This window comes from Algoriphagus locisalis (genome assembly GCF_900116615.1).
GTDB lineage: Bacteria > Bacteroidota > Bacteroidia > Cytophagales > Cyclobacteriaceae > Algoriphagus > Algoriphagus locisalis.
This window is the reverse complement of sequence record NZ_FPBF01000010.1, coordinates 116433-158762: the sequence shown is the minus strand read 5'-3', so window position 1 is coordinate 158762 and position 42330 is coordinate 116433. Positions and strand designations below refer to the sequence as shown.

At 45.6% G+C, this 42330-nt stretch carries 28 protein-coding genes (1 of these 28 cut by a window edge); 8 read left to right on the top strand and 20 right to left on the bottom strand.

The annotated features are described in order from the left end of the window. The 4 genes from BM386_RS22140 to BM386_RS22125 form a co-directional block, all read right to left on the bottom strand. A partial coding sequence (locus BM386_RS22140; RefSeq protein WP_139235965.1) for an MBG domain-containing protein occupies positions 1 to 3580 on the bottom strand: 3580 nt, incomplete at its 3' end. Positions 3581 to 3741: 161 nt separating this feature from the next. Further along, complete coding sequence (locus BM386_RS22135) at positions 3742 to 4170, bottom strand: hypothetical protein (protein ID WP_091698173.1); 429 nt, start codon at positions 4168 to 4170, stop codon at positions 3742 to 3744. Positions 4171 to 4269: 99 nt separating this feature from the next. After that, positions 4270 to 4890, bottom strand: a complete 621-nt coding sequence (locus tag BM386_RS22130) for a response regulator transcription factor (RefSeq protein ID WP_091698171.1) — start codon at positions 4888 to 4890, stop codon at positions 4270 to 4272. A 64-nt stretch (positions 4891 to 4954) separates the two neighbouring features. Further along, entirely contained in the window at positions 4955 to 7957 is a 3003-nt protein-coding gene (locus tag BM386_RS22125; RefSeq protein ID WP_091698170.1) for a sensor histidine kinase, read from the bottom strand. Positions 7958 to 8443: 486 nt separating this feature from the next. Between BM386_RS22125 and BM386_RS22120 the strand changes: the two genes are divergently transcribed. Next, a complete protein-coding gene (locus tag BM386_RS22120; RefSeq protein ID WP_091698168.1) occupies positions 8444 to 9787 on the top strand; it encodes a vanadium-dependent haloperoxidase in 1344 nt (447 codons plus the stop codon). A 515-nt stretch (positions 9788 to 10302) separates the two neighbouring features. Here BM386_RS22120 and BM386_RS24180 read toward each other — a convergent pair. From BM386_RS24180 to BM386_RS22040, 15 genes are all read right to left on the bottom strand, one after another. After that, positions 10303 to 10503 carry a JAB domain-containing protein gene (locus BM386_RS24180; RefSeq protein WP_170857156.1) on the bottom strand — a complete coding sequence of 67 codons (201 nt, stop codon included), beginning with the start codon at positions 10501 to 10503 and terminating at the stop codon, positions 10303 to 10305. A gap of 160 nt (positions 10504 to 10663) precedes the next feature. Then, positions 10664 to 11392: a hypothetical protein gene (locus BM386_RS22110; RefSeq protein WP_091698164.1), complete on the bottom strand. Its 729-nt coding sequence runs from the start codon at positions 11390 to 11392 to the stop codon at positions 10664 to 10666. A gap of 7 nt (positions 11393 to 11399) precedes the next feature. After that, positions 11400 to 12236, bottom strand: a complete 837-nt coding sequence (locus BM386_RS22105) for a DUF4138 domain-containing protein (RefSeq protein WP_091698162.1) — start codon at positions 12234 to 12236, stop codon at positions 11400 to 11402. A gap of 25 nt (positions 12237 to 12261) precedes the next feature. Next, positions 12262 to 13500 carry a conjugative transposon protein TraM gene (gene traM, locus BM386_RS22100; protein ID WP_091698160.1) on the bottom strand — a complete coding sequence of 413 codons (1239 nt, stop codon included), beginning with the start codon at positions 13498 to 13500 and terminating at the stop codon, positions 12262 to 12264. Between the two features lie 287 nt (positions 13501 to 13787). Continuing rightward, positions 13788 to 14405, bottom strand: a complete 618-nt coding sequence (traK, locus tag BM386_RS22090) for a conjugative transposon protein TraK (RefSeq protein ID WP_091698157.1) — start codon at positions 14403 to 14405, stop codon at positions 13788 to 13790. A 6-nt stretch (positions 14406 to 14411) separates the two neighbouring features. Then, complete coding sequence (gene traJ, locus BM386_RS22085; protein ID WP_091698155.1) at positions 14412 to 15395, bottom strand: conjugative transposon protein TraJ; 984 nt, start codon at positions 15393 to 15395, stop codon at positions 14412 to 14414. Next, positions 15392 to 16042, bottom strand: coding sequence for a TerB family tellurite resistance protein (locus tag BM386_RS22080; protein ID WP_211482941.1), 651 nt, complete (start codon positions 16040 to 16042; stop codon positions 15392 to 15394). Before BM386_RS22080 ends, traJ begins: the two co-directional genes overlap by 4 nt. Continuing rightward, on the bottom strand, positions 16029 to 16694 hold the full coding sequence (locus tag BM386_RS22075; protein ID WP_091698153.1) for a hypothetical protein: 666 nt from the start codon (positions 16692 to 16694) through the stop codon (positions 16029 to 16031). The genes BM386_RS22080 and BM386_RS22075 overlap by 14 nt, the downstream gene beginning before the upstream one ends. Then, positions 16684 to 17379 carry a conjugal transfer protein TraI gene (locus tag BM386_RS22070; protein WP_091698151.1) on the bottom strand — a complete coding sequence of 232 codons (696 nt, stop codon included), beginning with the start codon at positions 17377 to 17379 and terminating at the stop codon, positions 16684 to 16686. Before BM386_RS22070 ends, BM386_RS22075 begins: the two co-directional genes overlap by 11 nt. A gap of 2 nt (positions 17380 to 17381) precedes the next feature. Then, the gene (locus BM386_RS22065) at positions 17382 to 19817 is read right to left on the bottom strand and encodes a TraG family conjugative transposon ATPase (protein WP_091698150.1); all 2436 of its coding nucleotides are present in this window, start codon (positions 19815 to 19817) and stop codon (positions 17382 to 17384) included. Next, positions 19808 to 20137, bottom strand: coding sequence for a DUF4133 domain-containing protein (locus BM386_RS22060; protein WP_091698148.1), 330 nt, complete (start codon positions 20135 to 20137; stop codon positions 19808 to 19810). Before BM386_RS22060 ends, BM386_RS22065 begins: the two co-directional genes overlap by 10 nt. Positions 20138 to 20219: 82 nt before the next feature. Further along, a complete protein-coding gene (locus BM386_RS22055; RefSeq protein ID WP_091698147.1) occupies positions 20220 to 20687 on the bottom strand; it encodes a hypothetical protein in 468 nt (155 codons plus the stop codon). Between the two features lie 4 nt (positions 20688 to 20691). Next, on the bottom strand, positions 20692 to 20994 hold the full coding sequence (locus BM386_RS22050) for a DUF4134 domain-containing protein (protein WP_091698145.1): 303 nt from the start codon (positions 20992 to 20994) through the stop codon (positions 20692 to 20694). Positions 20995 to 21246: 252 nt separating this feature from the next. Then, positions 21247 to 21663, bottom strand: a complete 417-nt coding sequence (locus tag BM386_RS22045) for a hypothetical protein (protein ID WP_091698143.1) — start codon at positions 21661 to 21663, stop codon at positions 21247 to 21249. Positions 21664 to 21756: 93 nt separating this feature from the next. Beyond that, entirely contained in the window at positions 21757 to 22590 is an 834-nt protein-coding gene (locus BM386_RS22040; protein WP_091698141.1) for an RteC domain-containing protein, read from the bottom strand. Between the two features lie 390 nt (positions 22591 to 22980). Between BM386_RS22040 and BM386_RS22030 the strand changes: the two genes are divergently transcribed. After that, positions 22981 to 23790, top strand: coding sequence for a LytR/AlgR family response regulator transcription factor (locus BM386_RS22030; RefSeq protein ID WP_139235963.1), 810 nt, complete (start codon positions 22981 to 22983; stop codon positions 23788 to 23790). 238 nt (positions 23791 to 24028) lie between these two features. Here BM386_RS22030 and BM386_RS22025 read toward each other — a convergent pair whose 3' ends face one another. Continuing rightward, positions 24029 to 24679: a 4'-phosphopantetheinyl transferase family protein gene (locus tag BM386_RS22025; protein ID WP_091698136.1), complete on the bottom strand. Its 651-nt coding sequence runs from the start codon at positions 24677 to 24679 to the stop codon at positions 24029 to 24031. Positions 24680 to 24983: 304 nt separating this feature from the next. Between BM386_RS22025 and BM386_RS22020 the strand changes: the two genes are divergently transcribed. The 6 genes in view from BM386_RS22020 to BM386_RS21995 are tightly spaced (at most 50 nt apart) and all read left to right on the top strand, a layout consistent with a single transcriptional unit that may run on beyond the window. Continuing rightward, positions 24984 to 26174 carry a hypothetical protein gene (locus BM386_RS22020; protein ID WP_091698134.1) on the top strand — a complete coding sequence of 397 codons (1191 nt, stop codon included), beginning with the start codon at positions 24984 to 24986 and terminating at the stop codon, positions 26172 to 26174. A 26-nt stretch (positions 26175 to 26200) separates the two neighbouring features. Next, positions 26201 to 27760, top strand: coding sequence for a lipase family protein (locus BM386_RS22015; protein WP_091698133.1), 1560 nt, complete (start codon positions 26201 to 26203; stop codon positions 27758 to 27760). Between the two features lie 50 nt (positions 27761 to 27810). Further along, on the top strand, positions 27811 to 37359 hold the full coding sequence (locus BM386_RS22010; RefSeq protein WP_091698130.1) for a DUF6603 domain-containing protein: 9549 nt from the start codon (positions 27811 to 27813) through the stop codon (positions 37357 to 37359). Next, complete coding sequence (locus tag BM386_RS22005) at positions 37349 to 38854, top strand: hypothetical protein (protein WP_091698128.1); 1506 nt, start codon at positions 37349 to 37351, stop codon at positions 38852 to 38854. The genes BM386_RS22010 and BM386_RS22005 overlap by 11 nt, the downstream gene beginning before the upstream one ends. 4 nt (positions 38855 to 38858) lie before the next feature. After that, positions 38859 to 39800 (top strand): hypothetical protein, encoded by a 942-nt coding sequence (locus BM386_RS22000; RefSeq protein WP_091698127.1) that lies wholly within the window; start codon positions 38859 to 38861, stop codon positions 39798 to 39800. Next, positions 39797 to 42330, top strand: partial view of a hypothetical protein gene (locus tag BM386_RS21995; RefSeq protein ID WP_091698125.1) — the 5' portion only. The gene runs 1438 nt beyond the window's last position; only the first 2534 of its 3972 coding nucleotides appear in the window; it begins with the start codon at positions 39797 to 39799; its stop codon lies beyond the right edge, outside the window. The genes BM386_RS22000 and BM386_RS21995 overlap by 4 nt, the downstream gene beginning before the upstream one ends.

Genomic DNA, 42330 nt, shown 5'->3' with positions numbered 1-42330 from the left:
CATCTTCGAAGGTGATATCCCCAACCTTTGCAGGTGTGATTGTAAATAAGGCACTAGTAAAGACAATTGAATAGTTAGATCCTGCTAGTGTTCCAATTTCAATTTCATATTCCCCAACATTTTCCCCAGCTTCCCTACTTAAGCTTCCTGATAATACGCTTTCATTTTCTTCATTAACAAACCCATTTGCAGAATAAGTAAAAACTGGATCAGAGGTTCCAAACACCTTATATTGATTGTCATTTGCTGTGACAGTCAGTTCTTTTTTCTTGACAACAAGAGTTTGTTGAACCTCGGCTGCAGGGTCAGCATCTTCTCCACCTTCTTGCGTAGCAGTAATTAAAGTAGAACCTGCTTTTAAGATAGTTGCTGTATTCCCAACAATCTCAACAATTGAAGGATCTGCTGCAGTAAATGTTACTGTCAATCCAAGATCAGTAGTTGCTTCTCCAAGTACAAAATCAGCATCACCATAGGTCTTTTCAGGTATTTCATTGAAGGTAATTGTCTGCTCTTCATTGACTGCGATGATATCAAAGTTCACAGATGCAACATTTGAGTTTACTGTTCCATCATTGGCAGAAAAAGAAATCGATCCAGCGTTTTCACCTGATAAATCAGGTGTAGGGGTGAATGTTGCTGAAGCGAGAGAGCCATTGATTTCAGACAAAGAACCCGATGCAGTGAAGGAGGTGGTTCCATTACCGCTCCCCCCAAATGTAATTCCTTCAGCACCTAAACTCACAGTACCACCAACAACAGAAATACTCACCGTTTGATCATCTTCATCCACGTCCACTACCTCCATTAATCCAGTGAGCTGCACTTCTGTATCATCTTCATTGATAGAAGGCATAGTGCCAATTATTGCTTCAGGAGCATCGTTTACCGGGGTAATGTTTACATTGACAGTGCCGACTACTACATCATTTCCCCCGCCTGTTCCAGTATTTCCATTGTCATTTGCGGTGAGCGTTATCGTTATAGCATTTGGTCCACTTTGGTTTTCCGGCAAAACCAGAGCTACAGTTATATCTCTATTTAAAAAAGATTCAATGTTCGCCGCCGGTCCGTTGAGAGTCAGCGTCGAAGTATTATGGCCTGATTGTGTAACTCCATAACTAGTTGGATTACCTATAAGGATAGCACCTTGAGAAGCAGCTATGGTCAACGAAACATTATTTAATCCCGCATCTATATCTTCAAATATTCCTGAAGACAGCGCATTTCTCAGATAGGCCGGATACTCATCCTCCTCTACTGTGATGGAGTTTAGTATGCCTTCAAAAGTAGGATCATCATTAACTCCTACTATATCAAACGTCACTGAAGCCTCCGCAGAGGTAGACGTCCCATCATTGGCTGTAAATGAAATCACCCCTGCATCTTCTCCAAATAAATTAGGAGTCGGAGTGAAAGTTGCATTAGATAGGGCATTATTTATAGCTTCATATGTGCCGGAAGCGGTGAAGTACGCAGAGCCATTTAACCCATCTGAAAAAGTAATGTCAGTCGTCCCAATGGAAAGTGTCCCTCCTGTAATCGTGAAAGTTAACATTTGATCGTCCCCATTCAAATCAGTTACACTAAAATCACTGGATAATGGGACATTTTCATCGTCTTCCTCTACAAGTGGAGCAACTGGTGGTATTGCGACCGGAGATGGATTTTCCACGTTGATATTCACAGACCCGAATGAAACAGAAGTTCCTCCGCCGCTCCCTGTATTCCCACCGTCATTTGCGGATAGTGTAAGCAGTGCGTCAATTTCTCCAGTAAACCTGATGTTTGACGGAGTATTCAGGAAGTCGTCTAACGCACCAACTGATCCTTCAAGAAACAGCACATCTGCTGAAGGGGAGGAAACAGAAACTCCCTGACTATTGCTTGCAGTTAATGAGCCAGCTGAAACTGAGAGGGATACAGTGATATTACCTAGACCAGAATCTATATCCTCCAAAGTAGCTATTGAAAGATCCACTTCACTTGGGAAATTCTTAATAACGGAAATATCCGACGGAATCCCAGTGTAAGTAGGATCGTTATTTATGGCTAAAATCTGTATAACTAAATTGAGACCATTTGAAGCGTTTCCAAATTCATCTTTGACCACTATTTGGGCATATCGGACCCCATTAACACCGCCGTTGGTTGGATCGTAACCCGAATTACTAAATTCGATAGATTCAAGAGCCGTTCTCATTTCGGCCGATGTCCCATTTCCCGATAGAGTGAATAGACTTCCGTTTCTGGTAAATTCATATGGCCCGGGGCTTAAAATTGACAATGCATCATCATCAAAGAATCTTTGAAATTGTATTGTGGCCTCTGTAAGCGCATCTCCGTCTGGTTCGGTCACCGCCAAGTTTCCCCCTCCATTAAACCTACTAGGTGTACCTCTCTCAGTATAACCTATCCTTCTAATTGTTCCGGAGAAAGACGGGGCATCATTTACCCCGGTGATATTGAAGGTAACCGAAGCAGTATTGGAATCAGCAGTCCCATCATTGGATACAAAGGAGATCGTACCTGCATCGTCGCCAATTAAATTAGGCGTCGGGGTAAACGTAGCTGCATCCAGTGCCGCATTAATTGCAGCCAAGGTTCCCGAAGCTGTAAAACTCGCTGAAGCATTTCCTGAACCTCCAAAAGTTATTCCAACAGTTCCAAGCGTTAATGTACCTCCGGTGACCGTAAAGGTTAACGTCTGATTGTCGCCATCGCTATCACTTACCTGCATCGTATTTGATAAGGCTACATTGACGTCATCTTCGTTTACAGAAGGTTCCAGAGGAGCTGTTGCTGTGGGAGGCGTGTTTGTAATTTCAGGAACAATATTTGGCGTATTATATGCAGCTGAGGTAATGGTAAAAGCATTTGAATCATCATAAATCCAATTATTTCTATTGTTTATTTCAGAAGATACAAAAGCTTTAGTTCCTGTTAATACACCATTATATTTTGCGTTGTCCGTTTCATTATGTGGATTAGGAAACAAAGCAACCGCATTGGTTCCATCGGTTAGTGCATTCGGAAGCCCGGAAGTACCAGTTCCAGTAGTAGCACATGACTGTCCAGCAGTTGTACAATTCTGACAATCGAACCAATTATTTGCAGCGTCACAACCTGTCGTGTGGGCAAAATTATCGTCACCATTCAGTCCAGATAGAAAATTAGGGGAGTTAGGCTTAGCCCCAGTAGTGCTTTGGTAAGCAAATAGGTTATCACCTCCCGCGAGATTCCAACTAGTTCCTCTCAAAAGGGAAGACATACTGCCAACAGAAGATATTAAAATATCTGTTGACCCATTTTCATAAACATAGATAATTGTTCCGGCAGGTGTTGCTCCTGTAGCAGTCCATGAATAATGTCCTTCGTTTCCCGCATACCATGTATTACCGTTGGCATTCCAACCTTCTTCGGTAAAATAGATTACCGTTCCTACAGATAAATCTTCTAGCGTAATCCAAGAAAAAGAATGGTCTTCAGAACCATTAGCATCAGTATTGTAACCTAAAAAAGCAATATCACCTGGTACAAGTACGGTTTGCGACCTTAGTGAGGATTGATAACCCATCATTAACAATAGGGTTAGCATACCTAAGGCGCTTCCCTCTTTTAAAGGGCGAGAAACAAATTTCAAGAAATTAGCTTTGCACTCCTGAAACACTGATTTTAAAAAATTTAAAAAGCACGTTGAAATAATGCCACTGTTCTTGTAAAACATGTTTTCTGCAGTAATTATGAAATAAAATTTAATAAGTCAGATGGCAATCTGATCGGATTTAAGACTTTGGATTTGGGAGAAACAATACCCTGAACAAAGCCAGATCTGAAACTCCCTTCTTCTATACTCAGCAGTTTTTGATCCTTGACCCTACCACTTGATTCGCTGGAAAATTGGATAACTGGAAAACTATCGGTGAGGGCAACAGTATTCACACCTGCGTTAGTATAGGTAAATGAGATATCACCGGTCAGATTAGCTTCCATAGAGCCATCGACCCAGCCAGATAAATAATAGAACCCGGTTAAAGGAGAGTTTACCGGCATGGTAATACTTGCGGTATCGGTATTGGTTTGCCAGCTAGTGAAAAAAGGCTGCTCGGCCAACGCGACTATACTTAATAAAATAAAAAGCAAAGTCCTCCCCAAGCGGGAAAATAGCATGTTTAGACGTAGTAGCGAACTTTCCATAGCGCTACAAAGTGAGCACTATTTCCATCAAGATGGTATCCCTCTTTTGGGGGGGAGCGATTCCCAGAAGCACTATTTATACTTTCGGCTGATCAACCCGTGGCGGCTGTTCACCTCCAGCTTTTCGTAGATATTCTTGACATGGTACTTTACCGTCTCCAGTGAAATATCCAGTCGGATGGCCACTTCCTTATTGGTGAGACCTTCTTCGATTGCTTCCACCACCTGTGCTTCCCGTGGAGTCAGCTTTTCCTGAAGGTCTTCGGTATGCTTAGGGTTAAAATACTCCACTACCTTGCGTGCAACGCCGGGAGACATAGGTGCACCGCCTTCATGGAGGGTCACTACCGCTTCTTTGATTTTCTGCAGTGGAGTCTGCTTGAGAAGGTAACCTGAGGCGCCATTGCACAGCGCTTGAAAAATCCGTCGCGAATCATCATACACCGTCAACATAATCACCTGGCACTTGGGTGCATGTTTCTTAATCCGCTGTACTCCTTTTATCCCTGACTCACCCGGAAGACCGATATCCGAAAGAATTATATCCAAAAAAATCCCTTCGTCCCACTGCTCAAAAAATGATTCTACTGAATAAGCAGACAAGAGGCAAGAAAATCCCGGTTGACCATAAAAATAACCAGTCAACATTTCTCTAATCTGCTCATCGTCTTCTATAATTCCTAAGCGTATCATTATATAAAGGTAAGTATAGCCTTCTTAACAGCACATCCCCCTTTTGGGTAGTATCAGGTTAAAGTCACTTAACTCGCAGTTTGATCAGGAAAACCTCCCCTTCTGCGCTTATAGCCAATTCAGCACCCATCTTTTCTGCCCGTTGACGCATACTCTCCAAGCCCCTGCCACCTTGTTGGTCAGCGATTAATCCATTCTTGCCAGAATAGTTATTTCTAACACTCAGTTTCATGGAAGGCTCTAAATTTAGCTCAATAGCTATTTCCGACCCATCCCCATATTTAATCGCATTGGTAAGTGCTTCCTTAAATATCAGTAACAGGTTTTGCCGGACGATTTGCGACACCGGACGTGAAGAAGGATTACCCTCAACCTCAAAGCTATAATCAATCTCCAATTCCTCCCGGAGTTTGTACAGATAGTCCTTCATCCGAGTGATCAAATCCTGTACAGTATCAAAACGGGAATCGATGGACCATACCATATCACTCATGGTTAGCAACGCATTTTTACTCGTATCGGCAATTTGTTGTAACTGCTTTTCCCCTCCTTTTGAAGGCTGATATCCTGACGACAACATATCCGCCTGGAAAAAAATACGGGTAAGAGAACTCCCCACTTCATCATGCAGATCACTTGCAATCTTGATACGTAACTTCCTTTCTTTGCGCAGGACATTTTCCCGATATTTGAAAATACCCCAAAGGATAAGAAGGATAAACAATACGATCAATCCCTTAAACCATAGCGTTTGGTGCATAGAGGGTTTGATGGTGAGCGGCACCTGCAAAACAGAGCCGATCTGTTGTCCGTCCGGCATGCGTGCGTTCAGCTCAATGTTGTACTTGCCAGGAGGCATTTCCGCAAAAGTAATTTCTTTACGATTTCCCAGGGGGAACCAATCCCTTTGCTTGCCTATTTTATAAAAATACTGCAATTGGGAAGCGTATTCACTAAGCCCTCCAAAACTGATTGAAAAATAACGAGTCCCTGCTTCGATCACTATCCTGCTTTCGGTTTGATAGGGGAGCGAATAGTTCTGAAGGGTGCCCTCCCCGCTTCGTTCGGTAGTAAGACTAGTAACCAAAAGGGGAATGTGCTCAGGAGAGATAGGGTTAAAAGGAGTACCTGCATCTGACATACTAAAGCGTACCAATCCATTAATGGTACCGAAATAAGCCGTATCACCTTGACTAAAAGAGGCGGAATGGTTGAATTCATTCGCAGGAAGCTGGTCAAGCTGAGAATAATTTTGAATGGAGTTGGTTTCCCTGTTAATAATACTTAACCCATTTTGCGTCCCTGCTACCACAAATCCCCCCTCTTCTTCAAGACTATAGACAATATCATTTGTCAGTCCATCCCTGTTATCAATGGTGTCTTTAACCGCCCCCTTTTTGTCCAATACGAGAATACCTTTCCCTTCGGTGCCAATCCAGAATTCTGATCCCACCCGGGTAATACAATATACGGGATAGCCCTGGACAGGGTATCTCAGCGAATCGGTCCGACTGTCCCATTCAGCTAAACCGGCAGGCGTTCCAAGCCAAACTTTCTCTTCATTCACCGACAAGCTCAAAATTTTAGTCTGAACCAATTGATCGTCTCTGATTGGCCGGAAGGTCTGTGTATAAGGATTTACCAGCAAGAGTCCTGAATAAGTCCCCACCCATAATGAAGTGTCGCCTGCCTTTGCAAGCATAGTCATATAGGTTCGTGGTGAGCGGGTGCGGTTCTGACCTCGGTCTGGACTCAGCGTTATCGGGGTGAGCCGTTCTTTGTTTATTTCGTACCAAAACAACCCATCTCCTTCAGTACTTACTACTAACGTATCAGCATTCCAGTGAAGCATATCATATACAAATGGATTGGCGATGGATTTCTTTCTGCCTGATGCTTCATCAACCGAAATAAAGCGGTCCTTATAGGAGCCGACTAACAGCTTTCCATCCGTATGTTTATATACACTCCGTATGCTATTGATAGCCACAGGCTCGGAAAACATTGAGGCAAACATTTCTTTGACAGGTACCAGCTGCACGATTAGGTTATTCAAAGACATGAGCAAAGTGGAGCCGGTATTCTGAAGCCAATCGATGTAGTTGTCTTGAAGATATTCGGGAAAAGAAACCAACTGTACTGTAAAGGAATCCTTATGGAAATGATACCTAAATAATTTCTCCTTTCCGATGTTTGGCTGATTGGTAAAAATCAACACCTCATCATCATTAAAGGGTGTAAAATATACAGATCCGGTTTTCCCTAGGTCAGTTGCCTGTTCCGGGGCTAAGTGTTCAATAGATCCAGAACGGGTATCAAATAAATATAAGCCTAGTCTGGGAATATAAAATATTGAATTACCTGAAGGGTGAAAGTAAATATCCCGAATTGCTTGTCCTTCAAATTCTTTGAGACCAAAGTACTCCGGGGTTGGAGCTTCCCTGTTGTCGATATTAATTCTGACCACCTTTCCAATTTCGGTTCTCATCCATAATTCCCCGGGATAAGCCTCTTCGATACTGTAAATAGACGCCATCGGAAAGAGGTCTCCGAAATGCCGGCTGATATCAACCACCAAATCCAGGCTATCTCCCACGACCTGATAAAGTTTCCCATCCAAGGTACCGGCATAGATTCGTCCATCTTCACTTTGCCCAATCGACTGAACAGACTCATTCCAGATTCCTCCATCCCCTTCATCACCCGTTTTAACGCGAATAGTCTCCCAATCCTTCAGGTTAAATCTTGTAAGCCCATCCAGCCCCCCTATCCACAGGTTACCGTTCTGGTCCGCTAAAATGTCGGTTATCGAGCTGTGTGCAATTTCCGGGTTGCTGAATTTATCCAGGAGAATTGCCTCATTACCGTCGTACCGAAATAATCCACTGTTGGTCACAAACCAGAGAAGACCGGAATTATCCTTCTCTACGTGAGTAATGATCTGTTTTTTAAGAATTTCAGGCAACTGGATTTCCTTAAGTAAAAACCCATTATCCTGAGAATATGAGCAAAGGGAGAGAACTGTCAAAAAAAAACATACTGCAATCGAGGTGAAGAGGTTCTTCATCAAAGGAATAACTATCTTTTGGTAATACTAAAAAGTAAATATATAGGATTTAATTTTTTAAGTATTCCCTTATGGGATGAGGTATGATATAATCCTGATGAAATGTAAGTTAAGCGCATGCTCAGTTTTTTATCTATTCATTTATATCTATTCAAGCCTCGCTGTTGAGCTAAGAGAAACAGATTTTTCACTTTTACACCTTGTTAGTTAATTGAGTTAAGAACGACCATACCACCCAAAAGAGGGATGTACTGATACAATGCCTGATCCTACCTTTGCGCCATGATACGACCAAGCATGTCAACTAGTGTTAAAGGACATTTTACATCTACGGTTTGACAGAGCCTACACCCTGGAAAGCTTCTTATTTCAAAAAAAATCGTCACTAATCAGTCATACAAAAACGAAGCGAATGTACTAGGCCATACAATCCAAAAAACACAGACTAAAAAGAATAAATCAATTTTAAAGCGAATCTATTTAAGAATGAAGAAGATTTTAAAATCTCTGTTCTTCCTGTTTGGAACGACACTATTTCTAATTTCCTGCGATCCTACTAATGGACCAGAACAAATCACAACACCAAATGCCTCAGTTTATAGTTCCGATTTAGTGTATGATTGGGGAAACCTTATTTTAATTCTCTCAAGAGACACCCCCGGATTCTCTCCGCCGGTAGTAGCTCGTGCGATGGGCTATATCGGGATTGGATTGTACGAAAGTGTCCTACCCGGAATGCCAGAGTATAAAACCTTGCAAGGTCAACTCAGTGCTTTTCCAGTTGGCACAGTACCCCAAGCAACCATTGGAGAGCAATACAATTGGGACTTGGTGGCAAATTCTGCATTGGCAAGAATTGTAGCTAATGTTTTCCCCAATGCTAGTGGTGAAAACAAAGCGGCTATCTCACAAATGGAAGCTGATTGGATTGAAAAGTACACTTCAGAAGAACTTGCGATCAAAGAAAGATCAATTGCCTATGGATCATTAGTCGGAGAAGCGATGGCGGATTTTGCAGATTCGGATACGTATCAAGAAGCTTACGCAAATAATTTCCCATCAACCTATACCCCTCCGACCACTCCGGGATCTTGGGAACCAACTTTACCTGATTATAACCCAGCACTACAACCCTACTGGAAAGATGCGAGAATATGGTTGACTGAAAATAGGGAAGGAACATTGCCTGTCCCTCCACCACCATTTTCAACAGAGTCAGGCTCACAATTCTTTGAGGAGGCAAACGAGGTATATCATGTCGTAAATAATTTGACGCCAGCTCAAAAAACCATAGCAGATTTTTGGTCAGACGATCCCCAACGAACGTCCACCCCGGGAGGTCATTCTTTTTCCATTGCTTTGAGTGTTTTAAAGAAAGAACAGGCTAGTTTAGAATTGACAGTCGTTACACTTGCGAAGTTGGGAATAGCCATCAATGATGCATTTATTTCCTGCTGGAATGCAAAGTACACCTACAATCTAATCCGACCTATCACTTACGTTCATCGGTACATCGATGATACTTGGACTATTCCTTTGAACACCCCTCCTTTTCCTGAATATTCCTCCGGACATTCAGTTCAATCAAGTGCTACTGCCCAAGTTCTGACTGACATTTTCGGCGAAAACTATGGGTTTACCGACAACATGCACGTTTCAAGGGGGGACATTGACGGAAGCCCACGAAGTTATAATTCATTCTTTGAGTTTGCCAATGAAGCGGCTATGTCCAGACTATACGGAGGAATCCATTTTCGAGCAGGAATAGAAGTTGGCTTAACCCAAGGAATAGAAGTCGGGAAAAACGTAGGGAAAATAAAGTTCAAATAAAACGTTATGCCAATGCTGAACCTACCCCTCAGATACACTAAAAAGTAGTGGTAAGCATTTAGCCGTTTCTCCGATCTTTTCTAAACATTAAATGAGGACCATGCCCATCTTAAATTGGGGCATGGTCTAGTTTTTTACTCTTCAAAAACCATTCAACGCCACCATGGATGAAGGCAGGTATCCGAAAGTCAAAAGTGCAGAATAGCTAAAGTGGATTAAGTGTAAAACTCAGTCTGGCATCCTCATTATGCTAAAGCCCTGTTTCGCCGGAAAAAGGAAGAAGGCTATAGGTTACCGTCGAATACCTCAAAAATCTGATCCACATCAAGCAAATAGGATTTTATCACTGTTGCCTTCCCTGTCAATCCGTTTGGTTTACTAAGTCAGTTTTTCAAAGAAAAGTTTTATGAGAGAAGAAGGAAATATTCGGATTCTGAATAATTCCGCCAACCACATCGTCAGACATTCACCTATTGAAACTACTTTAGGTCGAATAAAAAAAGGAGGAGGGAATTTTAAAGCTCTACTCCACTTGCAAAGGAATAACACCTATCTGCATTTACAATTAAATGGTCCAAAATCGGCATATCTAAGGCTTTTTGCTTTTTCACCAAGTTAGCCGTTAATCGTTTATCCTGTTCTGATGGAAGTAGATTCCTATTCGGATGGTTATGTGGGTCACTAACGACTTGGTGACTACTTTTACGCAGTGGCAAAAACCAGCTTGGTATCTACCAGTCGAAATGAAAAGACCTACTTCTTATCATCCCTTTGCACTAGCATTGCCTGAAACCTTCAAAAATGCAAGCACACAAAAAACCCGGCTGTTACACCGGGTTTTAATTAAAAAATTTCACCAACACACTTTCCAAAAACTTACACCTTCACTCCTTTTGATTTACGCTGGGCCTCGGGAATCTTTTTTGCTTCAGCTTTAACCTGGTCTTGAGCTGCATTCAAATCACTGATTTTCAAGCGTTTTCCCTCTACATTATAGACATTCATTGTTTTATATTTAGGATTGGCCTCCAGCAAAAACCTCGAATCATTCCCTATAATGTCAACCTCGTGACGGTTTCCTTTCTTCAAGCTGTAAAGTAGCAGGTCAAGCTGGTCCGGTGACCCCATGTTATTTAAAGGAAGCTTTTGTACCGCATCCTCCAGTTTAAACCCATAATTCTGGTGGTATTGGGTGACCGGGTGCTGTCCCTTCTCGTCCTTACTCCCCAGGTCCAACTGAAGCCATGCGTTGTACCGCTCTCCCTCTTTGTTGAACAGACTCTTAAACACTGCTCTTCCTTCCAATAGATTCAAGGCTTCTTTTGCTGAAACCCCTTGGTTATTGTAAAATCGCTGGGACTGCTCCTTCCCTTCAGGTGTACTTAATTTAGCATCAAAGCCATTGTAATAATACCTGCCCTCATCCGACTTTCTAAAATGTAAGCCGTAGTCTAGTTTTTTATCCCCTACCTCCTTGCTCATATTCAGTTCAAAATCACTTTTCTTAGCCTTCACCTGTTTTTCAAGCTCTTTGTTCAGCGTCTCTCCGAATCCTGAGTATTTCAGCCGGTCCTGTAGTTCCTGTATGTTTTCCTTGATCGTCATGATTATGTTATTTATGGTTTGAAATTAAAATAGGTTGAACCTGAAGCAGTTTCTTTCCTGAAAGCTTCACGACCGGATTGCGGTCACCATTGCTTTCAAAAACCTGAATGGAAAGTTCCTTTGCATCAGAGATGGTAAACCGGGGAAATGCAAATACCGCCAAGCCTGCAGACCTCCCTTCAACGCCTTGAAAAGGACTGAATGAAACGGGTTCTAGGGTCACTTCTCTGATTGCAGTGCGTTTCGTCTGCTTTTTGTCCTGAACTGTAAACCTCCATTTTTTAGTCAAATAGTCCACCCAGCTCTCATTTTCAAGGATCAGTTGAAGGAAGAGCAGCCCGTCCTTCTCAATTAGTTCTCCCAATCCCAACCGGACCATCCCCCTCTTTTTTCCCCATGATAATCTATCGGGAGTCCGCTGGGACATGGCATTAATCACAGCAGAAATATCAGCTGCATTCATGGCCGATCCTTCCAACAATACATTGGCATATTCGACCTCCTGCTGTTTTCCGATATCAATGGGTTTGGCATCCGGATATTCTGTGAAGTCCACTGTAAAAGGATAAAGCTTTCCTTCGCTGGTTATCACATACATGCTGGTGGAAGTAAAATGCCTAACTCCAGCTTTCAGCTTCAGCACATTGGGCGCAGCTTTGTCCTTTTCAGACAACACAGCGGGACTTCCAAAATCCGCACTGACCACTTCATAAGGAAAAACCAGCACCGTGGTTTTGTCCCATCCGATCTGGAGGGGATAGGTTTCAGTCTGTGCCTCCTGAACGAATTGGGCACAGCAAATCGGGGATAGCGCAAACGCTATCAATACCATAATAATTCTCATAGAAAATGGTTTTTAAGTGATTAGATTAGTTAACAGACTGATCAGACAACAGCAGCGGGTGACCTGCCTTGACCATGACCTTGACCAGCTTTGCTTTTTTGGACAGGATGCCTTTTACTGTTTCCATTCCGGCCATGGAAGCCTGCGCCTCCCAGGAGGATGACATCCCTATCCTGTTCATAGACTGGATCCCTTCCCCTGCTCCCTGCTTGACTGCATCACGGGTAATGGCATTGGGAATCTTTATTCCGGGGAGTGCATCCAGATCCACCACTTCCAAATCCACAGGAACAATCAAGTTCCCGGAACGGATGCTCCGGACTGCTATAGTCAGCCGTTCACCATCCAATGTACAGACTCCTGTTATAGGCGTTCCCGCCGAAAACTCCACTCCATCAATGAACATGGACTGGGTCAGTTCCATTTCGATGGAAGCCCCCGTTACCACTTCCTGATCCTTGGTCACCTGTGCAGCAATAGCAGGCCGAACACGTGCAAAGGATAAGGGCGTTTCGCTTTCCAGAGAATAAAACCCATTTCGTTCCCTCCCACTGTAAACAGATTCCTTAGGAGAATCCGCTTGCGGGTCATCCTGATCCAAACTGACTGCAAAAACAGGTTTCCTTTCCTGATCATTTGTCTGGGACATGCGTTCATGCACCCGTTGTGGATGCTGCACATCCAGTAATTTATCCAGCATAGCATCAATCCGCTCCATCTCGGGGTCTTCCAATCCCGGGCCTGTAACGGATGCCATCAGAGCTTCCAGCCTCTGCAGATCAGGATCGGCAGAATCACTCAGCTTCCCAGGTTCTTCGGTTTCAACTGAGCCAATCACCTGTACAGCAGGTTTCTGTTGCACATCGGGTTGGTTGAGTAGTTTTTCCAGGGTAAACATTTTTTCCTGCACCTCGTTTTCCGTTTCCTGCAATCTGCTTTCCTGCCCAATAGGTACAATAAAACGAGGTGAAGCATCCTCCTCCTCTATTGCACTTTCAGCAAAGGGATCCATCCTCCTTTGCTCCCGAACTTTGGAAGCCTTCACTTCCGCCTGTTCATAGGATTCCAGTTTAGTCAACGCAGGCGATTCTACCTGTGCTTCCGGCAGCGTCATGTTCAATCCTTGCTGCTGTTCGCCTATACTTGGTTCCCCCGAACCCCCTCCCATGGCCCAGAAGGCAAGGCAAAGGAATGGTAGGGTAAGAATAGGAAGTGCAAGTAAAAATTTGCGCTCTTTTTTCTGCTTATCAGTTAGCTGTTGCATGGTATGGTTTAGTTATTGGTTTATAGTTTTTGGTTCATAGTCAAGGGAGTCGAAATAAATCAGCGGTGGTTCCCACGCTGGAATACGCAGGGAAGTAGTATTTCCCATAAATATCTCCAGCATCAAATTCCCACCTAGCACCGCTACACAAAGGAGAATAAACCCAATTATCAATCGCTTTTTAGCCGACTCCGGGAGCCTGTTGACCTTTTTAGAAAACAGAGCAGCATAGTGTTCAAGAAAGGCACATTCCCGAATTGCAGGAGAAACAGGTATTCCCAATATTCTCATCGCTTCTTCACCGTTATCGTTTCGTTAGCAAGGGTTTCCCAGTTTTCAATCAGGAATCCATGGGGATTCTGATCCGTGCGGTCAATGTGCCGCAGCCTGCCTTGGGTGATCAGACTTCTGGTCACCAGCGAAGTAGGCCTGACAATCTTTTGCTTTCCGTAAAACCTGAAATCAAAAGGATAGGAATCCATCGAGATGCTCACACTGTCCGTCTCCACAGTCTGATTCATATTGGCTGATACGATTTGGGTGTAATAGCCACTTTCCCGCAGATTATCATAAACACTTTTGGCAGAGCCATCCGCCAGGTACAGACTCTTGGATACCTGCTCCATAATAAAATTTTCATCCGGACTCAGCGTAAAGAAATAATAATGGAACATCCTCACGTGATCCCTTGCCTCTACCGGTATGTTTTCCTTTTTGGTAGCCGAAAAAGCCTCCAAAGCTTTACCTTCCGCCAAAATGTAGATCCGCTCCTGTGCAGCTTGCGTTGCCTGTATTGCCTTCATTCCCAGGTAGCCTGACAGGCAGAGGGAACCCAGGGTGACTGCAAAGGATAGGTATTTGACATGGCGGAAGGCAGTATCCAGATTTTTGAGATTTTGAAACATAGCAACTTATTTGATGACCTGTTGAATAACCTGGGTTCCACCCAAGGCACTGGACTTGGCTGCCCCCGTGGCAGAATTAAGCAGACTGTCCCTACCACCCGGCTGCACGATAAATCCCGCCACATTGGGAACCGTCATGTAACCGATAATAGCAATGACCATAAAGACCAGGTAGCCCAAGGAAGAAGTAAAATCCCCATCCAGCACCATCATATTGAGCTGAATTTTAGCGATGATGGCACCGAATATATTAGCTACCGGGAGCCATAGGGACACATTGATGTAGCGCGCAAACCAAGCTGCCAGGGTATGCTGAAACCCGTCAAATACAGAGAGCCCAAAAACGAGCGGACCAAGAATGGACAGCACAATCAGCTGAAAGGTGCGGATGGTGTTAATGCATAAGGCAGCGGCGAAAAACAGCATCTGCAAGAATTCAGAAATCAGCTTGCTGATAATAGCTTTCAGATTGAAGACAAAAACCTCGTTTGCCAGGCGCTCAAAAAAGCCCATGTCCTTCAGGTTTTCAGGGTATTTTTGTTCACCACTATCGAGCAAGTGGTTGATATAAGGCTCAAGCTGCTCCGCCTCCATTTCATAGATATGATTGGCAATAGCTTCGTTCGTTCCTTCCACCATTTCAGCCGTAGCCCTGATAATGGGGTTCATAGTCCCGTTAATCACCGCCAATACCTGCGGAAAGAGCATAATAGCCAACCCAATTGCAAAAGGCCGAAGCAAGGGATACATATCAATGGGTTCCGAGCGGGCAATATGACCCCAGACCCGCATGCTGATATACCAGATGGCCGCAAATCCTGCCACCGCCCTTGCAACGGTAATCAGCCCATTGGCCAGTGGAATCATTTCTGCGTAGAGTTGATCCAATACCTCATGCAGGCCTTCTACACTTCCTGAAATAGCCTGTGCCTGGGCAGATCCGTTGAGTAGGAATACAATTCCCACCAATAAAATGGCTTGTTTCCTCATGGTTTTATTCCGTTTAATTCCAGGATTGACTTTCGTTCATTTCTAACCCTGTTCCGTTGAATTCCAAGTGAATTAATCTCTGTGTTTATATCCCGGAGAGAGACCAAGAGACCAGACATTTCAACATGCAGGCGATCAATGGCTTCCAACCGTTCGAAGTCCGACATGCGCAGCTCCCCAGCGGTAAGAATCAGTACCAGCTCATCGAGGTTACGAAGGGAAGCCTTAAACAGCCCTTCATACATTTCTGCCAGAAATGCGAGTTCCGCTTTAGAAAAAAAATCCCCATCGCTAACCTTCGCATAGGTGGATTTATATTCGCCTAAAATCCGCTGCTGGTATTGAATAATATCTGCTACACGGTAATACGTTCTGACCTCAGGGCTCACCTTGAGTGGTTCACTCAAAAATGCCTCGTGGAGCTTGAAATTACCTTCGGCTATCCCCTTTACCCTAGCATATCCCTGCTCCAGAACGACATACCCCTTATGCATTTGATCCAGGATTTCCTTTAGCTGCATCAGCTTTTCGTAATTCAGCATTAGCTGTGTAGCCTCATGGCTCTGGCTTTTCCCGGAAAAGGGTTGCAGCAATACCAGCAGCAGCATCCCCAGCCCAATGACCTGTTTGATTTTACCTAACCTCATAGAACCTGTTTAGCTGTTGGAGTTGGGTTTCTTTTCGTTTCCTATGCAAATCCAGTGAGCGAATACGCCCATTGTAGGCTTTTAAGCGTTGAAAAAGCTGTTGAATTCCCTCGTACAACCCATCTATCGCAGTCAGTCTTTCCCCATCATCCATAGCATAGGAATCCGAAGTAAGTAACTCATGGAGCTCATCCATGAGCACATCCGCCTGCGCTTTGCTTACCCTATTGAATCTCTTGACCGCCAACACCTCCCCCTCTTCCAGCATGCTTTGATCAGCCAGAAACCTATCCATCCAATCCACCTCCCTGTTAAGCTGTCTATACACCTTCCCAATTTCAAGTGCAATCGGGTAATCCCGGACTAGCGGATGAACTGCAACCAAAGCCCCGAAGTAGTCGGTGTGGAGCGAGAATTCACCGGCCTGAATGTCACCGGCCAGACTCCATCCTACCCTGGCTATGTCATATCCCTTTTTTACCACCTCCAGATAGGAAGCCAAAGCCGCGATCTGATTGAGCTTGTAGCTGGTCTGCAGCTTTTTCTGCTTGGTCCATTCCTCCAGAGTCTGGGACTTAACACACAGTCCAACACACATCATACCCAGCAGGAGAATCACCCTGTTTACTCCCCAAGAATAACTAGTGTCCATCCAAATCATAGTTCTGTTTTAAGTTGTTGAGCGGCAGCAGTTCACGGGAACGGATCAGGCGCATATTCCGCGAATTCAGCGACCGTAAATCCACTAGATTTTTGCGGATTCTGTCCTCTGCCAAATGAAGGGAAGCCAGGCGGTCCGCATCATTCATCTGGGTGGTAAATGAAGTCATCACCCCAGTCAGATGGCTGAGGTTCTGTATAGACTCCTCCAGGATTTGTTGATATATCCCCGAGATCACCCTTTTTTCCTCCCATGCCAAAGCAGGAGAACCGTTGATCACTTCCCAGGTAGTTTGATACTCCCTGACCAGCTGTTTTTGCATCGCAGCAATGTCCCGCACCCGCTGAAACTGCGTAATGATTCGCTTGACCTTCCAGAGTTCCTCAAAGAGCTCGTCATATTGTTTCCGTTGGCTTTCATTCCACTCTGAAATCTCCGAAAGCCTCAGCTGACTCAGCTTATTCTCCAATACCTTCTGGGCATTCTGGAGCCAGATGGTCTGATTCTGCAAGCGTTGAACCTTCAAGTCAATAGCCTGGATGACCTTTTTCACCCCAGCCTTTATAACTTCCAAAATCACCGCGATGGGAACCGCAGCTGCTTGCTGCACGGGTAACGCGCTCAAACCTATAAGCAGCGGCAGTACCATCATCACAATTCGTTTTCTTATTTTCATAGCTAGTTGGTTTCAAGTTCTTTAGAGAGCACCTCAATCGCCTTTTTCCGGCTACCGTATTTGGCGGTCAATTCCTCAACCCTCATTTTCTCCCGCTCCTCGGTCGTATAAGTGAGGTATTCTTCCCGGCTCACTTCCACCCGGTACACCTTTTTATAAATGCTGATATATACCTCCTTGTAAATCTTGCCCGGCTCCTTGGCTTTATTCATCGATAGAATAATTGCCTTCTCCTGATCAGTCAAACCCAACAACTCCTGGATGTCCTTAAACTTGTTTTGGTACTTGCTCTGATCCAGCAGGATCTTGACATCCGCATTGTTGATGATCGCATTTTTGATGATCGGGCTGGAGATGATGTCTTCCACTTCCTGGGTCACCACAATGGCTTCCCCAAAGAATTTCCGTACCGTCTTAAAGAGGTACTTGATGTACTCTGCCATCCCCTCCTTTGCGATCGCCTTCCATGCCTCCTCAATCAGGATGATCTTTCTGACCCCTTTGAGCTTGCGCATTTTGGAAATAAAGATTTCCATGATCATCAAAGTCACCACCGGAAAGAGGATGGGATGATCCTTGATGTTATCCAGCTCAAAGACGATAAAGCGCTGCTGCAGCAAATCAAGATTTTCCCGTGCATTCAGCAGGTAATCAAACTCCCCACCCCGGTAGTATGGGCGCAACACGTACATAAAATTGTCCACATCGAAGTCATGCTCCCTGACCCCATCCCGCTTTAAAACCTCCCTGAATTCATCATTGAGAAAATCATAAAAAGTATCGAAGCAGGGAAAAAGCTCCAAGTCAGTTTCCAACAGCTCAAAATATCCCGATACCGCATTGGAAATTGCCACATACTCTGAGCGCCTGAATACCTCATCCTCCTTCTTCCACAGCGCAATGAGCAGGGTTTTAAGACTTTCCTTCTTTTCAGTTTCCGGCCGCTTTCTTCCTTCCACATAGAAAGGGTTAAAACGGATCGGATTGTCCTGCTCGTAGGTAAAGTAATATCCCCCGACCAGCTCACAGAGTCCATGGTAAGAATGCCCCACATCCACCAATACCACATGTGTCCCTTGTTCATAGTAAGTACGCATCAGGTGATTGGTCAGAAAGGATTTTCCTGATCCTGAAGGCCCCAATACAAACTTGTTCCGGTTGGTGATCAGCCCCAGCTTCATCGGCTCATCCGATAGATCCACATGGACAGGATACCCGGTAACCCGGTCTCCCAGCCGAATTCCAACAGGACTTCGAGAAGTCCGGTAGTGGGTTTCCAAATTGAAAAAGCAGGTAGCCTGTGCAATAAAAGTATAGAAGGTTTCATTCACCGGAAAAGCAGCCTCATTGCCAGGAAGACCCGCCCAGAAAATCTGCGGTGCACCAACGGTTTCCTGTTTGGGTACCACATTCATTTTAGCCAGCGCACCTGCAGTTAGATTTCGCAGCATTCCTACCTCTTGTACGCTATCCGTCCAGCACATCACATTAAAATGTGCCTTAACCGCCTTTCTTCCTGTCGCAATGGCCTCATTTAGAAACTCCGCTGTAGCATCCCGTGCAATGGCATTTTCCCTGGAATAGTTGGCCAGAGACTCCAGCCGTTGCCGCTTGGATTCCAGTTCTTTCAACTTCTTTTTAGAATCTTCCACAAACAGGAACTGGTTATAGATATGGTTACAGGGTAACAGGGCACAGACAGGCGTGGAAAAACCGATTGGAAAATCCGTCTGATCGGTCCCATAGGATTCATAACTTCTATGTGGACTGACTGAGGAAGGCAGGTTCTCCACCTCCCCCAGACTATAGAGCTGCACATACTTGCTTCCTATTTTCCACTCAGGTTTGAACTGAATATCCTGAAGTAGATTCACCTCCCCCAAATTCAGGTATTCCTCCAAAACACCCGGCTTCCACGGAGTTCCTGCCAGTTGTTCCCCACCCAACCGCCTCAACCCAATTCCTGCATCCCCAAGAATCTGTACAAGCTGACCGAGTACATTCTGAAACTCCTCCAGTGCATTGCCTTCCAGCAGCTCTATCGGAACAAGGGTTTTCCTCAATAGATTGGAAACAGCCGAATTCCCCAGCTTATTTCCTCTAGGTCTTTTGGAGATATACAGTAAACAGCGGTGGATAAGACGCGGCCTTTCCGTAAAGAAGCGCTCACTGGAAAGGGAATGGAAGGAATGATCCTGTCCTTCAAACTTCCCCTGATATGCGGCATCTGTAAACCAGTCCTGCTTGTGCAGCACGGTATTTCCGGGCAGTACCCCAACTGCCTTATTCCATACATGATGCACCCCTTCGAATCCAGCAGCACTGAGGGAAAACACCTCAGGCAATTCCACCTCAAAGGCCGCTGTCATGTCCCCCACCCGGGAAAGGATCAGCTCATGCTCCACTTTATAGATTGGAAATAAATCAGCTAACTCCATGCTTTGCGTTTGATCAGGTTATAAAAGATTTTTCTGCTTCTAATTACCACACTGGCTGGCACCTGAGTCTGGGCCATTTTCTTCATCAGCCCATGCTCCCCATAGGTAGCACTCAGATGAAACACGATCAATAAATCGGCGCTGCCCAGCACCACCGCCAGCCCAAGGCACAGGTACATGGACAAGCCCATAACATACCCAAGTGCAAAAGCAAGCAGTGTAAGTCCCAGTCCTGCAGCCAGGTATCCGATGTACTGTGCTTTCAGTCCCTTAAACTCCATGGGCTTGTTGATCCCTTTATTGACGTTGTACTTGATCATGTAAAAGCTTAATTAAAATTCAGAATAAGATTGAATTGGTAATCCCTAAGACCCAAACCATACACCAGCGCTCTCCAGGCAGCTAACCTAATTTCCGCAGCTGTCTTTCCTGCAGACCTTGTTGTTCTTGTTGATTTCTTGCCACATACTCCGGCAACCCTGATTTGTCCAGAGGGACAACCTTTCCCTTCAGCGTTCCATCATAAGGATGCATCTTGAAAAAATACTCGTCCCACAGTCCATACTTTCTGGCCATCCCTACCGGATCCAACCCCAGTTCATCCGGGATCTCCATCAAGACCGTTTTATCAGGAATCTTGAGCAGATCAGGAGAAGCATGTAGAATGGATTGGTTTTCACGGTCATAGAAAAAAAGGTAATGCTGTCCGTCCTTTGTTGTCACCATCTCATCCAGACCCAACTTTTTATCTGGGGAATGAGTATTTCTCAGCTCATTGAGCCGCAGATCAATTGTAAAAACCTGTCCTGCAATGTCAATTTCCGGAAGCACCCCCATTTGTCGCTGCCTGAGCAGATCCGTATCCAGCATAGCCTCAGACGCCAAAGAAACTCTGAAGAACCGTGGCTACCACGACCAGAAACACACAGGAACCAAACCATGCGGCAGCAACTTTTCCGGTATCCGGTTCTCCGTTGTTCCATTTGTTGAAAACCTTGACTGCGCCAATCAATCCAACAATGGCACCTATGGCATACATCAACCCGGTACCCGACTGGAAGTATCCCCGTACCTGCTGGGTAGCCTCATTGATACCCGCATTTCCGTCCTGGGCATTCACCACTCCGGCGAGTAGCAAGAAGTGCATTGCACTAATCCATTTCCTAGTCTTTTTCATGTGTTTATAATTTGTATTTCAATGGCCACATGGAATCTCACAGCGTTTATAAACATCCTAGTGTGTGTCGTTATCGACATGCTCGATTTCATATGTTTATTTTTGTTTTTTTATGGTCATCCCGAATAGTCGGGACAGGCTATGGAATCTCGCATGAGGAATAATCATCCTTGTTTGTGACGATCTTCGACATGCCTCTCTGCCTCAGGCAGGCTCGATTTCATAGCATGTGAGTTTAGTTGGTTTGAATGATCAGTTTGGTAAGGCGTTGAACAGGTCCAGAAGATCCCCTTCTTCAAGATCCACCTGTCCGGCCTTCGCAGCAAGCAGCAAGTGGTTCAAAAGGATTTTGCGTGCCCCATTGGACTCAGGCAATCCATACTGCCCTACTTTCTGGCGAAGGAGTTGGATAAACTCCGCTTTTGTTCCGGCACTGCCCATGAGTTCAGCGTCCAGTTCCTCCAGCAAAGCATAGAAACTATCCATGGAAGAGCGCTTGGGTTCCTCCCTGTTTTTATCATAACAACCCGGCAGACCCACTCTTTTTCCCTTTAGCAGAACAGCGAAAACATCAGCCCGGAAGTAGCGGATCACTACCACCCCATAGTAGCAAGTCAGCACTATTCCGAGTAGCTTAAAAAAGACTCCCCATGAAATATTTTCCAGCATACCTGTTTGATTTTGTTGCTACAAACCTGCGTCAGAATCAGAAAAAATATTCACACCGAATTCCGAAGGGGGAGAAAAAAAAAGAAAAAACAATCAGTCTTCCCCCCTGCTGTTCAAATCCGTATTATCCATCCAACGCTCCAGTTTCTCTTTCATGCGGTCCAGAAAAGTAGTCCGGCTGTTTTTTCGGATACGGATCTCCTGAAAGGTTCTATAAAACTGGGAAAGATCCTGAGCAAATACCCGCTCCAGATGAGTGGCGATATCCCGGATGGAAGCATTGCCGTTATTAATAGCCCCGGTAGCTTTCAGGGCATAGGCCAGTTCAACCAAAGCTGCCTTGGTAGCCGTCCACTTAAGCACTTGGCTCTCCTTTGCTGTCCTGTTTTCCAATCTGCTAATCTCCTTGTCCAAAAATCCGTGTAGCTCACTGTATGCACGGAATCTGGCAAATACTTTTCCTGCAGGGGTACAATGGCTATCCCCAAGCGGTAGCGGACTCATAATCAGCAGAGGGGCATCCACCTTATCCCGGGTAAAGAGTTGACTATCACAATCCGATCTTCCAAGACTCCAGTATTCATACAGCAATTGATATCTTCTATAAAACAACCGGATAGGAGCATACTGCTTAGCAAAATGCCTGATCCTGTCCTTCCTTCTTCTTGGCAGGGTGGAAAGAATATAATAGAGTTCACCAAAATATAGAAGCTCAGCTTCAAAGCCGGGCCTGATCTTCTTAAAAAACACTACCTCTGATTCAGGGGAATTAAAGGTTTTTGGTGCCTTTACCTGGTCACAGTAGTTGCTGACAATCAGGTAGGATTGCTCTGCCGCACGAAGTGGGTTGCTGGTAGATGACCCTATAGTCCCTACCTCCTCCTTCATCTGAAGATAAAGCAGGTTAAAATGTTCATTAGCTATCATGTTCTGACAATTTTATGGGAACTAATCCCCGGTTAAAACTGCCCGCGGGTCTGAAAATCACTAGGCCTGAGTACCCATTCAGGTACAGAGCAAACCTAATTTCCCCCAGAGATAAACACAAAAAAAAACTGCTCCAAGAACATGAATCAGGTGATTTACTGGATGAACCCGTTCCAAATAGGAATGAAAAAACGGCCTCAACAGGGTAAATCGAAGCAAAAAACTTAAAACCAAGGCAAAGAATTCTTAAAAATCAATGGGTAAAGGCCCCAATAAAAGCCAGGATCACTGAATTAATTAAGAGTTTATTAACTTATACACCTATAACCCCCGTTTTCGAAACAACAAATAACCAATGTCATTTATATGCTAATCGCAAAAACTTGAGTTTTGGAAATTAAGAAGCTACCTGTACGATACCTGGACCAATTTCTTCGGATACTGTTATGTACCACCGCCGCACTGTTGTTGGCGATGTATGGAAGCGGTGCCAGATACCTGGATTCGCTTTCCAACAACCCGTTTTACATCAAACTTCTGGCAGCTTTTTTCATTGCAGCCTTCTTTCTGGAGTTCGTCCATCAGGTTACCTTCCAGCTGGACAGGAAATACGATTGGAAAGAAAAGCCCTTGCTTAGGCTGCTCTTACAGTTTTCCCTGGGAGTACTCTTGCCCGGCGTGATTGATTTGTTTTTCCTCACGATTTACCAATGGTATTTTGAAATCAACACAGTCCAAGGAAACCCCAGTACCCACAGTTCCTTCCCTTTAATGGCCTTGCCTGTTTTCTTATTCAATATCTATTACTTAATCTACTACCATATCCTGAGAAAACAGGAATCCAAACCTTCTAAACAAACCCAGCGGAAAACCCTACTGGTACAGCAGGGAAACAGAACCATTCCAATCCCGCTTCAGGATATCCGATACATTTATCACCGGAACAGAATAAACTACCTTGTCACTGCAAGCCAGTCCAGCTATTTTCTCAATGAAACCCTTGATGAACTGGAGCGCAAATTACCGCAAGATGACTTTTTCAGGATAAACAGGAAAATGATTATCCAATATCAGGCCTGTCAGGACTTTCGGTCCAACGGCCATGGAAAACTTCTTCTACACCTATCCCCTTCTTTCCCCGATGATATTACAGTTAGCCAGAATAAGGCAGGTAAATTCAAGGAATGGATCAGGCGGTGAAGAAACTGTTGATTTTCCGTTTGGAAGTTCATTTATTTCACTGTCGGGAGTAGCAGTACATCTTTGAAAGCCTGAGATGATGAAGTCCAGCACCCTGTCGCTACATACTTGGTTTACCGCAATATTTTTGATTTTCTACCTTATATACAATATCGCTACACAAAAGATACGAGTATCCAGTTCCAGAATCAGTCAATAAATTTAAAACTATATTTTTTAACTAAATATAAAATGTATTTTATATACAGATATATTCAATATATATATTCTCTGGCTTAATAACTTGGTCACAAGCTATATGAACAAAATACTTAGGATCAAAAGGGATAGGTTGAATGTACCATATATCGGCATTCAAGTAGGCATATTTTGAATCTTTCAGAACTATTTCCAATGGCGAAATAGAAAACCCTCGACCATCAGCTTTGATTACAGCCTCCTTCATTGTCCAAGAGGCAATTAGTTCAGCATCTGTATCATTTGCATTACCAAATTTTTCCAGTTCATAAACAGAAAAAACCTTAGAAAAATCACTAAGATTAATGGGAGAAATTTTTTGAATATCAACCCCTATTCTCACATTTCGTGCAGAAGCGCAAACAACATAGTCACCAGAGTGAGATAGATTAAAATCGGCTGTGGAATTTGGTAGATATGGCCTGCCGGTATCACTAAATCTAACAGAATCAAGAATAGAATCACTAAACCCCAATTTCTTTAGGGAGTGAACCATCAGGTACCGTCCAATCATGAAAGCCTGAGAATCCTTTAAAGAATGAAAGTTCTTTATTTTTTCTCTCATTGAACTGGTCAAGAGGTCAGAGATACGTGCATGAGCATCGAATGATAAATTTCCATCATTTCCAGCCACTACGATATGAATTTCCATTTCAATAAAATTAATCAATTGCTTAGCCTCTCATTATAAATTTTGGCAACATCAGTGCTAGTTAGGACTACCAGATGGGTTAAATCAATTAAAATTAGGGGGCTTTTACCAATTTATCATACCGCCATTTTTTATAAAAAGCAGTGTTAAAATCCCAATATTTCCTGGGAGGAAGATTATTTTTAATTAGTCATTTGTTTTATTATTTAAAATTTATTATAATTATACTAATTATTAAAAATAGAATTGGTTTCCAATTTTTTAGATTCAGAAATTTTTCATTTAACCTATAATCTTTTAAAGTATGTCCTTATCAAAAGAGCAACTACAAAATTTTCACGCATTCAATCAAAGGCTTGGTTTTGAACCTGCGGCACAGTCTGTCTTCCCTCAAGAAGTTAAAAATGGAAGATTAATCCTTTCGAAGGATCCAGCGAAATCCTCAGTGCCCCCAAAGATAATAACCATCAAATCACTTGATGAGCTAAAAGCCCTGATAAATGCACCGGATACAGGAAGCGATGACCATATTGACTATTTACCATCACTTAACCTGGCGGTAAGTAAGAATAAAAGTGAGCTTTCAAAAGATGATCGGCTGCAACTAAAAAAAATTGCCCTTTCTTACGTGATTGGTAACCCTGATAAAGTAGGGAGTGCAAATATAGAATTGATCAATAAACTATCATTCCCTCTAACCCTTGCTGCATTTACTGCAGAAAATTATACAGTAAAAAGTGGGGAAATACTGACTTTGAAAGATGGAGTGGCCCCTAATTTCGGAACCTTAACGGTAGAACAGGGCGGACAGATTGAAAGTGATGGAACTGCCTACCTGAGCTGTCAGAAATTAATTCAACAAGGTCAGGTTACGAGCGGTACCTACACCATAAGGTGTGAACTACCGGCAATCGAACCCCAAAAGGCAGAAAGCGGTACACCGGGAACTACTCCTACTGCTCCCGGTGAAAAGGGACAAAATGGAGTGAAGTGCGGAAGTCATTGTAAAACCAGCCCGACTAACGGTGGAAAAGGTACTGGCGGTGGAAATGGTGGACACGGACACGAAGGATTACATGGATCGCATGGTCCAATACTCTATTGCCAAATCGCCAACATCGAAGGAAATATTGCCATTTATGCCGGTGCCCAGGAAGGCCAAAAAGGAGGAGATGGAGGGCCAGCTGGAAATGGAGGCCCAGGCGGCCCTCCGGGTGACAGCCCCTCAGGTTGCCCCACAGCTCAGACAGGACCTCAGGGTAATGGGGGAACCGGAGGGGACGGAAATAGAGGTGGAGACGGCGGAGATGGTGCACAGGTTTACTTTACCTATTCAGGATCAGGTTCAGTAAGTCCTTTTTTTGGCCATACAAATGGAGCAACGGGTGGATTAAAGGGGAATAAAGGGACAGGGATCCCTGATGGAGACGATGGTAAGCCTGGCGGTAATGGTAATCCTGGAGCACCTCCGGTAATTAAAGCCATACCGAACTAAAATGCACCAGCTAACCTCCATCACACATGAAAACCGAATCGAGCAAACAATTAGAGCAATCCGGTAACATCAATGAAAAAACACTCCTGGGCGTATTGGTGCAGTTGGCAGCCTCATCCGCAGGTGCGGATTTAAACGGCCCCAGCCTGCCTCCTACTTGGAAAGTGCTTTCTTCAAGGTCCGTATTTGCCCAGCCCACAGGCAACATTCAACTTTTGCTTTCTTATGGAAATGTAGGGGAAGATGTAATTGCCTGTTTGTCCGTTGGGGTACAATGGGCAAATTTCATTGGGAATTATACCTCGGGCTTTTTGCCAGGTAATAGGCAGTTGTTACCGGAAGCTGTCGTAGGAAAAGCCCCCTCTGATGCAACAGTCCTAAGCATGTATGTGGCAGCATACCCTTTACTGAGGAATGCGTTATGGGAAATTCTGTCATTTTTAGATAACCCTGGGGTAAAGGGAAAGCCACTTTACATCACAGGAATGGGCCTAGGAGGGTCATTTGCACAAATTGCAGCTATTGATTTCAGGCCGGGGAACAAGGGTCCCAACCAACAAGATCCCCCGCAGTTAACCCAGCCTTATTCCTATGTGTTCAGTACCGGAAACTTCGCCAGCACTGAATTTCAACTGTACTATAACAATAAAGTCCAAAATGGGTATAATCTTAGGGCTGGCTCGCAAGCCCTAAAAATAGATCAGTTTCCTGATCAACCCTCCTCCACTATAGGATTTGCTCCACTGGGAAAAGCAATCTTTTTACCTGCGTCCGTGCCTACACCATACTATACGCCCTGGGAAGTGCGGGATTCAAACTTTTACCTGAAAGTAATCAATGGTGAATCCCCTATCTCAACCCCTACTCCTGCTATCATACCTAATCCACCGGCTGGTTTTAACCAACCGCTGGCATTTAACTTAGGCAAGTTTATGGCGATGACCTATCTACAGGCGCAACAACCTGGAAATCCGGCCCCAACAGAAATGGTAAAAATCATTGATTTTGGAGACAGCAAGGTCATAGCAGCTATTTTCAGTACTTCAAATAGTTTGACAGTAGCCTTTCGCGGGAGCATCACTTATGAAGAACTGCTGATGATGGATACCAACGGCGCAACATCCAGAACTCCCTATAACCAAATAGTAACTTCAGGCGTCAATAACGTTTACTATGCCAATAGCCAGGCGATAGGCGAACAGATAAAACAACTGGTCCTTTCACTTAAGGGAGACAGAAAGCTATATGTGATTGGCCATGGGTTTGGAGGTGCACTTGCCAACCTTATGGCGGCTGATCTGACTTTTAATACTACTCCCGCCATCCATATAGATGCAATCTATACCTATGGAGCGAGCTATTTTGCCAGTATAAATATGGCTAACCTGTTCAACGAAAGCCTTGGCACTGTCAGCTACCAGATCCTGCGTCCAGAAGACAAAATTGCCACAGCACTAAAGACTCTTCCTTATTGGAACCCACTGAACAATATAGTCCCTTTGTTAGGCTCTTTAGACATTCCTGAGGACACCAACCATGCCTTAAGCGCATACCTACGTTTACTGGATCCCAGCAGGGTAATTTAACCGACACCTTTTTATGATACTTATACCGAATAAACCGACACCACGTGGTAATGCTATCAACCTCCTCTTTTGAAGAAGATTCAACTGTTCTTCAAACACCAGACTCAAGCTTTTCAGATCTGGACCCAATACTTGGCAGTCTGGGAGTGCTCACCGGACTTTTAAAAAAAAATGAAGATGATTCGTACTCATTAATTCCTGAATGGTTCAATAACCCGTACGTGAGTACAAAGGCAGGAATTGTTAAGAATCCAGCTGAATTCAATACTTTATTTGAAGAACTTCTAGGCAAAATAGGAGGAAACTCTTTTGGCATACCCATTCAAAACCCCGGTCTTTTAGGCAACTGGTTTCCTATTAAATACCAAAAGGATGGCAAAGATGTTAATACGGGTGTATATGCGGTAACTTATCAATCCGGGAGCAGCACTGTCATGGGTGTCGGTGTCTATCATGCCTGGGAATTTGGTAGTCCGTCAACATTGCAGTCAGCCGTATGGGGCCTTATTCCTTTCGTTGCTGTCGATGCCGAGGATAGCAATGACCCGGTAAAAATGACTTTTGTGTCAGAAGGATTCCCCATCGTTTTCGGAGCAGCCGTCAATGGACCTGACCCTTCTTCTCCTCTTATAGACATCAACGGCATTCAATTTAACGGAGTAAAAGTCAATGCCAATATAGACTTGGCCAAAGAAATAGCCGGGAAATCCCCGTTTGAGTTGGGTGTGGAAATCATTGGTCTTCAATTAGCCGGGGAAGACAAACCCTCCAACCGCTCTCTCTCCGACCTGGAGGCTATCACCGCTGAAAAGATTATGGATACGGCTTCCAGCCTATTTGTGGGTGGATTGAGCAAAGTATTCCCTGAACTCAGCGGAAACATACAGTACTTCCCGCCGCTCTTCGGATTGAGCTCTCAGGTACCCAAGGTTGAAGGCGCCCCAAATGCCACCCTCCCAATACTAAAATGGTATGAGTTGTTCAATGCAGCCAAAAATAATAATGCAGAAACCATTTTTCTGAACTGGTTCAATGCTATTGCTGCTGATAACAATACCCTAAAAACCTGGCTTTCCTGTCTTTCAGGTTTCCTTAAAAAAGATATTGGTGTCTCGGGTGATGGGTCACGCAGCTCCCCTTTCCTGATCTCACTTTTGGATGTGAGCACTATAGGAACATTAAGCCTCTCCATGGGCACTGAGGTGATTGGTGAAAGTACCAGGGTATTGTATCCAGGCATGGCATTTTCAGGATCACCTTTTGATTTTGGAAGCTCCGGCATAGCTTTTACGATGCAGGCCGAAAGCGAATTGGCAAGATTCCAGATTACCGGGGACGCCATCGGGCTCTCTCCTTCCATCAATTTTACCGCAAAATTCAATCTCAAAAATAAAACTGAAGCTCAACCTCTGGCTGAATTTACCCTCGAAAACAAAGCATATTCCATTGGCTCCCTGGAAGGCGGTATGTCGTTGGGGTCAGATTCCAGTATGATGCCCTGGTTTGGCCTTAATGCTGTAACCATCGGAAGCACGCATTACGACACGCTTAACCTGCTCTCGCCTGGCCAATTGGCCAATGCAGGAGCCGTGGCCCTGAGCGAAGGCTTGCAGAGCCTCTTGGAATTCGGCACGGAAAACAAAAAGCTTTCCCAGAGCATCGGAACATTAATCGGATTACAGACTCCTTCTTCAGCAGGAGCCAATTGGCCTGAAAACCTTATTCCTCCATTCTCTCCATCAGGCATGGCCACCTCTATCACCAACCCGATTGGTGCATGGGCCAGCTATTACTCCAACGTACTTTCATGCCAACAGCAGGTCTCCGGAAAAGAAGCTTTCTATTATGTAGTGGAGTCATTCGCCCAGCTTCTGCAAGCCTCCACAGACTCTTTACCGATCAACATTTCCGGTAGTGGAACAAAACAAGATCCCTGGAAAGCCGGGATCTCCATAAAAGACCAAACTTTACCTGCTTACCTGGTTTGCTTTCAGGAAAGCATTACAGATTACATCAACCTGAACCTGGGCCTCGAACTTGCCCCCGAGCTTACGCTAAAAGGCACCGACATTGTAGCCTCTCTGGCTCTGGATGCCGCCACCATCAGGTTGCCAAAAGACGGGAATTTTAGCCATACTACAGCTGACTGGCTCTCTGGTGTGGCCGCACGGCTTACCCTGCCAAAAGGTTTCGAAACGCCGGCTATAGGTGGCATGCAGGTAAAAGTAGATACCTCCCAGCTATCAGCCACCTGGAACCAAAACGGTGGCTGGTCATGGTCCATGCTGATAAAGGGACCGACTCTGGTGGTAGATGGAACTCCTACCGCTTTGGGCACAGACCTGAATTTTGATGACCAGTCAACCCTCCAGGATCTGGTGAAGCAAAGTGCATCTACCTTTGGTCCTTTTCTGGTTTCAGCATTGGGCACCATGCTCTTACGGACCCAGTCCAAACCGGGTCTATTCCTTGCCGGTGCCATGGGACTGGTCAAAGATTTAACCACCGCCCCTGCTTTCCCGGAATCCGGTTTATCCTGGTCAGGATTTGAACTTTATCCTTTTACCAGCTTCACCGATCCGTGGACAGACTTTAACAAACAGATAGACCAGCTTTTTAATACTGACACAAAGGGTAAAAGCGTGCTTGGATTGCTGGCCTATACCATGTCCGGAACAAAGGATGCCCCGGCCATTTTAGGAAGCGGCACATTCACCGACCCCTGGATCACCCCCATTCCTTTTGGATTTAATCTACCTGTTTGGTATAACACGGGCAAACAAAACCTTGGGCTTGGATTTGGCCGACAGGACCTATTCAAGTATCCCGGTTCAGGCAAACCAGAAGTTGCTTTTAACCTTGAACAAAGGCTGAATCTGGTCGAATATTCAACCCAAAATAAAAAAATAGAATTTATTGATGATGTTCCCTCGCTGAATTTCATCGGCACACTTTTCATCCCCAATGCCAAATTGGTTGATCTTGGGAGCATAGGCAATGTTGATAAAATTATGCTGGGTCTGACCCTCTCATTAGAAAAAGGCGAGGTCAACGTCAAACCTGTGGTTACGTTAGTCAATGCACAACTTGGCACTGACTTTCAGGATGATCTGGTAACGCTGGAACAGTTTCTTAGCGATAGTTTTGCATCAAACCTGCAAGCTGCATTTCTGGCGTTGCTCAATGGCGCTTTGCAAACTGCCACAACCGTGGAAGCGGTTACCGACAACAGCGGATTTCAAACCACCTATAAACTTCTGCAATTAATTGGGCTTACTCTGCCTAGAGCCAATGACCAGGCACCTTACGGAATCAACACCAGTGGCTGGAATGCTTTACTGGCCAGCTCGGATGCTTATTTAAAAAGCCAGTTCAAATCGCTGCTGATGGATCCTGCCCATCGAAAGGAACTGTTTGATTTCTTACAGGAAGTGACCGGTATTACCATACCTTCTCTTCCTGTGCCGGCATTGCAGTTCCTCTCTGCACTGCATATCTGCGGACCTGTAAACCAGGGCTACCCGCTTCTTCCCGAGGCGGTGCTCGAAGTGTTTACCAATCCTGTTCAAGGACTTACGTCCAGATTTGAGAACTTCTTTACCGATGCAAATGCCGTAAGAACCCTCGCCACTCAAATAGCTTCCAACCAACCTCCTGCAAGCTATGGACCGTTTACCTTCAGTACCACAACAAATGGGGTTATTTCCTTGAACATCTTGCCTGAACATGCAATCTCTCTTGGAGAATTTGTAAACCTGTACGGCAATCTGCAGCTTAACATCAGTGATGAAACACTCACATTCACGGGAGATATTTATATACCCAAAATTGGGTTGACGCTGGCTTCATCCCTTGGGCTTCGCATGAACAACGGTGCCTTACAAACTCCTGCATTTGAAATTCAGCTTATCTGGGGTGATGGCCAGAAACCAGCGGCAAGCCCGTTGGATATATACCCTTTTAATACATCGGCTTTCGTTGATCAGGTATCGGAACTCGCCCCAGCCTATACCCTGAATATCCTCCTCAATGCAATCTTCGAAGAGGAACTCCTTGGCAAATATGAATTGGTTCAAAAAATCTTCGAAGGCCTGGGCATAGGCAAGGATGAAGATGGTATCTGGCGCATGCCGTCCATGATGGGTATTTTATCGGACCCATTGGGCTGGATACTCTCAGACGAAGTACTGGGCAATCAGGGTAATTTCAGTGTACCAAAACTGATCGCCCTGCTGGGTAATCTACCTGAAGTGACATACAACGACATACAGGTTACCCCTAGCCCGGGTAAGGGGATGGAACTGACCGGTCTGCCTTACGGATTCAAAGTAGGCATGACAGGAGAAAACAACCTGGCAATTTTCAACTTTGGCGTAGATACCATCTCTATCGTGAGTAATCAAGCGGCCATTAAAAACCTGAATTTTGGTGTAAGCCTAAACGAAAGCTATCAGCCCGCCTTTTCTGGAGGGTTAGACCTCGAAGCTACGATACCCTCGCTTCAGGATGGTTTTTTCACACATGTGGCTTATGATAAAGAATTTCAGTTCCGCATTTCACAAGGCACTACGGCTAAACCTACAGGACTGGGGGTACAACTATTGCCATTCCAGGGATGGGGCACGCTGGCTGGACAGGCATTGGCTACCGGATCTGCAGTAGTGATCAATGAGGTGGTCCCTAAATTAATGAACTTCCTGCTAGCCAAGTACCCGTCCGGTACGAGCGATGCAGGAAAGTTTTTGGCGGCCATGGATGGATTTGCAACAAAAATGCATGTTAATGACCTGGTCAGCAATATTATCAGTGCCTTTTCACAGGCATTAACTGAGGGGCTGAGCGGGGAGGCATTGCTTCAGGAGTTGGAAAAAGTAGCCTTTGAATGGGTAAAACAACGCTTTTCTACCGCAAATGCCAACGATACAGCCACCGCAATAGCAGACCTGCTCAAGCTGGCCTTACCTAAAGATTCCCTGTTGTCAGTAATAGACGGAAGGATTCAATACATACCAAGTGCCAAACTGCCCTTCAAGCTGCTTGCCGGTCTGGACTCTTCGAACTCCATTGGCTTATGGGCCGGGGCCGAGTTGCCTGATATGAAATTGCTTAAAATGGAGATTGCTCCGACCGGAGTGGCCTACAACCTGGATAAGAGCCAATTTGACATCTCCTTTGGTCTGGATATGATCGTGCCCATAGAAAACCTGAATGGCCCGGGTCTGAGTATCAATTTCAGTAATGGCCAATTTGATTTTGGCTTCGACCCGCTTGCTGATCCAAGCAACATGGGAACGCCCTCTGCTCTGAATGTAGAACTATTGCCAAACTTCTTTGGCGGTGGTAATGTCGGTGACAAAGTTTCATCATGGATGCTCAATGTGATCAAAGATGTACTGCCTCGCTATGTATCGCTCTTGGTACTGAATCAGGATCAGGTAAAAACATGGTTGCAGGCTCCTTTGATCAAGTCCTCCGCCATCAGTCCTGCATTGCTGCTTGAAGCTACCCAACTCGTAGAAGATACCGAAGGGATATATGTCCTCACATCGTTCGATAAACTTGCTAAATTAACACCTAAGGAATTTTTAGGAAACTTCCTTTTTACACTGCTCAAAGAGCAATGGACGCTGCTCTCTTTCAGTGAAGAGGGCAAAATCATTATCGGCCCCAAATCCGAGGTGGATGGCTACTATGGTTTGCTCATCCAGGCACCAAATCTCTCTATTTCAGCCATCCCTAATCTTGTTTTTCAATTGGGAGGAAAAAACACCGATTGGATCACTAACAGTGTAAACGGGACTCCGGCATTTGGTGACCGAGGAATTGGTTTGTATGTTCCTATTGCCAAAAACGGAAACGATTCTTACTCCGTTGACTTTACCTATTTTAACCTTGTTTTAAACAATGTAGGCTTCGACATCATCGGCAAAAACGGGCAACCCATTGTGGACCTGAGCCGGTTTAAACTTGGGTCTGTCGATCCACGTGCCTTGTTTGACCTGCAATTCCGGGGAGACCAGCCCATCAAGATACAATTCGGGGCAGGCCTATCCATGGATGAGATGGGGCTTTCCCTCTCTCCAAAAACCATAACTGAAGGAGGAGGAAACAACCCGATTGCAAAAAACGTGCTCGGTTCAGGCGAGTCCGACGATGACAATAAAACAACTGATCCCCGTTTCTCAGTTGATGTTGGCTATATAGATAAACTTTGGGTAAATCTGCGCAGCAACACCGGAAACGGGCATGAGGTGATCATCCCTGTACAGAGAAGTTTCGGCCCGCTGTTTATTGAAAACATTGGACTGGGATGGGAAGGGGAAAAAACACCACCATTGCTTGACTTCATCAGTTCAGGAAGTTTTGAACTGGCCGGGTTCAAAGCAGCACTCCAAGGCCTGCGTGTGGGTATGCCGGTCACAGCTCCCACAGATTGGAGCAAATACACGATCGACCTGGATGGGTTTGCCGTTGATTATACTGGAGGTGTCACCATTAATGCCGGCTTCTTAAAAAGTGAATCGGATGGTATTGTAGAATACACCGGCGTGGCCATCCTTTCGGCTAAAAAGTTCTCGCTTGGAGCTTTAGGATCATATGCCCAAATAAAGATGGAAAATGGGGACACTTCAACCTCCATGTTTATTTTCGGAGTGCTTAATGCTCCGCTGGGAGGCATCCCTGCATTTTTCATTGAAGGTATAGCCGCAGGGTTTGCCTACAACAGAGGCCTGGATCTTCCAGGTATAGAAGGGGTAGCCAACTTCCCGCTGGTGAAGGGGGTGGCAGACGGTTCCTTTACCCAAGGAGAAGACCCCATGGCTGCCCTGCTGAAACTGAATGAAGTTATACGTCCACAGGTTGGCCAATACTGGTTGGCCGCAGGTCTCAAGTTCTCTTCCTTTCAGTTGTTAGAGACTACCGCACTGCTTTTCCTTAGCTTTGGCAAAGACTTTGAATTCAACCTGTTGGGGGTCTCTACAGCTACACTTCCTCCCAAAGTTAGCCCCAATCTTGCCCTGGCCTATATGGAATTGGCCATCAAAGTCACCATCAGTCCTGCGGCAGGATATGTTTCTGCCGAGGCCCAGCTGACTCCCAATTCATTCGTTCTGGCCAAAGACGTTAAACTAACCGGGGGTTTTGCCTTCTTCCTATGGTTTAAAGACATCCCTCTCAAAGATGGAGGAATGATCTCAGCCGGGGATTTTGTAGTCACCCTAGGGGGGTATCACCCGGCATTCAATAGGCCTGTTTACTATCCTGATGTACCCCGCCTGGGGATTAACTGGAAGCTGGATTTCTCGGTAGGAAAAGTATCTATTTCCGGTGGCGCATACTTTGCCATCTGCCCTACTGCCATCATGTCCGGGGGATATCTGAAAATAGCCTTCGATGCAGGTCCTCTCATTGCAGGGTTGGATGCCTACGCCAACTTCCTCATTGAATGGGAACCTTTCTATTTCAATGTAGGCATCGGAGTAACCGTCTATGCAGGCTTCCAGACCACCATAGCAGGTGTGTCTGTGCGACTGGTAGCTAAGCTGGGTTGTACACTCGAACTGCAGGGACCTCCGGTATTCGGTAAAGTTGAAGTTGACTGGTATATCATCAGTTTCTCCATACCTATCGGCAACCAGGACAACCATCCAAGTACGGCCAGCCTGGACTGGTCTGCATTTGAAGCATCCTTCCTGCCAGCTCCAACATCTTCCTCGCCGAGTCCAGTACTGTCAAACGCAAGAGTGGTTATGCTCAATGATGAAAACAGTCAGCAGAGCCTTGACCAGCAGGTGGTGAAGTGGACGGCACAAACGGGACTGGAACGAGACAGTAATGATGGAGAAGAAGGAACTGGTAAGAATGAATGGGTTCTAAATCCCATACCTTGGAAACTCACAGTAGCATCAGCCATTCCTAGCAGCACAGTTACGGTATCCGGATCAGACACTTCCCTGCAGGGTAGTAGTCATGTCGGGGTAAGGCCTATGGGGAAAGAGGATCAACTGGTCTCTCCCATGACCATTGCTTTAACTGATGCTTCAGGAGCCGAAATAAACCTGAAAGCACGAAACATAAACCTTACCGGAAACACTAACGGGGCCCCATCTGCCTTGTGGTCGCGGGCAGAACTAGACCACGAGGTTGCCCCTGATCCGGATACCATGCTCATTTCCAATGTACTTTACGGGCTAGTGCTGGATGCAAGCCAATATGTATATTCAGGAGTTGTTCCTGAATTCCCGTTGGAAAACCTGGCATATGTAACCGGTGATGTCAGGAGATTGTCCTATGATTTTACCCCTAACTATCCGTCAGCGGAACTTTATCCTGCTGAGGATCAGAAAAAGGCCTTTACCATGATCAGGCAGACTATCATGGATGAGACCGTGGTTAAGAACCGAAATGACATTTACCGTGCGCTGCAGGCTTCTGCTATAAACGCGCCACTGGATCCCAGCCTAGTCGTAATGGCGTCATCGGCCAACCTCATTCTGCAAGACTTCCCTGTACTCGCCAGAATAGGAATCTATCAGAACAATGGCGTAGTAGAGGCAGGCAAGCCCATCTTATTACAAAGCCCATCCCAGGACGTGGCCACAGAAACGGCTCCTATCCGGGAGCCTCAATTGGTGGCCCAACTGCAAACCTACAAAACTACAAGCAGGGATGCCCCGGAGGCTTTTCATCTTCCGAAACTGGCCAGAAAAGCGAAAGGACAATGGAAAACCACCCACAAAATTTCCAATGAGAGCTATCTGTCCTCACTTGCGGATTTTTGTAGCACCCGCAGCAAAGCGCTATATGATGGTACCACTCTGGTATGGAAGACTGACCCTAAACTATCCCTTGATCTGGAGTTACTCGGAGAGCTGCCAAGCCTCATCGCCAGTTTTGATGAATACGGCAGCTTGCTGGGTTTTGAACATTTCAGCGGACCTGAAACTTTCGGGCTTCCAGCCGAAACAGGCCAGGTCCTTGTCCAGGGGTTTGAAACCAACCCTGATGCTGTTCTCGGCTGGCAAATAAACACCATGCTTTCCAAGATTAACAGCGGTTGGTTTCTGGCCGATGGGTGTTTGATCCGAGCACAAAACAGCCGGCAAATAAAACCCCGGACAGGCCGGATTGGGCATGTAAAAGCCAGCGATCTGGTGGATCAAAACCTGGTGAAAACTTCGGGGAATACAACAAGAAAGGGATGGATCCAAACGGTTTTCCCAAGACAGAGCCAGGTGTTTGGCGTATTGCTGAAAGGAAAAGCTGGTGTAGGGTCAATTGGGATTGCTGTTGCCGCAGATGAAGTGCCGTCCAAAAGCGGAGCGTTCAAAGCAACGGCTGTCCAGGCTTACGGGGAAAACACGCTGTTGTTATTCGACGCCCCGACAAAGGCCAGTGCTTACTATGGAATACTGATCTCCCTGACCGATCAGCAGACAGAGATCCTGGGTATGTATGCGTTGGGTGACAACAAAGCAATGAAAAGTGAATTGGCCCATCAACTCTCACTTGTGCAGTGCGGGATTGATTTTGGTGATTCATCTCACAGGAAGACCAGTGTTAAATTAATTCAAAAACAACAAATTGATGAGCAATAGTATCATTACCGATCCGGGAACTGTAGCTGCAGGAGACATTCAATTTTTTGACTCCATACAGCCTCCTTTGAAAACAGATAACTATACACTTTCCGCAAAACAAACGATTCAAAATGTGGTGGACTCCGGCGACAACCCGGAGTATGATGCCCTAAAAAAACTGACTATAGATGGCCCCAGGTTTGTTTTGCAGCCCAGCAACATCCACTCACTATTCCCTCCCCCCAATCAGGTAGGCAACTTTGCAAACTTCCTGCCCAATATAGTTTTTAACGACTTTAGCTTACCCTGGTCACGCGCCATTGACCCCGGGAAGACTACCCAAAACGAAGACACCCCCTGGATGGGTTTACTGACTTTATACGAAGCTGAATACCTGGAAACCAGCAGTAGCCGTAAAATCAGTACCCCCCAAACGGTCTCTACCAGCCAGCTTGTGAACCCAGGAGCAGGTGTACTCCCTCCCGATTTGGGTACTGAATTCAAAGGAAGCGATGACGAGAAAGTAACTGTAATTGATATAGACCTGGAGTACTTTCAGGCCATTGCCCCCAAACTGGAAGAGCTGAAGTACCTGTCTCATGCCCGTGCGGTAAATACGGATGGAAAAGTGATCCTGAACATGGACGCAGACGGCTGTTTCTCTTTATGTATCGGAAATAGGGTTCCGGGAGTAGGCCAGAGAAACATGATTTTGCTGGTGTCTTTCGAAGGACATCAGGACCATCTCAATAGTGCAAGCATTACTGGGAGCTTTAGCAAGATCAGGCTGGTCCACCTGGGAAGCTGGGAATTCACAACCTCCAAATTTGACCGGGAATTTCTCACTATGATGGAAGCCATTTGCCAGCCTGGCAACGGCGGCACTTCATTGATCCAACTGTCAACTGACCAAGCAACAGAAAAAAACGCAACAGCCAAAGAAGCCTTGGATATCGGTTATGTGGCGCTCCAAAACAAAATGCGGGTAGGAGAAAATGCCACCTCATGGTACCGGGGGCCATTGGTACCCTCACCTACAAAACGTGGATCCTCGCAGCCTCAAGACGGCGGTAACTACGGACCTTATATTTACTCTGACCACGCCATGCATTATGATCCCGGCACGGGAATTTTCAACCATGCCTACAGTGCCGCCTGGCAAATTGGGCGATTGCTGGCACTTTCGGATGCTACATTTGCCCAGGGTATGTTCAACTGGCGTGCAGAATACCTCAAATCCATTATCAATCAGGCAAAGCAGAAAAAAACACAGGCTGCGGCAGCATCTATTCAGGGCGAGATGTCAGGTGCGGGACCACTAAATCTGCATGCGGCCACACGGTCGTTCTTTTCAGATGCATTTAAAAAGGTGGACTGGGATACACTAAAAACCAGAAAACAAAAAATGCTCACAGATCAATTCCCTGCTGTGTTCACAGAAGTAGAAAAGAAAGCCATTGAAGAAAATGATGAGGACCCGCTGTTGAAACTACACCAAAAAATTAAGCAATAGAGCCATGACATCACTAACAAATCGGGAAAACCTCCATTCAGATGTAGTCATCAAATTGGCTCAGGCGCAGGCAGGCGAATCCCCCCCTCCTGTTCTCCCTGATCATTTAAAGGACTGGTTGGCACAATTAACACTGCTTTATGGTGTGCCAGTAGAATATTTGGTGCCTGATATCCGTCTTCTGCCCATTGAATCAATCCGTTTCTTCTACCTAGACAGAAACTGGTTGGACCGGCTGGTTGACGGAGCCATGAGTGTGGGTGTACTTTCTTCTGCCGATGCGGTTTTCAACCTTTCTTTCTTTAAACAGATCTATGACCAGGTGGATAGTGCACAAATGACATTAAGATCAACTTTACGGGAGGCAGCCCCCTCCGGTTCCGGTGAAGTAGGTGGTCCCATCACAGGTTTCATTTTTCGCTCACAGGTGGTGGCCGACTTTCCAGGAATTGAGATCAACCCTACGCAGGAAGGAAAAGCCCTGCCCATTCTCAGGATGGACACCCTCTCGTCCAACACACTGCTTTGTATATTTTCCGGTGTTCCGGATAAAGTGGAGTTTATCCAACCAGGCGAAGGTCTTCACTTCGGCTTATTTCCCAACGACCCGCCACAGGATGGGAGTGATTTCCACCTGTTTCTGAGAGGTCTTGGGGAGGGTGGTTACCCTGCCGGAGTTCAAATTGAAGACGGGCATGGCACCAAACTAAGAGGCTATGGTTCTTTTCGTTCAGGAAATGGCCAGCCTGCAGGAGTCGTAGATATCGGGGGATTGGTGAACAATATTTCCGGCACGTTGCCCTCAGGGGCTAGCAAAGACGGGAAGCTCACCTCCGGCGGTTTTGCCATTCAGATGACAAAGACCGCACAAAAGCAACCCTATGAGTCAGGAAGCAACTTTCCTCCCTGTACTCCTTCCACCAACACTGATCAAGAAAAACTATGAGTAATAAATCCGCTGTCTGGCCCGGCCCTTCCCTGTTAATCCCCATCCCCACCGATGTATTGCTCATAGGACAGGGAGATGTGAATGCACAGACGACCTGGGCCAATTTAAAAAATAACTACTATGCTTTATGGAGGTATGGCAAGACAGCCCAGCCCGACCCATTCTCCAAAGGCAGCTGCCCTCCGGTTGGAGCACACCTGATGTGGACCCTCCCCAATAGCCTTCGACAAGGAAAACAACAAAGCACGGAAGGGGCTCCAGTAGTATTCCCTCTGGTTCCTAACCGTTGGCTGATCACCCGGTTTGGTTATAGTGGACCCGGCATAGCTCCTGACAGCACGCCTACCATTGTCCAGAGTGATATTCTTGTGGATGCCGGAGGTAATATTCAAAATGTAAACCAGTATCCCTTTTATGAAGATACTAATCTGGGTGTTCGTCAAATAGGCACTCAGGTACCCCTGAGCCAGTTTACCGGAGAAGATTCCGGCTCTGCTGAATTAAAAGCCGTGGGGCCGGGGGATGTTACCTGGGCTGTAAGCTATGACAATATCCAGAACGTATTTGCATTGCACGACAAACTCCCCGACGAAACAAAAACGTATTCTTACTCCATTATTGGTTGGTATGCTGACCCTCAAAAGGACCCCTTATACCATTTGCCGGTAGATTCGGACAAAAACTGGCTATCCTTCCTTGAAAGCCAATTTAACTGGACATCTGAGGACGTGGAACAATCGGTAGCCGACTGGCAGGCATGGCAAAAACAATATGGCCTGTCCGGCGTATGGGATCCGTCATCGCTGAACCTGCCTGAGCAGGCCAAAGCCATGATAGAAGCCTGGCATAGTTGGGAGCAACAAAATGGCATCTCATCCGGTGCTTCCGATTTACCGACCCAGGCGCTCTATCACTCCATGGTAGCCACCGTACAGTGGAAAGGGGAAAACAAATCGTACGGAACCGGAGCCCCTATCGGCTCTGACGGCAAGCAGAAGTTACCGACCCTGTCGGTTGCCAATACCCCGGAAGAGGCTATTTCAACTTACATGGCCACCAAGGCAGCTGAAGTACCCGGTTCAGGCATAACCAAAGCGGACATTCCCAACCTGGCCATTGCACTGGAAGCCTTTCAGCGCGATCTGCTTTTTGACTTGCAGACTGACCCGGAGTGGGCCCAAAGCATGCTCCATGATACCCAGTTTGACAAAAAATACCGGGGACAGGAATGGATCGTGGTCCGGTCGGAGGGCACATCAAAACCTCAGAAACAAGCGGATATGTATCGACAGGGACAACAGTCCATCCCGTTAAATCCGGAACAGACTCAGGCGCTCATTCAGTTGAACACAGACCAGGCTGCACTCAATGAACTCGGATGGACTATATCCACCCAACAGCTCGAACTCTATGCGCTGGCCATGAAAAAGGAATACCTGACATACAATCGCTCTACGATTAACCCGGATAATTGGACTACTTTGACTGAAAAAACAAACGGAAGCATCAAAGCGATAAGCAGCTCCCTTTCTGAAAACCAACGTCTGCAAATTACGATACAAAATACCATCAAAACTTCCGGTGACAACCTTCAGGTGGACCTGGGTGAGGAATATGTCTTAAAGGCAGTAGATCTGGATCCGGTGGCTTCCCCTGCGGATCCGGTGGTGTTGATCAGTGGTGGTGAATTAGACACAAAACTTTTGCCCCCGGAGTTAAACGGAGTATCGCAACTGTTGCCTACCCGTTTCACCGGCCAGACCATCACATCCATTAGCGTGACCTATACCCCAGTACAGCAGGAGCCTATTGCTATCTTATGGGAGGATCTGTTGGGTAAAGTGACTTTGGCAAGTTGGAATGCCTTTCCGAAAGAAGTACAGAGCCTGTGGCTGGAAGTACTTTTATTGGATACCAGCAATGCCCAGCTGATTGCAAACACTTATTTTGAAAAAGCCGGAAAAACTCCCCAGACAAATCAGTTGGAAGAACTTACGGCTAAAATTCAAGCCCAGCAAACCTCCTGCTGGACGGATTTTGAAACCAAGCCTCCCACAGAGGCATTGACTGCGGCTTGTGGTTTCGGGGGACTGCTGCCAGACCCGGTGGGCGTGGCTTTCAGACCTGACAAAAACCCGTGGACCCCTATTTTTATGGACTGGAAAATCAAGTGGTTTCCCTCCTCTACTGAAGTGGCAGATGCCTTGGTGGATTGGGAGTTGGGTGAACTGGATTATTCATGGCAGGGGTCAGCCCTGAAATCACCTTCCCCGGAAATCGTCTTTAAGGGCAGGGCCATTTTGAACCAGAAAACAACACAAAATATCCAAACCAAATTCACCACGTTTAAGAATGATACCAACTTCAAAAACCTGCCTAAAAATACCATCCAAAACCTTCAATGGGTAGCCAATAACATTTCTTATATGGATATGGTGACACAGTCCATGGCAGGGTTTAACCTGCAGCTCAACACTGTATTGAATACCATGAAAAACCAACCACTGGATGCCGGCATTCAGGATCA

Excerpts from the sequence above, each read along its gene's own strand:
- BM386_RS22120 (WP_091698168.1), top strand. The coding sequence starts at position 8,444 with ATGAAGAAGATTTTAAAATCTCTGTTCTTCCTGTTTGGAACGACACTA.
- traJ (WP_091698155.1), bottom strand. The coding sequence starts at position 15,395 with ATGAGGAAACAAGCCATTTTATTGGTGGGAATTGTATTCCTACTCAAC.
- BM386_RS22110 (WP_091698164.1), bottom strand. The coding sequence starts at position 11,392 with ATGACGATCAAGGAAAACATACAGGAACTACAGGACCGGCTGAAATAC.
- BM386_RS22010 (WP_091698130.1), top strand. The coding sequence starts at position 27,811 with ATGCTATCAACCTCCTCTTTTGAAGAAGATTCAACTGTTCTTCAAACA.
- BM386_RS22040 (WP_091698141.1), bottom strand. The coding sequence starts at position 22,590 with ATGATAGCTAATGAACATTTTAACCTGCTTTATCTTCAGATGAAGGAG.
- BM386_RS22105 (WP_091698162.1), bottom strand. The coding sequence starts at position 12,236 with ATGAGAATTATTATGGTATTGATAGCGTTTGCGCTATCCCCGATTTGC.
- BM386_RS22065 (WP_091698150.1), bottom strand. The coding sequence starts at position 19,817 with ATGGAGTTAGCTGATTTATTTCCAATCTATAAAGTGGAGCATGAGCTG.
- BM386_RS22060 (WP_091698148.1), bottom strand. The coding sequence starts at position 20,137 with ATGATCAAGTACAACGTCAATAAAGGGATCAACAAGCCCATGGAGTTT.
- BM386_RS22005 (WP_091698128.1), top strand. The coding sequence starts at position 37,349 with ATGAGCAATAGTATCATTACCGATCCGGGAACTGTAGCTGCAGGAGAC.
- BM386_RS22045 (WP_091698143.1), bottom strand. The coding sequence starts at position 21,663 with ATGCTGGAAAATATTTCATGGGGAGTCTTTTTTAAGCTACTCGGAATA.
- BM386_RS22125 (WP_091698170.1), bottom strand. The coding sequence starts at position 7,957 with ATGAAGAACCTCTTCACCTCGATTGCAGTATGTTTTTTTTTGACAGTT.
- BM386_RS22000 (WP_091698127.1), top strand. The coding sequence starts at position 38,859 with ATGACATCACTAACAAATCGGGAAAACCTCCATTCAGATGTAGTCATC.
- BM386_RS22015 (WP_091698133.1), top strand. The coding sequence starts at position 26,201 with ATGAAAACCGAATCGAGCAAACAATTAGAGCAATCCGGTAACATCAAT.
- BM386_RS22055 (WP_091698147.1), bottom strand. The coding sequence starts at position 20,687 with ATGCTGGATACGGATCTGCTCAGGCAGCGACAAATGGGGGTGCTTCCG.
- traM (WP_091698160.1), bottom strand. The coding sequence starts at position 13,500 with ATGCAACAGCTAACTGATAAGCAGAAAAAAGAGCGCAAATTTTTACTT.
- BM386_RS22050 (WP_091698145.1), bottom strand. The coding sequence starts at position 20,994 with ATGAAAAAGACTAGGAAATGGATTAGTGCAATGCACTTCTTGCTACTC.
- BM386_RS22070 (WP_091698151.1), bottom strand. The coding sequence starts at position 17,379 with ATGAAAATAAGAAAACGAATTGTGATGATGGTACTGCCGCTGCTTATA.
- BM386_RS22075 (WP_091698153.1), bottom strand. The coding sequence starts at position 16,694 with ATGGACACTAGTTATTCTTGGGGAGTAAACAGGGTGATTCTCCTGCTG.
- traK (WP_091698157.1), bottom strand. The coding sequence starts at position 14,405 with ATGTTTCAAAATCTCAAAAATCTGGATACTGCCTTCCGCCATGTCAAA.
- BM386_RS22020 (WP_091698134.1), top strand. The coding sequence starts at position 24,984 with ATGTCCTTATCAAAAGAGCAACTACAAAATTTTCACGCATTCAATCAA.
- BM386_RS22080 (WP_211482941.1), bottom strand. The coding sequence starts at position 16,042 with ATGAGGTTAGGTAAAATCAAACAGGTCATTGGGCTGGGGATGCTGCTG.
- BM386_RS22130 (WP_091698171.1), bottom strand. The coding sequence starts at position 4,890 with ATGATACGCTTAGGAATTATAGAAGACGATGAGCAGATTAGAGAAATG.
- BM386_RS22135 (WP_091698173.1), bottom strand. The coding sequence starts at position 4,170 with ATGCTATTTTCCCGCTTGGGGAGGACTTTGCTTTTTATTTTATTAAGT.
- BM386_RS22025 (WP_091698136.1), bottom strand. The coding sequence starts at position 24,679 with ATGGAAATTCATATCGTAGTGGCTGGAAATGATGGAAATTTATCATTC.